A 55,684-nucleotide genomic window follows, 5' to 3' on the forward strand; every position below is an offset into this window, starting at 1 on the left:
GTTCTTGCGTTTCCAACCTTACCAGATCCGTTTTCCGTTCCGTTTCCGGTTGGAATTCATTTCCGGTGGCCGTTGGAGGGCCTTTGCCTATTCGATTGCCTTCCGGCTCTCTTTCGGCGAGTCCGACTTTATCAGAAGCTTTTGAGCGGCCTTACCGGCCACTCAGTCCTGAATAATCGGGAGGTGCTTCTCGGGAATCGCATTCACAAGAAGCTCGCAGATCCTAACTGCCACCGTCTGGACTTGTCCAGCTCTAGGCAACTGTTCGAATCTACCTCCCCACCGGCTCCGTGTCAATGGTTCCTGTGAGGCGAAGAGGAGACTAGCAGGTCAACGGAGGTGAACGCACATCAGGCGGCCGTCGGAAGAGTCGCGCTGCGCTCGGACTCGTCGACGTCACCGGTGTCGCCGGCCCGCACCGCGCGACCGCCCAGGACGTAGACGTACGCGAGGAAGGCCAGTTCAGCGGCGATTCCTATGCCGATACGGGCCCAGGTGGGGAGACCGGACGGGGTGACGAAGCCTTCGATGGCGCCCGAGACGAAGAGGATCAGCGCCAGGCCGATCGCCATGCCGAGAGCGGCGCGGCCCTCTTCGGCGAGTGCCGTACGGCGCGAGCGAGGGCCCGGGTCTATCAGGGTCCATCCCAGTCGCAGACCGGTGCCCGCGGCCACGAAGACGGCGGTCAGTTCCAGGAGGCCGTGCGGAAGGATCAGGCCCAGGAAGGTGTCGAGGCGGCCCGCCGACGACATCAGGCCTATGCCCACGCCGAGGTTGAGCATGTTCTGGAAGAGGATCCAGAGAACCGGTAGCCCCAGGAAGATGCCCAGGACCAGGCACATCGCGGCGGCCTGGGCGTTGTTCGTCCAGACCTGGGCCGCGAAGGACGCGGCCGGGTGGCTCGAGTAGTAGGTCTCGTACTCGCCGCCGGGGCGTGTGAGCTGGCGCAGCTGGCTGGGGGCCGCGATCGAGGACTGGACCTCGGGGTGCGTGCCTATCCACCACCCCAGGACGACGCCGACCAGGGTCGACAGGAGCGCCGTGGGGACCCACCAGTGGCGCGAGCGGTATACCGCCGCCGGGAAACCCTGCGTGAGGAAGCGGGTGACATCGCGCCAGGAGGCGCGGCGGTTGCCTGTCACGGCACCACGCGCGCGTGCCACCAGTTGGCTCAGACGACCGGTGAGCTGCGGATCCGGCGCGCTGGACTGGATCAGGGAGAGGTGCGTGGCCGTACGTTGATACAAGGCGACGAGTTCGTCGGCCTCGGCTCCGGTGAGCCGGCGTTGGCGGCGCAGCAGGACGTCGAGACGGTCCCACTCGGCGCGGTGGGCGGACACGAAGACGTCGACGTCCATCGGTTCTGCTGCTCCTCGTCCTCTCGTACTGCGTGTCAGCTTGTCGTACTGCGGCGCGATGCGCCCTCAGCTTGGCAGACTGACCGTTCTCAGGGCAGGTCAGGGGAAGGACGGCAAGTGTGAGTGAGCTAGTGACGGGCGAGGCGGTGGCGCTGGAGCTGCGCCCCGCGAAACTGCCGAGCCGGGCGCTGGCCGTGCTGCTCGATCTGGCCGTGTCCATGACCGCCTATCTGATCGTCACCATCGGCCTGCTGGCCGCGACGGCGGCCTTGGACGACGCGGCGCGGATCGCGGTGTCGATCGCGAGCTTCGTTCTGCTGCTGGTGGGCGGCCCGATCGCGGTGGAGACACTCAGTCACGGCCGCTCGCTGGGGAAGCTGGCCTTCGGGCTGCGGGTGGTGCGGGACGACGGGGGGCCGATCCGGTTCCGGCACGCCTTGGTGCGTGGTGCGATCGGTGTGGTCGAGATTCTGATGACGTTCGGGATCATCGCGTGCATCGCCTCGCTCGTGTCGGCTCGGGGGCGGCGGCTCGGTGACGTGTTCGCGGGGACCCTCGTCGTGCGGGAACGGATTCCCGTCGGACATACGGCCTTCGTGCCTCCGCCGCCGCCCTGGCTTGCGGGGCGGTTCTCCGGACTCGATCTGTCGGCCGTGCCGGACGGCCTGTGGCTGGCCATTCGTCAGTATCTGACGCGGATGCGGCAGCTGGACCCTCAGGTCGGCGGGGCGATGGCGGAGCGGCTCGCGTCCGATCTGGCCGCCCGTACGGGGGCTCCGGCGCCGCAGGGAGTGCCGGCGGCCGCCTATCTGGCGGCCGTGGTGCAGGAACGGCAGGCGCGGGACGCCCGGCGGGCCTTCGGCGGCGGGAGCGCTCCGGCGGTGCCCGGCCACCCGGGCGGGTTCGTCGCCGGGATGCCCGGCACGGGCGGCGGCCCTGTCCTGGGGCAGCCAGGCGCTCACTCCTATCCGCAGGCCTATCCGCAGGCGGGTGTCTCCTCGCCCGCTTCGGCGCGGGACCCCTATCCCACGGCGTCCCCGGCCTCGGAGGGCCCGGCAGCGTCGGTGCAGCAGGCGCCGCCTGCGGCACCGCGGGACGAGCCGGTCGAACGCCCGTCGACCGGGTTCGCGCCGCCCGCCTGAACCCGCTCCGAACCGTGTCCCGGCGTCGTCAGGCGAAGACCGACGGCGGGGATTCGAGGTGCTCGAGCTCCACGCCGGGCGCCGCCAGGACCACGTCTCCCGCGAGGTGTACGGCGTGCTGCTCCCCCGTGTCCAGGGCTGTGACCTGGTATTCGTCCACGGTCAGGGGGCCGTTGTCAGTGGCGTGTGTTTCTCTCGAGATCAAGGCCCAGGACTGGTCGACGGTGCGCGGGGCGAGGACCGGGTCGGTGAAGGCGACGAGGCGTACGCGGGTGGCGGAGGCATCGGGGGTGAGGCGCAGCAGACGGGCGGTGGCGACGAGGAAGGCGGGGGATGTGCCGGTGAAGGCGTGGGCTCGGACATTGCCTTCGGTGGCCTCGGTGCCGGTGGGGTCGGTGCGGACCCAGGTCACGCCGTCGAGGGCGGCGCCACGGACCTGCCAGCTCGCGGCGTGCAGTTCGAGACGGATGGGGCGGCCGAGCTCGTCGAGGGCGAGGTCGACCGAGCCGGCATGGTCGCCGGAGGGGGTGGTCAGTTGCGAGACGTAGCGCCAGCCGGAGGGGCCGGGCGCGCAGTGGAAGTGTTCTTCGGCGAGGGGGGTGTGATCGTGCGGATCATGGAGCGAATAACGACCGCGGGGCATGGGCGTTCAGGTCCTCATCGGGGACAGGCCCCCGCCACGGGGGCGAGGGCCTGCTGACATCCGTACGCCGAGCGGTGGTACCGCTGCTCGGCGGGGTGCTCAGTAGCGGTAGTGGTCCGACTTGTACGGGCCCTCGACCTCTACGCCGATGTACGCGGCCTGCTCCGGGCGGAGCGTGGTGAGCTTGACGCCGAGGGCGTCGAGGTGGAGGCGGGCGACCTTCTCGTCGAGGTGCTTGGGCAGCACGTAGACGTCGGTCGGGTACTCGTCGGGCTTGGTGAACAGCTCGATCTGGGCCAGGGTCTGGTCCGCGAACGAGTTGGACATCACGAACGAGGGGTGGCCGGTGGCGTTGCCCAGGTTCAGCAGGCGGCCCTCGGACAGGACGATGATCACCTTGCCGTCGGGGAACTTCCAGGTGTGAACCTGCGGCTTGACCTCGTCCTTGACGATGCCCGGGATCTTCGCGAGGCCGGCCATGTCGATCTCGTTGTCGAAGTGACCGATATTGCCGACGATCGCCTGGTGCTTCATCTTGGCCATGTCCGAGGCCATGATGATGTCCTTGTTGCCGGTCGTGGTGACGAAGATGTCGCCCTTGTCGACGACCTCGTCCAGGGTCGTGACCTGGTAACCGTCCATCGCCGCCTGCAGGGCGCAGATCGGGTCGATCTCGGTGATGATCACCCGGGCGCCCTGGCCGCGCAGGGACTCAGCGCAGCCCTTGCCCACGTCGCCGTAGCCGAGGACGACCGCGGTCTTGCCGCCGATGAGGACGTCGGTGGCGCGGTTGATGCCGTCGATCAGAGAGTGGCGGCAGCCGTACTTGTTGTCGAACTTCGACTTGGTGACGGCGTCGTTCACGTTGATCGCCGGGAACAGGAGGGTGCCGTCGCGGTGCATCTCGTAGAGACGGTGGACACCGGTCGTGGTCTCCTCGGTCACGCCGCGGATCTCCGAGGCGAGCTGAGTCCACTTCTGCGAGCCGTCGGTGATGGTGCGGTGCAGGAGTTCGAGGACGAAGCGGTGCTCCTCGGACTCGGCGGTGTCGACGGACGGGACCTTGCCGTCCTTCTCGTACTCGACGCCCTTGTGGACGAGGAGAGTGGCGTCACCGCCGTCGTCCAGGATCATGTTCGGGCCGCCGGTGGGGGTGTTCGGCCAGGTCAGAGCCTGCTCCGTGCACCACCAGTACTCCTCCAGGGTCTCGCCCTTCCAGGCGAAGACCGGGACGCCCTGCGGGTTGTCGGGCGTGCCGTTCGGGCCGACCGCGATGGCGGCGGCGGCGTGGTCCTGGGTGGAGAAGATGTTGCAGGAGGCCCAGCGGACCTCGGCGCCGAGGGCGACGAGGGTCTCGATGAGGACGGCGGTCTGCACCGTCATGTGCAGGGAGCCGGTGACGCGGGCGCCCGCGAGGGGCTGCGTGGCGGCGTACTCCTTGCGGATCGACATCAGGCCGGGCATCTCGTGCTCGGCGAGGGTGATCTCCTTGCGGCCGAACTCGGCCAGGGAGAGGTCGGCGACCTTGAAGTCCTGTCGGTTGTCGACAGTCGTCATGACGAGCTGCTCCTCGGGGTCTGGATTGGGGCGAGGTGGATACGGCTGTCTGCGCGGCGCGGGGCATACACATGCCCGAGCAGGGCACGGACGTGCCCCGCAGCAGGGCACAGGAGTGCCTGGTGCGCGCAGCGCAGTCCGTCGGAGGCCCTCTCTCCCTCGGCCGGTCCGCGGTGGGACCGCCCGACCGCCATCAGCAGCGACGTCTGGCTCAGCCACCAAGCTACACCGGTCGCCCCGGGCCGCCCCAGTCCGGCTCCGGCCAACGGTCGTTGTGGCCGAGGTGTGCGGCTGGTCTTCGGGCGGGTGAGTGCCGGGGGCGGTGCCGGGTGGGTCAGTGCTCGGACGGCGTCTGGGCGGGGCCCCCGGGGGTCGCTTCGGGGTTCGGGCCCTTTGCGGCCTGCGCCTCGCTGTAGATGTCCGGTTCCAGGTAGATCACGCGGGCGATCGGGACGGCGGCGCGGATGCGGGACTCGGCGGCGTTGATCGCGGTGGCGACCTCGGTGGCCGTGTCGTCGTGCTGGACGGCGATCTTCGCGGCGACGAGGAGCTCCTCCGGGCCGAGGTGGAGCGTGCGCATGTGGATGATGCCGGTGACCGTGTGGCCGTCGACGATCGAGGCCTCGATCTTCTTGACCTCTTCGACGCCCGCGGCCTCGCCCAGCAGGAGGGACTTGGTCTCGGCGGCGAGGACCAGCGCGATCAGGATGAGCAGGATACCGATGCAGAGTGTGCCGATGCCGTCCCAGACGCCGTCGCCCGTGAGCAGGGCGAGGCCGACACCGCCGAGGGCGAGGACCAGACCGATGAGCGCGCCGAAGTCCTCCAGGAGGACGACCGGCAGCTCGGGGGCCTTGGCGCGGCGGATGAACTGCGACCAGGAGTGCGTGCCCCGCAGTTCGTTGGACTCCTTGATGGCCGTACGGAAGGAGAAGCCCTCGGCGATGATCGCGAACACCAGGACGCCCACCGGCCAGTACCAGTGCTCGATCTCGTGCGGGTGCTTGATCTTCTCGTAGCCCTCGTAGACGGCGAACATGCCGCCGACCGAGAAGAGGACGATCGAGACGAGGAAGGCGTAGATGTAGCGCTCGCGGCCGTAGCCGAAGGGGTGCTGGGGGGTCGCCTCGCGCTGGGCCTTCTTGCCACCGATCAGGAGCAGGGCCTGGTTGCCGGAGTCGGCGAGCGAGTGGACGCCCTCGGCGAGCATCGAGGACGAGCCGCTGAAGGCGAACGCCACGAACTTCGATGCCGCGATCGCGAGATTGGCGCCGAGTGCCGCCACGATCGCCCTGGTGCCGCCTGAAGCGCTCATGTGCTCCTGCTGTCCCTTCGTACGCCGTCCGGGCCCCGTTCGTACGCTCGTACGCCGGTCCGGGCTTTGCCCGCCCTTTGCGGTGGGCCATTGTTGCAGCCCGGTCCGACGGCGGTACGTCTGGCCGCCACAGTCGCCTCGTCAGGCCACCACTGTCGCACGGAAGATCGTGCCGGACCCGGACACCTCCGCCTTTTCTCCCGCCGGTACGAAGACCGACTCGCCGGGGGCGAGGGTGTTGCCGTCGGCGTGTACGGAACCCGACGTGCAGAGCAGGATCTGCGGGGTGTCGCGGGTGAGGTCGTGCGGGGCGGCGCCCTCCGCGAGGGCGTACCGGGAGAGACGGAACTCGTCGATGGGGGTCGCGTAGACCTCCTCGCCGTCGGGGGACGCCTCCGGGCGCAGGACGCCGGGGTCGCTCGCCTCGAAGCGGACGACGCGCAGGAGTTCGGGGACGTCGACGTGCTTGGGGGTCAGGCCGCAGCGCAGGACGTTGTCGCTGTTGGCCATGATTTCGACGCCGAGACCGTTCAGGTAGGCGTGCGGGACGCCGGCGCCGAGGAACAGGGCCTCGCCGGGCTGGAGCTGGACGTAGTTGAGGAGCATCGCGGCGATCACGCCGGGGTCGCCCGGGTAGTGGTGGGCGAGGTCGGCGTAGGGGGCGTAGGCGCCGCCGAGACGGGCGCAGGCGGCCGCGGCCTCGGTGACCGTGCGGGCCATGTCGTCGGGGTCCGCGCTCAGCACCGCCGTCAGGACCTCGCGCAGCGCCGCGTCCTCCGGGTGGGCGTGCAGGAGGTCGACGTACGGCTTGAGGGAGTCGACGTCCAGGCCGGCGAGCAGTTCGGCGGTCTCGTCGGGGCTGCGGAAGCCGCACAGGCCGTCGAACTCGGTGAGGGCGCAGATCAGTTCGGGCTTGTGGTTGGCGTCCTTGTAGTTGCGGTGCGAGGCGGATATCGGGACGCCGCGGAGCTCCTCGTCCTCGTAGCCCTCCTTCGCCTGTTCGAGGTTGGGGTGCACCTGGAGGGAGAGGGGCGCGCCCGCGGCGAGGATCTTGAGCAGGAACGGCAGGCGGGGGCCGAACTTGGCGACGGCCGCGCGGCCGAGTTCCTTCTCGGGGTCCTCGCCGATGACCTCGTCGAGGGGACCGCGCGCCGTGCGGGAGGGCGCGCCCGGGTGGGCGCCCATCCACATCTCCGCCTGCGGTTCACCGGTCGGCTCGACGCCGAGCAGCCGCGGGATGGCGGTGGTCGAGCCCCAGGCGTAGGGGCGGACGGTGTTTTCGAGGCGGTCCATGTGTGTCGTTCTCTCCGTACGTGCGCTGCGCTGGTCAAGAGTCCCGGGGCGGCCTCGGCCGACCCGGGATGCCTGGCTACAAGATCAGGCCCCTGAAGCGAGCGCCAGGTAAACGGCGGCGAAATCCGTGACGGCGATCAGTTCCGCGAGGGTCTCCAGTTCGGCGCCCTCCTCCGGCTCGAGCTCGCTGAGAGCGGTGTCGTGGCTGAGGGCGAGCTCGCGGGCGGCCGGGGCGGCGGTGAGGCCGCCGGCCGGGCGGTCACGCAGGAGCACCACGCGCGCGTGGAGGACCTGCTGTTCCTCGACTCGGTCGCGGAAGAAGTCGTCGGGGTCGGCGCCGGCGGCGAGTGCGCCCGAGAGCAGCACGCTGTGGGCGGCGAGCGCCTCGGGGAGTTCCGCGGTGAGGGCGGGGCGGCCGGCCAGTTCCGCGAGCGCGGCGGTGAAGCGGCGGCCCGCGGGGCCGGCGGAGGTGCCCTCCGTCCAGATCACCGGGAGTGCTTCGGCGAGCTCGGCGGCGAGCGTCTTGGCCGGGTTGCTGTAGGGCGCGATGGCCGGGCCGCAGCGTTCGGCGACGCGGTCCAGGCGGTCGGCGACCTTCTCCAGCGCCTCGGGCGGGGCGGAGACCAGGCCGGTGCGGTCCAGCAGCACGAGCAACGGGGTGAGCAGGGCCCACAGGACGCCGGGGGCGGAGGCCGCGAGGGGTTCGGTCGGCTCGTACGGGGCGGTCGCCATCGGTACGAACAGGCCGTGCGTGCCCTGCACCTCCTCGACGATCGGGGTGCCGGCGGGGGCCACCGCTACGACGGAGCAGCCGCGCCGGTATGCCTGCTCGACGAGGAGTTCGAGGCCTGGTTCGCTGCCGTCGGGGGTGGCGATCAGCAGGAGGTCCACCGGGCCTGCCCAGCCGGGCAGTTCCCAGCGGAGGGCGCCGGACGCGGGGGCGACGCCGGTGGGGGTGAGCCGGATGATGGGGCAGCTGGCTCCGGCGAGGGTGCCGAGCAGTTCGGCGACGCCGGTGGCGGCCAGGCCGGGGCCGGCGATCAGGACGGCGCGTGGGCGGCCGTCCGGCTTCAGTTCCGCGATTCCGGCTTCCGCGGCGTGCCGGACTGCGGTACGCACACGGGCGCCGGCCTCCGCGGCGCCCCGGAGCAGCTCGCGACGGTCGGCGCGGGCGAGCGCCTCTGGGTCGTCGAGCAGCGATTCGTCGAGCATGGGTCGGCAGCCTCCCGATCGCCGGTGTGTTGCCTCTGTCGCCTGATTCGCCTGTGTGGTGGGTGTCGCCGGTGGGGGTGTTTACCCGGGGCGGCGGGCCTCGTCGACGAGGAGTACGGGGATGCCGTCCCGGACGGGGTAGGCGAGGCCGCAGTCCTGGCCCGTGCAGAGCAACTCGCTCTCCTGCTCCTTGAGCGGGGCGTGGCAGGCCGGGCAGGCGAGGATCTCCAGGAGGCCGGCTTCGAGCGGCATGGGGTGTCCTTTCGAACGGGGTGGATGCGGCCTGGTCAGCGTACCGCTGTGGGGGGTGGGGTGCCGGGGTGTGTGGACGTGGTGATTTCGCCCCCGCCGCCCCTACCCTCCCCCAAGCTCTCGGCTTCGCTCGAGCAGGGGGGACCCCCATCATCCCCAGGGGCTCCGCCCCTTCAACCCCGCCAGGGGCTCCGCCCCCGGACCCCCGCATCGCCCGAAGGGCTCGTCCTCAAACGCCGGACGGGCTGAGTGATGCGGGCCCGGGATGGGTGGGTGGACCGGGGGTGGATGGGGCATCGGCCCCGACCTCGTCCTCGAACGCCGGACAGGCTGAGGGGGTGGGCCCGGGATGGGTGGGGTCTGGTTTTCGGACCCGGCCCCCGCTCCGGCCCCGGCCTCGCAACGCCGTGCGGACCGAGGCTTTCAGGGGCGCGGGGAACTGCGCGGCCAGCCCCCGCCCACCCGCAGCCGAACAACCGCCGGGCGGAACCGGCACCCCCAGGAGGGGGTCAGCCCCTGATGATTTCCAGGATCTCGTCTCGTACCTTCGCCATCGTCGGCTCGTCCTTCGCCTCGGCGTTCAGGCGGAGGAGGGGCTCGGTGTTGGAGGGGCGGACGTTGAACCACGAGTCGCCCAGGGTGACGGTCAGACCGTCGAGCTCGTCGATGGTGACGCCCTCGCGGCCCTCGTACGCGGCCTTGATCGCGGCGAGGCGGGCCGCCTGGTCGTCGACCGTGGAGTTGATCTCCCCGGAGCCGACGTAGCGGTCGTACTCGGCGACGAGCTGGGAGAGCGGGCCGTCCTGGCCGCCGAGGGCGGCGAGAACGTGCAGGGCGGCCAGCATGCCCGTGTCCGCGTTCCAGAAGTCGCGGAAGTAGTAGTGCGCGGAGTGCTCGCCGCCGAAGATCGCGCCGGAGCGGGCCATCTCGGCCTTGATGAAGGAGTGGCCGACGCGGGTGCGGACCGGGGTGCCGCCGTGCTCGCGGACGACCTCGGGCACCGACCAGGAGGTGATGAGGTTGTGGATGACCGTGCCGCCGCCGTGCTTGCCGAGTTCGCGGGCGGCGACCAGGGCGGTGATCGCGGACGGGGAGACCGGGTCGCCGTTCTCGTCGACGACGAAGCAGCGGTCCGCGTCGCCGTCGAACGCGATGCCGATGTCGGCGCTCTCCTCGCGCACGCGCTGCTGGAGGTCCACGATGTTCGCCGGGTCCAGCGGGTTCGCCTCGTGGTTCGGGAACGTGCCGTCCAGTTCGAAGTACATGGGTACGAGGTCGAGGGGGAGGCCCGCGAAGACGGTCGGCACCGTGTGCCCGCCCATGCCGTTGCCCGCGTCGACCACGACCTTCAGGGGGCGGATGTCGGTCAGGTCGACGAGCGAGCGGAGGTACGCCGAGTAGTCCTCCAACGTGTCACGCTGCGTGATCGTTCCCGGTGTCGCGTCGGAGGCCGGGAGGCCCGAGTCGAGCCAGGACTCGACGAGTTCGCGGATCTCGGCCAGGCCGGTGTCCTGGCCGACCGGGGCGGCGCCCGCGCGGCACATCTTGATGCCGTTGTACTGGGCGGGGTTGTGCGAGGCCGTGAACATGGCGCCCGGCAGGTCGAACGCACCGGACGCGTAGTACAGCTGGTCGGTGGAGCACAGGCCGATTTCGGTCACGTCGACACCGCGTGCCGCCGCCCCGCGTGCGAAGGCGCGCGACAGGCCGGGCGACGAGGGCCGCATGTCGTGACCGATCACGATGGCGTCCGCTCCGGTCACCTGGACGAAGGCCGCCCCGAACAGCTCGGCCATCGACTCGTCCCACTGGTCCGGGACCACCCCACGTACGTCGTACGCCTTCACGAGCTGCGACAGATCAGCAGTCACGGCCAACCTTCCAGAAGTCCACTTCGGTCGCCCCAAACTACCCGTACCGGCTGACAGCCCGCCGTGAAGGGGCCGATCGGACGCTCGCCCGTCATCTGGGAGCCCCAACCGTCACCCGGGGGTAACGCACGGGGTCGGATCCGGCCGTCAGGGCAGCATCCAGTCGAGGACCGGTGAGCTCTGGCCCAGCACGATCAGACACATGATCAACAGCAATCCGGCGCTCCACGGAAGCACTTTGCGCAGCAGGTCGCCCTCACGGCCCGCGAGCCCGACCGCCGCGCACGCGATGGTCAGGTTCTGCGGCGAGATCATCTTGCCGAGCACTCCGCCCGAACTGTTGGCGGCGGCGAGCAGTTCGGGAGACAGCCCCGACTCATGGGCCGCGCTGACCTGGAGGGCACCGAAAAGGGCGTTCGCCGAGGTGTCGGAGCCGGACACCGCCACGCCGAACCAGCCCAGAACGGGTGACAAGAAGGCGAGCCCCGCTCCGGCCGCCGCCACGAAGTGCCCGATCGTGGCCGCCTGTCCGGAGAGGTTCATGACGTAGGCGAGGGCCAGCACGGACGTCACGGTCAGGATCGCGAATCTCAACTCACGCACCGTCGCCGCCCATTCCTCGACCGCCACGCGCGCGTGCACCCCGAGTACGACGGCCGTGCACAGTCCGGCGAGCAGGACGAGGGTGCCGCCGGTCGACACGAGCGGGAGCGTGAGGACATTGCCCCCGACCGGCTTGCCCTCCGGGGTGACGACGTCCAGGAAGGGCCAGTCGTACGTACGGGTCGCATGCGCCAGCCAGTCCTTGACCGCCGGGATCTGCGCGATCGAGAAGATGACGACGATCAGCGCGTACGGGGCGTACGCGCGCACGACCTCGGGGCGCGGGTCCTCCTGGTCCAGGTCCTCGCTGCGTACGCCGGTCAGGACCGCCGCTCGTACGGGCTCGGCGGCGGGCCTGCGCGCGTGCGGTACGGCGACCAGGGCGGCGGCGCCCGCCAAGGACGCGCCGATGTCGGCGAGTTGCGCGGAGACGTAGTTCGAGGCGGCGAACTGGGCGGCGGCGAAGGCGACTCCGCACACCAGGGCGGGCACCCAGGTCTCCCGCAGCCCGCGCCGGCCGTCGACCAGTCCGACGAGCACAAGGGGCACGACGAGGGCCAGCAGCGGGGTCTGACGGCCCACTACGGAGGCGACGGAATCCAGTGGCAGGCCGGTGACTTGGGCGAGTGTGACGACCGGTGTGCCCATCGCTCCGAAGGCGACCGGCGCGGTGTTGGCGACGAGCGCCACCACGGCCGCGCGCACCGGGTCGAAGCCGAGCGCGACCAGCATCACCGAGCAGATCGCGACGGGCGCGCCGAAGCCCGCGAGGGCTTCCAGGAGCGCGCCGAAGCAGAAGGCGACGACGAGTGCCTGGATGCGCGGGTCGTCGGACAGTCGCCCGAAGGAGCGGCGCAGGACGTCGAAGTGCCGGGTGCGGACGGTCATCCGGTACACCCACAGGGCGTTGACGACGATCCACAGGATGGGGAAGAGGCCGAAAACGGCCCCCTGGGCGGCGCTGGAGAGCGTCTGGCCGACCGGCATGCCGTAAGCGAGCCAGGCGACCAGTGAGGCGGACAGGAGGCCGACGAGCCCGGCCCGGTGCGCCTTCATGCGGACGCCGCCGAGCAGGACGAGGACGATCACGAGGGGCAGGGTCGCCACGAGGGCGGAGAGGCCGAGCGAGTCGGCCACGGGTTCCAGTTCCTGGACGTACACGGGCGCCTCCCCGGATTCCGCCGCACGGGAGATTCCGCGATGCGGAAAGCGTTTTCTCACGGGTGAGGAAATCGTCGTGTCCGCGACAAGCCCTCGTCAATGGGCGTGCACGACTCGGTGAAGCCTGGGGAGGAGGCTCGGGGGGCGACCCTGGATACGGAAGGGGCGGACGCTCAGTTGTCCGGCGAGCGCAGCACCCGTAGGTGGCCGCGGCGCGCGACCTCCATCGGGTCCGCCGAGCGGGCACCGCCACCGGCCTCGGCGGCGCGCTGCTGCGGCCTGGCCGCCTCGCGCACCGCGTTGGCGAGCGCTTCCAGATCGTCACCGCTGGGGCGGGAGGGAGCGGAGGCGTCGGCGAGCCGGACGACCTCCCAGCCGCGCGGCGCGGTGAGGCGCTCGGAGTGCTCGGCGCACAGGTCGTAGCAGTGGGGTTCGGCGTAGGTGGCGAGCGGGCCGAGGACCGCGGTCGAGTCGGCGTAGACGTACGTCAGCGTCGCGACGGCGGGGCGGCCGCAAGCGGTTCGCGAACAGCGACGTACAGGGCTCACGACGTTGGACGGTACCGCACTCTTGAGCGGGCCGCGACGACTCTCCCCCAGGTCACCCCACCGTGTCGTGCTGTGAGTCCGCCCACACAAGCCTTCGGACCACCCGTCCTGACCTGGGGCGACAGCCCGCGGCGAGATGCCGAACAGACCTGAATCCGGTCACCACTTGGTGCAAACCACGTCAATTGCCATGTGAGTGACGGTCCTGGAGGCATACGGAATCGAGCCCAAGCTTGGCTGGAATGGTCATCCTGCGACATCCGGAACGTGCGCCGGGCTTCTTGCCCCGGGCCGCGGGCCGCCGCGTGGGGGTCGGGCACGCGGACCTCGTGGGGACTACTCTTCGTCAGTGATGGACACCCCCGTACCGCCCACCGCCGCCGCACCCGGGCCCCGCCGTCGTGATCGCCACGGAAGGGGCATGCGCGGCCCCGTCGCGCCGCCCCAGGTGCCGCTCGCCGCGAGCCGCGCCGAGGTCTTCGCGGACCTGGTGCAGGACTCCGTGGAGCGGCTGGAGCGGCGCTGGCCCCAACTCGCCGACATCGACTTCATGGTCCTCGAAGTGCCCCGCCTCGACGGCTCCGGCGAGAGCTGGAGCGACGAGGCGGTGCCCCTGGGGGGCACGATCCCTGCGCACGAGGGCCATCCCGCGCGCGTGGTCGTCTACCGTCGCCCGGTCGAGATCCGCACCAAGGGCCGCGACGAGCGCGCGGCGCTGGTGCACGAGGTCGTCGTGGAGCAGGTCGCGGAGCTGCTGGGGCTGACACCGGAGACGGTGGACCCGCGCTACGGCGAGGACTGAGGCCCGCCCGAGCAGTACCGGGAGCACGGTCGCGGCGCCACCGGGTCCCCCTCGATGACCCGGTGGATCACCCGTACGGGATCACTTCTTCAGCAGCACCGACAGATCCTGGTCCGCCTCCGGCACCGCCACCGTCCCGCGGTCGTCCGGGAGGGCCTGGATCGTGAACCCGGGGACGCCCTCCTGGGTGGAGGCGAGGGTCCGGGAGGCGTAGACGGGGCCTCCGGAGACGGGCTCGACCGTCAGGGCGTACGTCCCCTTGAGACCGGCCGGGACCGGTGCGTCGACGTCCTGGGTCGTACCGCCCTTGATCGTGTACGTCTTCGTCACCGCCGTACCGCCTTCGCTGCCGGCGGACGCGGTGACCTTGACCTGGGCGCTCTGGCCGGGGGCGGACAGGGCGAGCGTGGTGCCCTTGGAGCTGTTGTCGGTGACCGTCGCGCGCGCGCCGACCGGGCTGGTGGCCGGGATGAACGCCATCTCCTGCTTGCTGCCCTTGCCGCGCACCACCTGCAGGGCCGCGACGACCGGCGCCGAGGTTCCGGTGGAGGTGAGCACCAGGGAGCCCGCCTCGCCGCGTGTGACGTCACCGAGGTCGGCCGCCGCGGTCATGCCGGCCTTGACGTGCAGCGTCTCGTTCCCGGCCGGTGTGATCAGGCCCGAGGGCGAGGCGAGGCGGACCTTCAGGTCGGCGTCCTGGTCGCCGGGCGCGAAGGCGACCAGCCGCACGGCCGTGGCGTCCTTGGGGATGCCCGGCATGACGAGGCTGTCCGCCGGGTCGGTGGAGGCGGCCAGCCAGTCACCGCCGATCTTGTCGTCCAGGGCCTGGACGGCGGCGCCGACCCGGCCGCTGCGGACGGTCACGTGGACGGTGAGGTCGGCCTGCTGCCCGCTCGCGAGCGTGCTCAGCAGGATCGGCTCGCTGGCGTGCGGCTGGACCGTGATGCCCTCGCCCACCGTGGACTTGAGGGTGCCGTCCTTGCCGTACAGCTCGACGTCGACGACGGCCGCCGAGTCGTCGGGGTTGGTCAGGTGCACATAGTCGGTGCGGCCGGTGGCGGTACTGACGCCCGGGAACCAGAACTCGGTGTCCGGAGCGGTGCAGTTGGTGCCGAGCAGACCGCGGCCGGTGCCCGCGGCGACCGCGGTGGTCTCCTGGACGGTCCAGCCGGGCGCGAACTTGCCCTCGGCGGTGCCGACGAGGGCGGGCGGCTCGGCTCCGGAGCCGTCACCGGTGGCCGGCTTGCCGGGCTCCGCCGGCTTCAGGGCGGGCTTCGCGGTCTTCTTGCCGGTCTTCTTGCCGCCCGCGGAGTCCGCCGACTCCACGGCCGCGGCCTGCAGTTCGGCCTTGCCGCTGTCGGCGGCGCCCTGGGTGACGGGCGTGTACGACGTGTACGCCGTCTCCGCGATCTCGGAGGTGCTGGGCTGCGGGCAGAGCAGGCTGGTGCGCTCCACGGGCTGCTGGGTGGCCGCCTTGGCGGTGTTGTCGCCGGAGGCGGCCGGCGCGTTGAGCGAGGCGAATCCGGTGACGGCGGCGAGCGCGGTCGCGCCGGCGATCAGGGACAGGGTGGTGCGGTTCACTGCTGGCTCCCGTCGGGGCGCTCACTGTCGGTGCCGTGCGGCGGCTGCGGGGGCGTGTTCGGGTCGTAGGCGGCGTCGTAGCCCTGGCCGGTCCCGTCGTAGCCCTGGTACGTCTGCATCGGGTCGTACGGTGCCGTGCCCCCGTAGGCGTACGGGTCGTACTGGGCCGCCTGGTAGGGGTCCGCCTGGTACGGCTGCTGCTCGTAGGTGCCCGCCGGGTACTGCTGCCGGCCCTGGTACTGCTCGCCGCCGTAGGTGTCGTACTCGGCCCCCGCGTAGGTCGATGAGTCCCACTCGTCGTACGCCTGCTGCTGCGGGACCGACGCGGGCGTCCGCTCGGCCTCCTCCTCCGCAGGAGGAACGGCGCCCTCTTCCTGGACGGCCTGGTCGGACTGCTCCGCTTCGGCCTCGGCCTCGGCCTGGGCGCGCAGGCGGCGGGCGCGGCGGCCCTCGCCCGTGACGTCCTGGGCGGGGACGACCGGCTCGTCGGGGAGGTCGTCGTCGACGTCACGGCGCCGCCCGGGCAGGGCGAGGACCACCAGGACGACGGCGAGCGCGCCCTGGGCCCACAGCCAGCCGGTGTGGCTCATCGGGGCGTCGAAGGTGACGTCCAGCCTGCCGCCGCTCGCGGGCAGTTCGAAGCCCTGCGCCCAGCCGTCGACGGTGGTGCGGGTGAGCGGCTTTCCGTCCAGGGTCGCCGTCCAGCCCGCGTCGGCCGTGTCGGCGAGGCGCAGCACGCGGCCCTCTCCCCCGGAGGGGATGGTGGTGTGCACTTCGACGGGCCCGGCGGCGATGGACAGGGCCTCGCCGGACTTGGGGACGATCGAGGCGCGCGAGACCTGGCTGTCCAGGCGCCACAGAGCGCTGCCGTCCTGCTGGCTGAGCCGGGTCAGACCCGGGGTGGCGTCCAGGACACGGCTCATGTCGCGGGGCGCGCCCTTGCGGACCAGGACGTAGCGCACGGCGAAGCCGCCGAGCTGGTCGGCCTGGTCGGCGCCGGAGCCCGCGACGAGGTTGGCGACGACCTTGTCGAGCTTCTTGTTCTCGCCGTCCTCGGCCGCGAGTTCGCCGTCGCCCATGCGGGCGCCGGAGCCGCGGACCAGGGTGTAGCCGACGCGGGCGCCGGAGTCGCTGTCGAGGACGAGGGTGCGGGCCTGGTCGCGGGTGCCGCTCTCCTCGGCGACGAACGCGGGCACCTGCACCGGGTCGCGGCGCTCCACGGGGCCGTCGGCGCCGCCGAGGACCCATCCGGCGGCCAGCAGCAGCGGGCCTGCGGCCGAGGCGAACGCGATGAGCGCGGCGACCGGCTGGCGCCAGCCGAAGCTCTGCTCGGCCACCCGCGCGCGTGCCCCGTCGGCGCCGATGGTGGCGGCGGCGAGCAGTGCGAGGCCGTAGACGAGGGTGGCGGGTCCCGCCCAGGCCGACTTGTTGGACAGCACGGCGAAGACGAGCGCCACCAGGGCGACGACCCAGGCGGCCCACACCGCTCGCTGCCGCTCGCTGCGCATCAGGGCGGCCAGTGCCGCCAGCACGATGCCGATGAGCATCAGCCCGCTGACCGTGCCGGGACCGCCGGGGCTGGCGCCGAGCAGGTCGAGCGCGGAGGCCGCGCTCGCGCCGTAGGGCATCCCGGCTTCCTTGAAGAAGCCGAACGGGAGCAGCGTCAGCGACCAGGGGGCGAGGACCAGCAGCGGGGTGCCGAGCTGGGCCAGGAAACGCGGCCCGTAGGCGGTGATTTCCCTTCGGCGCACTACGAGGAGGGCGATTCCGAGGACCAGCGCGATGGGCCACACGATCGGCGTGAACGCGGTGGTGAACGTCAGCAGGAGGGCGTACGCCCAGGTGGCGCGCCAGCTGCCGCGCGCGCCGGAGGAGTGCGTCAGCCCGCTGGCGGCGATGCCCGCGCGCGCGATGAGCGGCAGCAGGATCGCGAGGACGGCGGTGCCGATGCGGCCGCCGGCGAGGGCGCCGGCGGCGGCGGGCAGGAAGGCGTACGCCACGGACGCCCAGGCGCGCAGCAGGCGCGACTCGACGAGGGGGCGCGAGGCGAAGTACGCGGCGAAGCCGGCCAGCGGGACGGAGGCCACCAGGAGCACGGTGACCGCGAGCCCGGTGGAGCCGAGGAGCAGGGAGGACAGCAGGGCGAGGAGCGCGAGGTACGGCGGCGCGGTCTCCGTGCCGCCTGCGCCCACCGGGTGCCAGCCGTCGGCGTAGCGCGACCAGAGCTCGGAGGCGTCGGCGGGCGCGGGCAGCAGCGCGCCGCCCGCGAGCGACCCGCTGCCGAGCAGGCCGCGGCAGGCCAGGAGGGAGACGAACAGCAGCACCAGGAAGAGCATCGGGCCGGGGTTGCGGGCGATGCGCTTGAGCCGGGCGAACTGCTCGATCTGCAGGAAGTCGGCGTCGTCGCCGCCGGGTCCGGACTCGACGGCGCCGCCGTGCCGTCCGGCGCCGGTGGTGGCGTCGGGGTCGTCGCTGCCCATGAAGTTGCCCGCGACCTGCTCGACCGTGGCCCGGACGGTTGCGCCGGGCGGCGGGAACAGCGGGCGCAGTTCGCCCTTGTCGACCTGGGGGCGACCGCGTCTGCGGCGGCCCGCGAGGATCCGCTCGGGGCGCAGCAGGATTCCCAGCAGGCCGCGGATCTCGTCGACGGCCTGTCCGGGGACCTTGCCCACGAGGTAGGCGACGGTGCGCAGCAGGGTGCCGAGGACGAGCCGGATCAGGATCCAGGGGAGCTGTGCCGTACGAGCGTTGACGAGGAGGGTGTAGACGGCACCCGCCTTGTCGACCTTGTGCGGGGAGGCGGCGGTGCGGCCCACGCAGTCGACGGTGCGGCGCTCGCGGGAGGCGGCCTCGGCGTGCCGGACGACCGCTTCGGGGGCGACCAGGACGCGGTGTCCGGCGGCCTGGGCGCGCCAGCACAGGTCGACGTCGTCACGCATCAGGGGTAGTCGGCGGTCGAAGCCGCCGAGTTCCTCGTAGACGTCGCGGCGGATCAGCATGCCGGCGGTGGACACGGCGAGCACGGGGTGGACGTGGTCGTGCTGGCCCTGGTCCTGCTCGCGGCGGTCCAGGCCCGTCCAGCGGCGGCCGGAGTTGGCGATGGTGACGCCGACCTCCAGGAGCGCTCGCCGGTCGTACCAGCCACGCAGCTTGGGGCCGACCACGGCGACGTCCCTGCCGAACTCCTGCTCGTTCTCCACGACCCGGAGCATCTGGGCCAGGGCGTCGGGCTCGGGGGCGCTGTCGTCGTGCAGCAGCCAGAGCCACTGCTCGGGCTCGCCGTGCGGGAGATCCGGCATGTCGTAGGCGTCGTCGCGCCAGGTCCGGGTGACCGGGTCCCAGCCGCTGGGGCGCTTCAGGTAGGGCAGGTCGTCCGGGGTGAGCACGCCGGCGCCGCGGGTGGCCTCCTCGACGGCCTGGCCGAAGCCGGTGCGCCGGGCGAGGTGCAGCACGCGGTCGGCGCCGAGTGCGTCGGTCAGCAGCTGGGCGGAGTCGTCCGCGCTGCCGGTGTCGGCCGCCACGGCGTTCTGCACCGGGCGCTCCTGGCCGAGCAGCCCGGCGAGCGCTTCGGGCAGCCAGCGGGCGCCGTCGTGGGAGACGAGGACCGCGGTCACCACGTGGCGCGGAAACTCAGGTGTGGCGGCGTCGTGTGGGACTGCCGAATGGCTGTGCACGGACATCGAGGTACGGGCCCCGGTTCGATGGACTGCGGTGGACGTCTGTGTCCGGCGAGGACAGCGGGACGTCTCGGACGAGGGCCCACACTAACGGCTGGGCAACACAGCGGCCCGCCGCCTGTGGATAACCCACCTGCGACGGGCCGTTCTTACCTGCCGGTATCGGTACGAGGGGTGCGCGCCGTGCGGTCAGACGGCGGCCTTCTTCAGCCTTCGGCGCTCGCGCTCGGACAGACCGCCCCAGATGCCGAACCGCTCGTCGTTGGCGAGCGCGTACTCCAGGCACTCGGAGCGGACCTCACAGGCGAGACAGACCTTCTTGGCCTCGCGGGTGGAGCCGCCCTTCTCGGGGAAGAAGGACTCGGGGTCGGTCTGGGCGCACAGCGCGCGCTCCTGCCAGCCGAGTTCCTCGTCCGCGTCGTCGACCAGCAGTTGCTGCACCAGCTCGGTCATGTGCGCCCCTCGTCTGTCTTTCGCGTCCCCGTGATGCTGCCGTTACCGATTTCGGCTGAACGACACGAGTGAAATTACAAGTGTGCCGATCCGGGCCAGTCAAGCCGAGATCTGCTATTGGGCCCCTTATTCACTCTGCGGAACCAAGGCTATGCGGAAAGTGTTCAAATCGGCATAAACCCTGACAGCCTCAAAGGGCCCGCCCGGACTTCCGACCCGCCACTGGGAAGGACGCCCAGAAGTTCGATCTCGTTCCGACGCGGACTCCGAAGCGAACCTGATCACATTTGGATCACGGGATCGCATCGAGGTTTGTGCGCCCGGTTGTGCGCCATGTGTCCGGGGTGGCCCCAGAGCAAACCTTTCGCCACACAGATGAACCGGATGAGGTGAAACATTTCCCACATAGCGGACATGAAGTTGACAGTCGAGGTGTGAACCGATGTCCTTATGGGCATGCTCGCGAACTTGGCGCTCACCTCGACCCGCACCGCCGGGTCCCACGGTGCTGCCCGCGCTCGCTGTAGCTGTTGTTGCTGTCCCAGCTGTTGAGCCGTACCGCGCTCCGGCTGCCTCGCCGCCACTGAGGCGAATCCCCGCCCCGCTTCCGGGACGATCGCCCGTACCAGGGCACCCTCCCCGTCCGCGACCCGGACGGAAACGGCCCCGCGACACCCCAGCTCTCCGCCGAGGAACCACCGCACCCATGAACAGCGACAGCGACCTCCAGATCGCCGGCGACATCCTCGAAGTACCGCACCTGCTCCAGCCGCCGCGCGAGCACCCCTCAACCGTGTCCGAGTTCGTCGGCCTGGCCCGCTCCATCGCCGCCGACCGCTCCCAGTGGGAGCACCTCGTCCAGTACGACGCGACCTCCCGCTGGTACCACCGGCTGCGCACCGGCCCCGGCTACGAGGTGTGGCTGCTGTCCTGGGTGCCCGGACAGGGCAGCGGACTCCACGACCACGGGCGCTCCTCCGGCGTACTCACCGTCCTGGAGGGCGCGTTGACCGAGCGCACGGAGCGCGACACCCGCGCGTTGGGGGCAGGATCCCAGCGGGTGTTCGCGCCGGGGTACATCCACGAGGTCGTGAACGACTCCCTGGAACCGGCCGTGAGCCTGCACGTTTACTACCCGGGTCTTACCGAGATGCCGATGCATTCGGCCCAGTGCGCCCCCGCCGTCGTCACGGCCTGAGGGCGCCCGCGGTCTCGTAACCGCCTCACGCGTTGTCGTACCCGCCTGCCAGACTGAACCCCATGCGCATTGTGGTTCTGGCAGGCGGTATCGGTGGTGCCCGGTTCCTGCGTGGTCTCCAGCGGGCCGTGCCGGACGCGGACATCACGGTCATCGGCAACACCGGCGACGACATCCATCTCTTCGGCCTGAAGGTCTGCCCGGACCTCGACACGGTGATGTACACGCTCGGCGGCGGCATCAACGAGGAACAGGGCTGGGGCCGGACCGACGAGACCTTCCACCTCAAGGAGGAGCTCGCGGCCTACGGGGTCGGGCCCGAGTGGTTCGGGCTCGGCGACCGCGACTTCGCGACGCACATCGTGCGGACGCAGATGCTGAGCGCGGGCTATCCGCTCAGCGCGGTCACGGAAGCCCTGTGCGACCGCTGGAAACCGGGCGTCCGGCTGATTCCCATGTCCGACGACCGCGTGGAGACCCATGTCGCCGTCGAGATCGACGGGCAGCGCAAGGTGATCCACTTCCAGGAGTACTGGGTGCGGCTGCGGGCATCCGTGCCGGCCGAGGCCGTGGTGCCGGTCGGCGCCGAGCAGGCCAAGCCCGCACCGGGTGTCCTGGAAGCCCTCGCGGAGGCGGACGTCATCCTCTTCCCGCCGTCCAACCCGGTCGTGTCCATCGGCACGATCCTCGCCGTGCCCGGCATCCGGGAGGCCATCGCCGACGCGGGCGTGCCCGTCGTGGGCCTCTCCCCCATCATCAGCGACGCGCCGGTGCGGGGCATGGCCGACAAGGTGCTGGCGGCGGTCGGCGTCGAGTCCACGGCCACGGCGGTCGCCGAGCACTACGGCTCGGGGCTCCTCGACGGCTGGCTCGTCGACACGGTGGACGCGTCCGCGGTGGAGCGGGTCGAGGCGGCCGGGATCCGGTGCCGGGCCGTGCCGCTGATGATGTCCGACCTGGACACCGCGGCGCAGATGGCACGCGAGGCGCTGACGCTGGCGGAGGAGGTGCGGGAGTCATGAGCGGACGACTCTCTCCGGCTTCGCCGGAACAAGCTCCTGCTTCTCCGGAACAAGGTCCTGAAGACGTTCCCGAACACGGTCCCGGGCAAGGGCGCGCGGGCGACCGGGAGGCGGACGCCTCCGTCGCCCCTCCCGGTTACCGGGTCTGGGCACTGCCCGGGCTCCCCGAGGTCCGACAGGGTGACGACCTCGGCAAGTTGATCGCCGTCGCCGAGCCCGGGCTGGTCGACGGGGACGTTCTCCTCGTCACCTCGAAGATCGTCTCCAAGGCCGAGGGGCGCCTGGTCGAGGCCGCCGACCGGGAGGCCGCCATCGACGCCGAGACCGTACGGGTCGTGGCGCGCCGCGGGGCCCTGCGGATCGTCGAGAACCGGCAGGGGCTCGTGATGGCCGCCGCCGGGGTCGACGCCTCCAACACCCCGGCCGGCACCGTCCTGTTGCTGCCCGAGGACCCCGACGCGTCCGCGCGGGCCATCCGGGACGAGCTGCGCGACACCCTCGGGGTCGACATCGGCGTCGTGATCACCGACACGTTCGGGCGGCCTTGGCGCACCGGGCTCACCGATGTCGCCATCGGCGCCGCGGGCGTACGGGTGCTGGACGACCTGCGCGGCGGCACCGACGCGCACGGCAATCCGCTGAGCGCCACCGTCGTCGCCACCGCCGACGAGCTCGCCGCCGCCGGTGACCTGGTCAAGGGCAAGGCCTCCGGGCTGCCCGTCGCCGTCGTGCGCGGGCTGCCCCACGTGGTGGCCGAGGACGACGGGGAGGGGACGCGGGCGATGGTGCGGGGCGCGCGCGACGACATGTTCCGGCTCGGCACGTCGGAGGCCGTACGGGAGGCCGTGACCCAGCGGCGTACCGTACGGGCCTTCACCGACGAGCCGGTGGATCCGGGCGCCGTGCGGCGGGCCGTGGCCGCGGCGGTCACCGCTCCCGCGCCGCATCACACCACTCCCTGGCGGTTCGTGCTCCTGGAGTCCGAGGAGTCGCGCACGCTGCTGCTCGACGCCATGCGGGACGCGTGGATCGCGGATCTGCGGCGGGACGGGAAGAGCGAGGAGTCGATCGCCAAGCGGGTGCGGCGCGGTGATGTGCTGCGCAACGCTCCGTACCTCGTGGTGCCGTGTCTCGTCATGGACGGGTCGCACACGTACGGCGATCCGCGGCGGGACGGGGCCGAGCGGGAGATGTTCGTGGTCGCCGTCGGCGCGGGGGTGCAGAACTTCCTCGTCGCGCTCGCCGGGGAGCGGCTCGGGTCCGCGTGGGTGTCGTCGACGATGTTCTGCCGGGATGTCGTACGGGACGTGCTGGAGCTGCCGGAGGGGTGGGATCCGATGGGGGCCGTGGCGGTCGGACACGCGGCGGAGGAGCCGCGGGCTCGGCCCGAGCGGGATGCCGGGGCGTTCGTCGAGGTGCGGTGAGAGTGGTGTGCGTCGAGAGTCGGGTGTTCGGGGAGGGTGAACGCCTACTCTCGTAGGGCACCCCGAGCTTCCTAGGACCTTTTCGTGGCTGGACGTTTCGCTCCTCGGCCGACGCGTACGACGGTGCGCGGCGGGCATGTCGCCGTGCCCGCGGATGCCTCCGGCGGGGTGCCTCGACAGGCGGTCACACCTGGGCGTACACGCACCTGGACGCCGCCCTGGCCGGTCGATCTCGGGCTCGTGCTCGGGCCGCTGCGCCGTGGACCCGGCGATCCGACCTTCCGTGCGACGCCGGACGGGGCCGTGTGGCGGACCAGCCGGACGCCCGCCGGGGCCGGGACGCTGCGGGTCTCGGCGCGGGACGGGGTGGTGCGGGGCGAGGCGTGGGGGCCGGGGAGCGAATGGCTGCTCGAACAGCTCCCCGAGATGCTCGGCGCGGCCGACGATCCCGACGCCTTCGAGCCTCGTCATCGGCTGGTCGCCGTCACGCGGCATCGGCGGCCGGGGTTGCGGCTGACGCGTACCGGGCTGGTGCTGGAGTCGCTCATTCCGTCCGTTCTGGAGCAGAAGGTCACGGCGGACGAGGCGTATCGGGCGTGGCGGTTGCTCGTACGGAAGTTCGGGGAGCCTGCGCCGGGGCCCGCGCCGGAGCGGATGGCCGTCATGCCGGCGCCGCGGACGTGGGCGCTGATTCCCTCCTGGGAGTGGCATCGGGCCGGGGTCGACAACAAGCGGGCGTCGACGATTCTGCGGGCCGTTCGGGTGGCGGGGCGGCTCGAGGAGGCGGTGGGGATGGAGCCGGGGGCTGCGCAGGCTCGGCTGGAGTTGGTGTCCGGGATCGGGCCGTGGACCTCGGCGGAGACCGTGCAGCGGAGTCATGGTGCGGCGGATTCGGTGACCGTGGGGGATCTTCATCTGCCGGGGATCGTGGGGTATGCGCTGGCGGGGGATCGGGATGCGGACGACTCCGTGATGCTTGCGCTGCTGGAGCCGTATGCCGGGCAGCGGCATCGGGCGGCTCGGTTGATTCTGTTGTCGGGGCGGGCGCCTGCGCGGCGGGTTCCGCGGATGCCGCGGGGGGACATCGGGCGGCTGTAGTCGTCCCGGGTGCGGGCCGGAAGTCTCTCGCCCCCGCCGCCCCTACCCGTCCCATCCCCAGGGGCTCCGCCCCCAGACCCCCGCCAGGGGCGCTGCGCCCCCTGGACCCCCGCACGGCCTGAACGGCCTCGTCCTCAAACGCCGGACGGGCTGAAGATGCGGGCCGGGGCAAGAGAGCCACGACCTCCCGCCCCGCCCCGGAACGCCGGTCGGCCCAAGGCTTCTAGGGGCGCGGGGAACTGCGCGACCAGCCCCCACGCACCCGCAGCCGAACACACCCACTCGCAGCCGGTCTGGGCGGTCTACTGGTCCGACGAGAAGCGGAGCGCCCCCGCTGGGATCTTGGCGTCACACCAGACTCTTACGCCCTCGCGGAGTTCGTTGTCGGGGCCGACCACCGCGCCGTCGCCGATGACCGCCCCGGAGAGGACGGTGCGTTCGCCGATGTGGGCGCGGGCGCCGATGAGGGAGTCGGTGATGACGGCGCCGGGTTCGACGACCGCGCCGGACAGGATCGTGCTGCCCGTGATGCGGGCGCCCTCGCCGATGTGTGCGCCGTCGCCGACGACCGTGCCGCCGGTCAGCTTGGCGTCGGGGGCGACCCTGGCCGTGGGCAGGACGAGACGGTCCCCGCAGCGGCCCGGGACCGCCGGGGAGGGCGCGCGGCCCAGGACGAGGTCCGCGGAGCCGCGTACGAAGGCCTGGGGGGTGCCCAGGTCGAGCCAGTAGGTCGAGTCGACCATGCCCTGGAGGTGGGCTCCGGTGGCCAGGAGGTCGGGGAAGGTCTCGCGTTCCACCGAGACCGGGCGGCCGGCGGGGATCGTGTCGATGACCGAGCGGCGGAAGACGTACGCCCCGGCGTTGATCTGGTCGGTGACGATTTCCTCGGGGGTCTGGGGCTTCTCCAGGAAGGCGGTCACGCGGCCTGTGGCGTCCGTGGGGACCAGACCGTACGCCCGCGGGTCCTCGACGCGGGTGAGGTGGAGGCAGACGTCCGCGCCGGTCGTCTCGTGGGTCGCCACCAGGGCCCTGATGTCCAGGCCCGTCAGGATGTCGCCGTTGAAGATCAGGACCGGCTCGTCGGGGCCGGAGTGCAGGCGCGCGGCCACGTTGCGGATCGCGCCGCCCGTCCCGAGGGGCTCCTCCTCGGTGACGTACTCGATGTGGAGGCCCAGCGCGGAACCGTCGCCGAAGTACGGCTCGAAGACCTCGGCCAGGTAGGAGGTCGCCAGGACGATGTGCTCGACGCCCGCCGCTCTCGCCCGCGCCAGCTGGTGGGTGAGGAACGGGACCCCGGCCGCCGGAACCATCGGCTTGGGGGTGTTCACCGTGAGCGGGCGCAGTCGGGTGCCTTTGCCCCCGACCAGGAGGATCGCTTCTGTCACCTGTCGTCTCTGCTTCCTGCCGGGACCGGCCGAAGGGTGGTTCGGCCGGCCAGTGTATGCAGTCCGTAGTAAGGGGCCGTCGACGGCAGTGGCGTTTCCTCGATGGCTCCGCGCAGACCTCAGCGGCCCTGGTAGCGGGCCGCGGCCGTTCTGGCCGAGCCGAGTTTGCCGTACAGAAGCCTCCCCGGGCACTCCGTGGCGAACCCGTCCCGATGGCCGGAGATCACGTTCAGTCGTACGTTCTTACCTTTTCGGTAGAGATTGCCACCGCCGGACTTCAGGTATGTCTTGCCGCGCGGATCGGCTCCGGAGAGACCGAGCTTCCATGCCGTGAGCCGCGCGATGGCGGTCACCGCGGCGGCGGCCGGCTTGGTGTTGCCGAAGCTGCCGAGGACCGCGATCCCCATGCTGTCGCTGTTGAAACCGCGGGTATGGGCGCCCATGACGGGCTTCGCCACACCCCCGGCGCGGCCTTCGTAGATGTTTCCGCACTTGTCGACGAGGAAGTTGTAGCCGATGTCGCGCCAGCCGCTGCTCACCACGTGGTAGCGATAGATACTGCGGATGACCGAAGGGGCCTGGGAGCAGCGGTAGTTGTTGCCCGAGGCCGTGTGGTGCACGAAGGCGGCCTTCACCTTTTTGGTGTACACGAAACCGCGCTCGCGCAGGCTCTCGTTCGCGCCCCAGCCGCGCCGGGTGACGATGCGCGGGCGTTCACCGATGTACGGCTTCACGAGCGGGGCGCCCTCGCGGAGGGCCGGGGCCTCGCGCTCGGTCTCGGCCCTGGACAGTGCCGGGATCTCCGAGGCGCCGAACGGGGCGAGGTCGGCGTTGCTTGCGAAGGTGGCGTACGTCTCGGCGCTCTCCGCGCCCGCGCTCCCGTCGCCCGCCGGCGCGCCCCGGGGCGCGGGTTCCGCGCCGGGGTCGACGAGTTCGAGGTGCATGCCTCTGGGGAGCGGCGACTCGCCGGCTGCCGTGGCTCTTTCGTCCACCTGCGCCTGGACGCGGACCTCGACCCCGTCCGAGTCGCCCACCCACAGGGGCGCCGTGGAGCCGCGCACCCGGCCCGAGTCGCCCTCGGCGGTGTCCGGGTCGGCCGCGTGCTCGTGGTTGTGGGTCTCGATGTCCTGCCAGCCGGACCAGCGGTCGACTCCGGCGGCGCGGGTACGGACCTGGACTCGGCCGTGCAGTTCGGTGTCGGGGTCGTCCCAGACGACCCCGACCAGTGAGAACGTCCGTACGCTCCGCCTGGTGAGGCCCTGTTCGGGCGCGTCGGGTCCGAGCGAGCGGTCGCCCGAGAGCGGGACCAGGGGGAGGGACTGGGTGCTGCCCGACACGGCGGGCTCGCTCCTCGCCGCCTGGGGTCGGGCCTGTGCCGGTGCGGACAGGGCCAGCGGAAGGGTGAGTGCGGCCGCGCAGGTGACGCCGACCGAGGAAGCAAGGATTCCATGCATGCCCCCGATCGTGGACATAGCCATAGATATCTGTCCATTGCGGATTTGACGGACCGTCGGGTCGCGCTCGGCCGAACCGGTGGCGCGGACGCCGCGTCCCGCCGGACACCCCCGCGTACGCTTGCGCGCGTGAACGCCACCGACCGCACCCCTGCCGACCTGCTGCGATCCGCGCTCGCCGCGGACCCCGCGCGCCCCCTGGTGACCTTCTACGACGACGCCACGGGCGAACGTGTCGAATTGTCCGTCGCGACCTTCGCCAATTGGGTGGCCAAGACCGCCAACCTCCTCCAGGGCGAGTTGTCCGCCGAGCCCGGCGACCGGGTGGCGCTGCTGCTGCCCGCGCACTGGCAGACGGCGGTGTGGCTGCTCGCGTGTTCCTCGGTGGGGGTCGTCGCGGATGTCGGGGGCGATCCCGGCGCCGCCGACCTCGTCGTCGCGGGGCCCGACACGCTCGAGGCCGGGCTCGCCTGCTCCGGCGAACGCGTCGCCCTCTCGCTCGCGCCGCTGGGACGCCGCTTCCCGACACCGCCCGCCGGGTACGCCGACTACGCCGTCGAGGTGCCGAGCCAGGGCGACCGCTTCCAGCCGTACGCGCCGGTGGACCCGGAGGAGGCCGCGCTGATCGTCGCCGGGGCCGAGCACACGGGGGCCGAGGTCGTCGAGCGGGCCCGGGCGGAGGCGGCCTCGCTGGATCTGACGGGGCCCGGGTCGCGGATCCTGTCCGCGCTGCCGTACGACACCTGGGAGGGGCTGAGCGCGGGGTTGTACGCGCCGCTCGCCGCCGGGGGGTCCGTGGTGCTCTGTCGTCATCTGGAGCGACTGGGCGAGGACGCGTTGGCCAAGCGGATCGAGAGTGAGCGGGTGACTTCGACGGTTCGGTAGTCGCCGGTCGCCTGTCGGGGCCAGCCCGTGGGGGGGGGCCGGTCGCCTGTCGGGGCCGGCCCGTGGGGGGCCGGTCACGCACGCTGTCCCGCCGCGGATCCGTACCTGCCGGGCCCCGCGCCCCTGACGGATCCCGTCACCCGTTCGGCCCCTTATCTGCCGCCGTCGCGGGGCCTCCGAGCCATGGTCGTAGGAGCACCGCACGCCCGCACGCCATGAGGGGTGGACTCCGACGTGACCGACAGGACAGGGCCGGGAGCGGGGGCTTCGCCCACCGGTGCCGGGCTCGCACGACGACGACGGCGACGCTGGGTGCAGTACTCGGCGCTCGGTGTCGCCGTCGTGGTCCTCGGTGCCGTCGGCGTCGGCCTGGTCGCGTACGAGAAGCTGAGCCGGAACATCACGGCCGACGAGGAAGCCGCCGCCGAGCTCGCCCGCTACGAGAAGGAGCGGCCCACCGCGCTGGTGCGCGACGCGCAGAACATCCTGCTGATCGGGTCGGACTCACGGTCGGGCGACGGGAACGAGAAGTACGGCCGGGACTCCGGGACCGAGCGCTCCGACACCACGATCCTGCTGCACCTGTCCGCGAACCGGCAAAGCGCCACCGCCGTCTCCCTGCCCCGCGACCTGATGGTGGACGTGCCGAGCTGCCGGCGTCCGGACGGCACCCGTACCCGGCCCATGTTCGCGATGTTCAACTCCGCCTTCGAGGTGGGCGGTTCGGCGTGCACGATCCGGACCGTCGAGAAGCTCACGAACATCCGTATCAACCACCACGTGGTCGTCGACTTCCACGGGTTCAAGGACATGGTCGACGCCGTGGACGGCGTGGAGGTGTGTCTGAAGGAGCCCATCGACGACAAGGCGGCCAAGCTGAAGCTGCCCGCGGGCAAGGTCGTCCTCGACGGCGAACAGGCCCTCGGCTACGTCCGCGCCCGCAAGAGCATCGGCGACGGCAGCGACACCGACCGGATGGAACGACAGCAGCGGTTCCTCGGCGCGCTCGTCAACAAGGTGCAGAGCAACGACGTCCTGCTCAATCCGGCACGGCTCTATCCCATGCTCGACGCGGCCACTTCGTCGCTCACCACGGACCCGGATCTGGCGAGCCTGCGCGGGCTGTACGACCTGGTCCGCGGCATGCGCAATATCCCTACAGAACGTGTCCAATTCCTGACGGTGCCGCGAACGTCGTACGTCTACAACGCCAATCGCGACCAGCTCGTGAAACCCGCGGCCGACAAACTCTTCGCCCTGCTGCGCGCGGACGCTCAGGTGGCGGTCGCGAAGGACCTTCCGACCGACCCGCCGACCGACCCGCTGAGCGGCCTTCCGACGGACCCGCCGAGCGGCCTTGCGACGAGTCTTCCGACGGACCATCCGACGGATTCCCCTGCGAAACGCAAGAACTCGTACGAGGGTGGTGGCGAAGGTACGTACGACTCGGCATTCGACTACGAAGCGGAGTCGCACGGCAACGGGAAGTCGAAGGGAAAGCGGCCCGACGCTCCCACATCCGCGCCGACTTTTCGCGGTAACACGGCGGCCGAGGACGCCTGCGGGTAAAGCGTGCGCCAAGGCGGGAACTGCGGAGCTGAGAAGTCTCTGAGAAATAGGGCGGATTGCCCAGTTGTAGGAAGGTGGAATTTGTCACCACCGTCGCTTGACCCTGAACCGGCCGGATAGTGTGAGCGATCCGGTGCACCCGGCCACGAGGTCCGTCCTGGGGGTCGCGCACTGCTGACCGAGACCCGAGCGTCCTTTGAGGGGGAAGGGCGCCGCGTGGCCCCGACGGAGGATTCAGACAACCGTGGACGCGCAAGGCCGTGGGCGGGCGGACGACATCGACCCCGCAGACCAGTGGGTACTCAACCCGAACACCGGTGAATACGAACTGCGACTGACCCCTTCCGCTCCGCAGTCGGGAGTCCCTAGACCGCGTCGGGGCAGCCCTTCGAACGCGGGACCGGGAGCGGGGACGGGGACACGTGCGCGCCGGGCGCCGGAACGAGAGAGTCCGGCGAAGCCGGGCCCCGACGTGCCCGGGCCGCGGCGGCGCCGCGGCGCGCCGGCCGAGCCACCGCCGGGCCGTCGCAAGGGCCGGACGCAGCCGAAGAAGTCGAAGGCGAAGAAGATACTGCTGTGGACCGGCGGCTCGATGGCCTTCGTGCTGGTCGCCGTCTCCGCCGCGGGGTATCTCTACCTCAGGCACCTTGAGGGCAACGTCAGCACGACGGACGTCGGCAGCGCGGGCAAGAAGGGCTTCAGCAAGGACGAGGCCTTCAACATCCTGATCATCGGCACCGACAAACGCACGGGCGCGGGCAACGAGGGGTACGGCGACGCGGGCAGCGTCGGGCACGCCGACACCAACATCCTGCTGCACGTCTCCAAGGACCGTACGAACGCGACCGCGTTGAGCATTCCGCGTGACCTGATCGTCGATGTCCCGGACTGTCCTACGAAGCAGCCCGACGGCACCACCAAGGTCGTCCCGGGTACGCAGAACGTCCGCTTCAACACCAGCCTGGGCCAGGACGGCCGGGACCCGGGCTGCACCATGCGTACGGTCAAGGCGGTCACCGGCATCCCGGTGGACCACTTCATGATGGCCGACTTCAACGCGGTCAAGACGCTGACGAGCGCGGTCGACGGTGTCGAGGTGTGTGTGGCGCACGCCGTCAACGACAAGGAGTCGCACCTCAAGCTGCCCGCGGGCAAGTCCAAGGTCGAGGGCGAGCAGGCTCTCGCGTTCGTACGGACCCGGCACAGCTTCGGCAACCAGGGCGACCTCGACCGCATCAAGGTGCAGCAGCAGTTCCTGGGCTCCCTGATGCGCAAGATGGCCTCCAGCGACACCCTCACCAACCCGGCCAAGCTGATCAGCCTGGCCGAGGCCGCCACCAAGGCGCTCACCGTGGACACCGGGATAGGAAAGGTCAGCACCCTCAAGGACGTGGCCCTGGAGCTGAAGAAGGTGCCCACGAAGAACATCACCTTCACCACGGTGCCGGTGCTCGACAACCCCGCCGAGAAGGTCAAGGCGACCGTCATCGTCAACCAGTCGCAGGCCCCCGCGGTCTTCGACGCGATCAAGAACGACGTCTCCTTCACCGCCGTGAAGCAGAAGGAGAAGAAGGAGAAGGCCGAGGTCGCCGCCCGCCTCAAGGGCACCCGTTCCTCCGCCGCCGACATCCGCGTCGACATCTACAACGGCGGCGCCCCCGGCGGCAGCGCACAGGAGACTCTTAACTGGCTGCAGAATACTGAGGGCGTGCTCAAGTCCAGCCAGCTCGGTAACGCCGACGCAACACTGAGCAAGACGACCCTGGAGTACGCTCCCGACCAGGCCGATCAGGCGCGCAAACTGGCGGACCTCATGGGGCTGTCCGCTTCGGCGTTGAAGCCTGGCAAGAGCGAGAAGAACTCACAGGGTCTGCCCGCGATCGTGCTGACCCTGGGCAAGGACTTCAAGGGCGCAGGGGTGTCGTTGACCACTCCGACCAAGGCGCCCGAGGTCGACAAGTCCACGGCGGACAAGACAGTGTGCGCCAGTTGATGACCTAACGGGTCTGTCAGACGTCTAACAGGGCGCGGGGGCGTCCGGGCCGGACGCAAGGGGTGTCCGGCCAGACGTACGCGTCCGATCGGACGCGGGACGGACCCGTTTGTCAGGCGCAGGGTGGGGAGGGGCAGGGAGATGGCGCGAAGCGGTGTGCGTGGGGAGGGGGCTCGACCACGTGTCCGACAGGCCGACGATCTGGGCTGGGACGACAGCCTGTACGACGAGAACGGCGATCCCACCGACGGAGGCGGAGCTTCCGGCGGCAGAGTCGGCGATGCCACCAGCAAAGGCAGTGGCTCCACCAGCAAAGGCAGTGGCTCCACCGGTAAAGGCAGCGGCTCCATCAGTGGAGGCAGCGGCTCGAGCGGCAAGGGCGGCGATTCGGCCGACGCCGACGGCCGAGGCGCCGGGCGCGACGGGCGGCCGGTCGACAAGGACGGCGACGACGCGTCGGCCGAACCGCGGGGCCAGGGCCGGCACGGCGGTGGCGGCGGTCGTCGGCGCGGGGGCGGCGACGGCGGGCACCCACGACGCAGACGCCGCATACTGCGCTGGTCGGCGTCGGTCCTGGCGCTTCTGATACTTGGCACCGCGGGCGCCGGTTACCTCTACTACCAGCACCTGAGCGCCAACATCAAGAAGGACGACCTGAACCTCGGCGACGAGAAGGACCGGGCGGCCAAGAGCAAGGCGAACGCGGCCGGGCAGACCCCCCTGAACATCCTTCTGATCGGCTCGGACGCCCGGGACACCAAGGAGAACCAGTCCCTCGGCGGCGCCAAGGAGACCTTCGGCGGTACCCCGCTCGCGGACGTCCAGATGCTGCTGCACCTCTCCGCCGACCGCAGCAACATGTCGGTGATCAGCATGCCGCGCGACACCCTGCTGAAGATGCCCAAGTGCACGGACCCGGACACCAAGAAGGTCTACCCGGCGACCGTCGGGCTGGTGATGACCAACACCTCGCTCGGGCGCGGCGGTCCGGGCTGCACGGTGGCCACCTGGGAGAAGCTCACCAAGATCCACATCGATCACTTCATAAAGATCGACTTCTCGGGTGTGGTGTCGATGGCGGACGCGATCGGCGGCGTCCCGGTCTGTGTGGACGCCAACATCTACTCCAAGGACAGCCAGGGCCACGGCTCCGGGCTGAAGCTGAAGAAGGGCACGACCTCCGTCAAGGGCACACAGGCCCTGGCGTGGCTGCGGACGCGGTACGGCTTCGAGGACAACACGGACATCGGCCGGACCAAGGCCCAGCACCAGTACATGAACTCGATGGTCCGCCAGCTGCGCGAGAACGCCACGATCAGCAACCCCGGCAAGCTGCGCAGCCTCGCGGAGACCGCCACCAATGCGCTGACCGTCGACAAGGGCCTGGGCAGCCCGCTGAAGCTCTACGACCTCGGCAACGAGCTCAAGAAGGTCGAGCCGAAGCGCATCACGATGACCACGATGCCCTGGCAGTGGGCCGTGTCGGACAGCAACCGCGTGGAGCCCAAGCCGGTCGAGGCCGAGCAGTTGTTCCGTCTCGTCCGTGAGGACATCGCGCTCGACGGCAAGGACAAGAAGAAGACGGCGACCGCGGTGAAGGCCTCCACGGACCCGGCCGCCGCGGACGACCAGATCGGTGTGATCGTGCAGAACGGCACCCGCACGGCCGCGCTGGGCCCGGTCGGCGGACGCGCGCGCACGGTGTCCCAGCTGCTCGTCGGCAAGGGCTTCACCAAGGCCGAGGCGGACACCTCGACGGCGACCGCCGAGGAGACGACGGTGATCCGCTACCCGAGCGCCGATCTGCAGGGCGACGCCCAGGCGGTCGCCAAGGCGCTGGGGGTCCCGCTGAGCGCGGTGAAGAAGTCGACGGACGTCTCGGGCGTCACGCTCGTGGTCGGCGCCGACTGGCGCGAGGGCACGACGTACAAGGCGAAGGCGCAGGACAACACGACGCCGGAGTCCGCGGACGTGCTCAACGGCGCCAAGACCGACGCCTGTATGCACGTCAACAAGGACTACACCTGGTCGTAGGAAACCGCACCTGGCCGTAGGCCGGTCGGCAGAAAGCGGTTGGGCCCCTCTCGATGTCGAGAGGGGCCCAACCGTTCATGGATGAGGCTCAGTTGGCGGGCTCCGTGGAGCCGAGTACCGCCGGGCGGCGGGAGGCGATGACCTTCTTCGCCAGCGCCTTCGGGCTGGTGAGGAAGCCGAAGCCCCACGACATGTGCATGGTCGCGAGGGCGACGGGGATCTGCAGGCGTGCCTTCAGGGGCAGCCCCTTGCCCGCGGGCAGCGAGCCGGCGACTATCGCCGCGAGATAGCCGCCGGGGATCACGAAGCCCCAGGGCGTCAGCGCCACGCCCACCACGACACCCGCCGCGATCGCGCACACGGCGGTCGGCGGGGCGAGGTAGCGCAGGTTGATGGAGCCCTCGTGGTAGCGGGCGACGACATGGCGCCAGCGTCCGTAGTCCTTGTACTGCTTGGCGAGCGCCTTGACCGAGGGCCGGGGCCGGTAGGACACCCGCAGCTCGGGCGAGAACCAGATGAGGCCGCCCGCCTCCCGGATCCGGAAGTTCAGCTCCCAGTCCTGGGCGCGGATGAACTCCTCGTTGTAGCCGCCCTGCCGCTCCAGGGCCTCGCGCCGGAAGACACCGAGGTACACGGTCTCGGCGGGACTCGCCTCGCCCCCCGTGTGGAAGGCGGCGTTCCCGACCCCGATCTTCGAGGTCATCGCGGCGGCGACCGCGTGCTCCCAGTCGTTCTCGCCCTCGGCGTGCATGATGCCGCCGACGTTCTGCGCGCCGGTCTCCTCCAGGAGCCGCACGGCGGTCGCGATGTAGTTCGGGGAGAGCATGCCGTGCCCGTCGACGCGCACGACGACGGGATGCCGGGACGCCTTGATCGCCGCGTTCAGCGCGGCCGGGGTGCGCCCGGTGGGGTTCGGGACGGTGTGGACGCGTGGGTCTTCGCGTACGAGCTCGGCGGCGATCTCGTCCGTACGGTCCGAGGACGGACCGATGGCGATCACCACCTCCATCTCGCCGTCGTACTCCTGCGCCAGGATCGCTTGGACGGCCCCGCGCAGATGCCGCTCCTCGTTGAGGACGGGCATGATCACAGAAACGGCGGGGGGCCGCACGTCAGACTTCTCGCTCATCGGACGTCACGTTACCGCGAATGGGGGACACGGGCGCGCGCCGCCCGGTCCACGGGCCGGGCAGCAGATCGTATGGGCCTACGGTGCTCACGGATCCCCACGTTCACCCCCGCGGAGGTGTCCCCCTTGCCCACGCCGCCCCGCTCCCCCGCACGCCCGCAGCCCCGCCCCCAGAACCGCCCGCAGCCGCCCCGCTCCCGGCGGCCTCCGGAGCGGTCCACCGTACGGCCCCCCGTACGGAGGAAGAAGCCGCGCTGGGCCATGCGGGTGGTCACCACGATCTCGGTGGTGGTCCTCGCCTCGGCGGGCATCGGACACGCGGTGGTCACCAGCCTGGGCGAGAACATCGCCCGGGTCGACCCCTTCAAGGACATGAAGAACCGCCCCGCAGGGGGCCACGGCATGAACGTGCTGCTGGTCGGCACCGACGGCCGCGACAAGATCACGGAGGAGGAGCGGCGGAAGTACCGTCTGGGCGGTGCCCCCTGCCACTGCACCGACACGATGATGATCGTGCACATCGCCGCCGACCGGGAGCGGGCCAGCGTCGTGAGCCTGCCGCGCGACTCGTACGCCGAGGTGCCCGCGCACACCGACCAGACCACCGGCGCCGAGCACGGCCCCCACCCGATCAAGCTCAACGCGGCGTACGCGGAGGGGGGCCCGCAGCTGACCGTGCGCACCGTCGAGAACATGACCCATGTGAAGATCGACCACTACTTGGAGGTCGATTTCACCAGCTTCATGCGGACGGTGGACGTGCTCGGCGGCGTGAGCATCTGCACCGCAAAGCCCCTCAAGGACTCGTACACCGGACTCGACCTGAGCGCCGGCACGCACACGCTGAGCGGCGGGCAGGCACTCCAGTACGTACGGTCCCGGCATGTCGACGGCGCCTCCGACATCGGCCGGATGCAGCGCCAGCAGCGGTTCCTGGCGGCGCTGATCGAGCGGGCCACGTCGTCGGGGGTGCTGCTGAACCCGATGAGGTTCCGTGACGTCACCCGGGCCGTGCTCGGTTCGGTCCGCGCGGACCAGGGGTTCGGCACGGACGAGCTGCTGGACCTCGGCCGGGCGATGCGGAACTTCTCCCCCTCCTCCTCCGAGTTCACGACCGTGCCGATCGGGCAGATGGCCTACGTCGTCAAGGGCATCGGTTCCACACTGAAGTGGGACGACAACAAGGCCGGCGCGCTCTTCCAGTCACTGCGCGACGACAAGCAGCTCTCTCCCCCGCACAAGGCCGCGCGCGCCAAGACCGTGCGCGTCGAGGTGGCCCCGCAGCAGATCCAGGTCCAGGTGGAGAACGGGACGCCCACGGACGGCCTCGGCAAACGCATGGACGGCGCCCTGGCCGCCACCGGGTTCCGCACGACGGGCCGGCCCGTCAACGCCCAGGACCGCGGCGCCCGGCACAGCGTCATCGTCTACGACCCGCGCTGGGACCGCTCCGCGAAGTCCCTCGCCGCCGCGCTCCCGGGCAGCGAGCTGCGCGAGGTCAAGGGGCAGGGGCCGCTGCTGAAGGTGATCGCCGGGGCGGACTTCAAGGAGGTCACACGGGTCCGGGTGCAGGATCCCTACCAGGGGGAGACCCGGGTGGTGACGGGGGATCAGGTGGTGTGCACGTAGGTGACGCGCGCGTCCACGGAGCACGCGAAGGGCCCCGCCGTACCGTCCGGCGGGGCCCTTCGTGGTGGTGCGGGTCAGTTGCTCGACACCGTCACCGTCTGGTCGTTCTTCAGCTCGTCCACCAGCGTCTTGACCTTGGCCTTGTCCCAGACCAGGTTGCCGCCCGTGGAGCCGGAGATCGGCATGTTCATGGACTTGCCGTCGCCGCCGGTCACGCCCTTCATCGCCCAGAACATGCTGCCGAGGTCCCACAGGCTCATGTCCTTGTCGACGGTGAGGCTGTCGAGGCCGGAGCCCATGGTCGGGTAGAGCTTGAAGGGGTTCAGGATGGTCCCGGGGGTCGCGACCTGGTGGGCCAGGGCGGACAGGAACTTCTGCTGGTTCTTGGTGCGCTGGAGGTCCGAGGCCGCGAAGGCGTGGCGGGTACGGACGAAGGCGAGGGCCTGCTCACCGTTGAGGGTCTGCTTGCCCGCCTTGAAGTCGGCGCCGGAGTACTTGTCCTTGAAGCCCTGGTCGAGGGTCATCTCCACACCGCCGACCGAGTCGACGATGTTCGCGAACCCGGCGAAACCGATCTCCACGTAGTGGTCGATGTGCAGGCCGGTGTTGTACTCGATGGTGCGGACCAGCAGCGTCGGCCCGTCCTCCGCGTACGCCGCGTTCAGCTTCACCTGGCGGCCCGTGCCGGGGAACGTCTTGCCGGACGCGGATCCCTGGTACGTCGGGATCGTCACGTTCGAGTCGCGGGGGAGGGAGATCAGGGTGTCGCCGTTGTCCCCGACGTGCAGGATCATCATCGAGTCCGTGCGCTTGCCCTCGGCGGACCCGGTGTGCAGCTTCTTCTTCTCCTCGGCCGACATGCCGGCGCGGCTGTCGGAGCCGACGATCAGGTAGTTGGTGCCCTTGCCCGTGTCGGGCCGGTCGATGACCTTCGAGAGATCCACGTCACGGTGGAGCTTGGAGTCGGCCCAGAAGTAGGTGCCCACGGAGACCACGACCAGCAGCGTGACCAGCGTGATGGCTATCCACTTGATCCGCCGGCGCCAGTTCGGCGCCGGGCGCGGACCACGGCCGCCCTGACCGCCGGGACCCTGCGGACCACCGGGAGCGCCCGGCGAACCGTAGACCTGCCCGGTGTTGTAACCGGAGTCGTACCCGTTGTCATACCCCTGGCCGTCGTCGTACGTCGGCTGCTGGGGCACCCCGCCGTACGGCGGGGCGGACGGGCGCGGACCGGGCGTTCCCGGGCCACGCTGAACCTGCCGCATGACGCGGGCGCCCTCAGGCTGAGCGCCTGCGCTGCCGCGTCCGTAACGGTCGCTGCGGTTGCTGTCGGACCACCCGTCGGGCCAATCGTTCATGCGGACCAGTGTGCAGGTCCGCACGGTGTGCCTAACAAGAGACCGGGGAGATCTGGGTCACGCCTGTTGCAGAGCTGATGCAAAGCGACCTTCGCACGCCCCCGCATAGGGTGGACGGCATGACAGACCTGGCGCCCAACCCGGAATCCGATATACCGGGCAAGCCGACCTTCGCGTCCCGGACCACCCTCAGCCACATCATGACCCACAACGACACCAACCTTCTGGGCACGGTGCACGGCGGAGTGATCATGAAGCTCGTGGACGACGCGGCGGGCGCGGTGGCCGGGCGGCACTCCGGCGGGCCCGCCGTCACCGCCTCCATGGACGAGATGGTCTTCCTGGAGCCGGTCCGCGTCGGTGACCTCGTCCATGTGAAGGCCCAGGTGAACTGGACGGGGCGGACGTCCATGGAGGTCGGCGTGCGCGTGCTGGCCGAGCGCTGGAACGAGTCGACGCCGCCCCAGCAGGTCGGTTCGGCCTATCTCGTGTTCGCCGCGGTCGACGCCGACGGCAAGCCGCGGCGCGTGCCGCCCGTCCTCCCGGAGACCGAGCGCGACGAGCGGCGCTACCAGGAGGCCCAGATCCGGCGCACCCACCGGCTGGCACGCCGTCGGGCGATCATGGAACTGCGGGAGAAGCGGGCGGCGGAGGGGCTGGACTAGTCGGGATGCGAGGGGCTGGACAGGCAGGGGCGCAAGGGCCTGGGCAAGTGGGGACGCGAGGGCCTGGGCAAGTGGGGGTTCGGCGATGCCGGACGTCCGAGGACCGGGCCGGGAAGTCGCCCTGGCCGGTGGCCCTGGCCGCGGGTGGCTCCCGGGCGGATGCCAGGGTGACTTCATGACCCTCTCCCCCGCCACCCCGTCCGCCCCGTCCGCTTCCGGCGGGCGCCCCTTCGACGCGGTGCTCTGTGACGTCGACAACGTGATCCGCGTCTACGAACCGGCCCATCTGTACGCGCTGGAGCGCGCCGCCGGGCTGGCCGAGGGCACCACCATGAAGGTGGCCTTCGCGCCGGAGACGGTGCTTCCGCTGGTGCTGGGCCGGATCACACCGGACGAGTGGGCGGGGTCGATCCTGCGGGGCCTGACGGGACTGGTGGCCTACGAGACGGCGGTGGAGCTGAGCACGGCGCTCATACGCTCGCCGTTCCACGCCGACGAGACGGTGGTGGCGCTGCTGCGCCGGGCCCGTACCCACATGCCCCTGGTCCTCGTCACCAACACCTCGGTCCAGCTGGAGGAGGACCTGGAGTCCCTGGGTCTGACGGACCTCGCCGACCACGTGGTCAGCAGCGCGCGGGTGGGCATCGCCAAGCCCGACCGGCGCATCTACGACATCGCCGTCGAGCGGGCCGGCGTCCCGGCCGAGCGCTGCCTGTTCGTGGACGACACCCTGGAGAACGTGGAGGCTGCCACCGCACTCGGTATGCGGACCGTCCACTACCGCACGCCGCAGGATCTGCGGAACGCGCTGAACGGCCTGTGAGGTCCACCGCACCGGGCACTGTCGGAGCCGGCTGGTATCCATGACGGCATGAACAACGATCAGGCCACCACGGCGGAACTCGCGGCGCTGCGGGCGGCGTTCGACCTGGACGACGGCGGGGAGTCGGCGCTCGGCTGGACGGCGGTGCACGCCTTCGAGGCGGAGCAGGGCATCGTGCTGCCCGAGCCGTACCGGACGTTCGTCGCCGAGCTGACCGACGGGTCGTACTCCGGGCCGCCGGAGTACGGGCTGGTGTCCCTGGCCGAGCTGCCCGAGGACTGGGGCGACGACGGGCAGGGGCGCGACCTGAGCCGGCCGTTCCCGCTCACGGAGGCGTGGCTGTGGGAGGACGACCCGAGGCCGGCCGAGGAGATCGATCCGGTCGTCGAGCGGGTCTTCGACCACGGGTCCGTCGTGCTGGGCACCGACGGGTGCGGAATGAACTGGCATCTCGTCGTCACGGGCCCGCACCGGGGGCACATCTGGCACATCACCGGGGAGGGCGCCGTGCCCTTCGGCGCCGAGTTCGGGTCCACGACCTCCGCACCGGGGTTCGCGGGGTGGGTCGGGCACTGGGCCGCGCAGAAGGAGTGGTTCGACGCGGAGTAGGGGCGCGGAGTAGGGGCGCGGAACCGGCACGCGCGTGGGCCGGTCGGGAACAAGAACGAGGGGCACCCCGCCGGGGTGCCCCTCAAGTCCCTGGTGCGGGGGTGGGTTACGGAAGGTTGCGCGCCATCACTATGCGCTGGACCTGGTTCGTGCCCTCGTAGATCTGGGTGATCTTGGCGTCGCGCATCATGCGCTCGACCGGGTAGTCGCGGGTGTAGCCGTAGCCGCCGAGGAGCTGGACGGCGTCCGTGGTGACCTCCATCGCCACGTCCGAGGCGAAGCACTTGGCCGCCGCGCCCTGGAAGGTGAGGTCCTTGTCGCCGCGCTCGGACTTGGCCGCCGCCGCGTACGTCAGCTGCCGGGCCGCCTCGATCTTCATGGCCATGTCGGCGAGCATGAACTGGATGCCCTGGAAGTCGGCGATCGCCTTGCCGAACTGCTTGCGCTCCTGGACATAGCCCTTGGCGTAGTCGAGGGCGCCCTGCGCGATGCCGAGCGCCTGCGCGGCGATCGTGATGCGGGTGTGGTCCAGGGTCTTCATGGCCGTGGCGAAGCCGGTGCCCTCCTCGCCGATCATGCGGTCGGCGGGGATGCGGACGTTGTCGAGGTAGACCTCGCGCGTCGGGGAACCCTTGATGCCGAGCTTCTTCTCGGGGGCACCGAAGGAGACGCCCTCGTCCGACTTCTCGACGACGAAGGCCGAGATGCCCTTCGAGCGCTTGGTGGGGTCGGTGACCGCCATCACCGTGTAGTACTCGGACTCGCCCGCGTTGGTGATCCAGCGCTTCACGCCGTTGAGCACATAGTCGTCGCCGTCACGGACGGCCCTCGTCTTCATGCCCGCGGCGTCCGAGCCCGCGTCCGGCTCCGAGAGGCAGTACGAGAACATCCCGTCGCCCTTGGCGAGCGGGGTCAGGTACTTCTGCTTCAGGGCCTCGGAACCGGAGAGGATCACCGGGAGCGAGCCCAGCTTGTTCACGGCCGGGATCAGGGAGGAGCTGGCACAGACACGCGCCACCTCCTCGATCACGATCACCGTGGCGAGCGCGTCGGCGCCCGCGCCGCCGTAGGACTCCGGCACGTGCACGGCGTGCAGATCGGAGGAGACCAGGGCGTCCAGGGCCTCCTGCGGGAAACGGGCTTCCTCGTCCACCACGGCCGCGTACGGCGCGATCTTCGCCTCGGCCAGCGAGCGGATCGCGTCACGGAGCATGTCGTGCTCCTCGGACGGGCGGTACAGGTCGAAATCAGCCGATCCGGCCAAGGTCTCTCACGCTCCAAGGACGCTAATTACCGTTAAGTAACCCAAATTTTAGGGGTCCGCCCACGGGAGGGATACGTGAGCTTGGCGACAGGGGGGAACCTGCCCGATGAGGGGCCCGAACATGCCCCGACTATGCTCGGGCAGCGCACCGAGCCCATTCATCCCAGGAGCACCCATGGCCCTCAAGATCACCGTGATCGGCACCGGCTATCTCGGCGCCACCCACGCCGCGGCCATGGCCGAGCTCGGGTTCGAGGTACTGGGGCTCGATGTCGTCCCCGAGAAGATCGAGATGCTGCAGCGGGGCGAGGTCCCGATGTACGAGCCGGGGCTCGAGGAGCTGCTGCGCAAGCATGTGGCGGGCATCGAGGGATCCACCGGCCGGCTGCGCTTCACCATGGACTGGGCCGAGGTCGGGGAGTTCGGCGACGTCCACTTCGTCTGCGTGAACACGCCGCAGAAGCACGGGGAGTACGCGTGCGACATGTCGTACGTCGACGCCGCCTTCGAGACGCTCGCCCCGCACCTGAAAGGCCCCGCCCTCGTCGTCGGCAAGTCCACCGTGCCGGTGGGCTCCGCGGAGCGGCTGGCGCGCACGCTCGCCGAGCTCTCCCCCGCCGGCGAGGACGCCGAGCTCGCCTGGAACCCGGAGTTCCTGCGCGAGGGCTTCGCCGTCCAGGACACGCTGCACCCCGACCGTCTCGTGGCCGGCGTGCGCAGCGAGCGGGCCGAGAAGATCCTGCGCGAGGTGTACGCGACGCCCGTCTCCGAGGGCTCGCCCTTCGTCGTCACCGACTTCCCGACCGCCGAGCTGGTGAAGACCTCCGCGAACTCCTTCCTCGCGACCAAGATCTCCTTCATCAACGCCATGGCCGAGGTCTGCGAGGCCGCAGGCGGCGATGTCGCCCTGCTGGCAGAGGCCATCGGGCACGACGAGCGGATCGGGAAGAAGTTCCTGCGGGCGGGGATCGGATTCGGCGGCGGCTGTCTGCCGAAGGACATCCGCGCCTTCATGGCCCGGGCCGGTGAGCTCGGCGCGGACCAGGCGCTGACCTTCCTGCGCGAGATCGACTCCATCAACATGCGCCGTCGCGGCCAGATGGTGGAGATGGCCCGGGAGGCGCTGGGCGGCGGATCCTTCCTCGGCAAGCGGGTCGCCGTGCTCGGCGCGACCTTCAAGCCAGACTCGGACGACGTCCGGGACTCGCCCGCACTGAACGTCGCCGGGCAGATCCACCTCCAGGGCGGCCAGGTCACCGTCTACGACCCGAAGGGCATGGCGAACGCCAAGCGGCTCTTCCCGACGCTCGGGTACGCCGACTCCGCGGTCGGGGCCGTGCGCGGCGCCGATGTCGTCCTGCACCTGACCGAGTGGCGGGAGTTCCGCGAGCTGGACCCGGCGGTGCTGGGCGAGGCCGCATCGGCCCGGGTGCTCCTGGACGGCCGCAACGCGCTCGACCCCGAGGTGTGGCGCCGGGCCGGATGGACGTACCGGGCGATGGGCCGCCCGACCGCCTAGGGCCGGACAGTCTCTGGTGGACCTGGTGGACCTGGTGGACCTGGTGTCCCTCGTGGCTCTGGCGGGGCTTCTCGGGTGACCCGGTAGTGCTTCGCAGGTGACGGCGGTCCGGCCGAGGCTCAGTCGGCCGGACCGCCGTCGTCACCCATTCTCCACGCTCCCGGCGACCGGTGCGGCCGGTTGTCCCACTTCGCGCGTACGGGCGGGCTATTTCGCGCGGTAGCGGCGCATCTTCGCGCGCGCCCCGCAGACCGACATCGAGCACCAACGGCCGCGGCCCGCCGGGGAGCGGTCGTAGTACGCCCAGTGGCAGGTCGGTGCCTCACAGGCCTTCAGCCGCAGCCAGGTGCCCTCGACGAGCGCGTCCGCGAGGGCTGCCGCGACGCGCGACGCGAGTGCGGCGCCCGCGGGGACGAGCCGTGCCGCGCCGTCGTGCTCGTCGACCGTGACGTGCAGCGGGGCCCGGGCCAGCAGCTCGCCGAGGGGGGTCACCGCGTGGTGCGCCGGGTGGCCCGCGTGCGCCAGGCAGGCCGCGCGCAACGACTCGCGCAGCTCGCGGGCCGCCTCCGCCTCACCCTCCGCGAGACCGAAGGGCGCCCGGCCCTCGGCGGTGTCCAGCGAGTCCGCGCCCGACTCGATGTCCAGGGTGTTCACCAGCGACTGGATCAGAGCCAGACCGCCGGGTGCGGGCGCACGGTCATTCATGGTTGCGACGTTACCTCCTATGCGGGAGCATGCGGTAACCGTTACCTCTTGAGGACGTCTGGAGGTAACTCGTCGGTGTCGTTGGTAACCCATCGGAGGAAGTCATGGCTCTCGCCAAGCTGGGTGTCGTCGTCCTGGACTGTTCCGACCCGCGCGCACTCGCCGGGTTCTACGCGCAGGTGCTCGGCGGCAGCGTGGAGGAGGAACCCGGGGACAGCTCGTGGGTGGACCTGAAGGTGCCGGGCGGTCAGGCGCTCGCCTTCCAGCAGGCGTCCGGTTTCGTCCCGCCGCGGTGGCCCGCGCCGGACGGCTCGCAGCAGTTCCACCTGGACCTGGTGGTGGAGGATCTGGACGCGGCCGAGAAGGAGGTGCTGGCGCTGGGCGCGAAGCCGCTGGACAGCGAGGACCGCTCGCGCACCTGGCGGGTGTACGCCGACCCGGCGGGGCACCCCTTCTGCCTCTGCGCCTGCTGAGGACGAGCGGGAGAAGCGGGCGCGGGCGAGGCCGACGCCAAGGTCGAGGTCAAGGGGGCCTACGTACGTCGGTCAGGCGTCCCCGGCCGCGTCGATCACCTCGTCCAGCGTCTCCCGGGAGCGGACCAGGTCGGCGATCGTCCGGTCGATGCGGTCGCGTTCCGCGGTGAGATCGGCGACCAGCCGCGGGGTGGCGATCGCGGAGGGCCCGCCGTCCTGGTCGCGCATGCACGGCAGCAGTTGCCGGATCTTCGTACTGTGCAGCCCGGCCGCGTACAGCTCCTGGATCCGTACCACCCGGTCGACGGCCGCCTCCGGGTACGCGCGGTGTCCGCCGGGCGTGCGCTCGGACGCCAGCAGCCCCTGGGTCTCGTAGTAGCGCAGCGACCGCTCGCTCACGCCCGTGCGCCGGGCCAGTTCACCGATCCGCATTCCGCCTCCGCCGTCCGGGACTTGAATCTGACATCAGTGTCAGGTTCTAGCTTACGGTCATGACACGGACGACGGACTTCCTGGCCCCGGCCCGGCTCGGCCGGCTCGGGCTCCCCCACCACCTCGTGATGGCCCCGCTCACCCGCAACCGCGCGGAGGCGGACGGCACCCCGGGTCCCCTCATGGTCACCCACTACACCCAGCGCGCCACGGCCGGTCTGCTCATCGGTGAGGCGTCGACACCGAACGCGGTCGGCCAGACGTACCCGAACATCACCGCGATCCACACCGACCGGCACGAGGCCGGGTGGCGGCGGGTCACCGAGGCGGTGCGGGCGGCGGGCGGACACATGTTCCTGCAGCTCCAGCACGGTGGGCGGGTCAGCCATCCGGCGACCACCGGCCTGACCCCGGTCGCGCCCTCCCCCGTGCCGCTGCCGGAGACGATCTTCACTCCGCGGGGGCACCGGCCCGCCGTCGTGCCCCGGGAGATGACCCGCGACGACATCCGCGCCACCGCGGCCGACTTCGCCGCGGCCGCCCGCCGCGCCGTCGCGGCGGGTTTCGAGGGCGTCGAGGTGCACTCGGCCAACGGGCATCTACTGCACCAGTTCCTCGCCGGCAACACCAACCGCAGGACGGACGGGTACGGCGGCCCGGCCGGGCGGCGGGTGCGGTTCACGGCGGAGGTCACCGAGGCGGTGGCCGACGCGATCGGCGCCGACCGGGTGGGCCTGCGGATCTCCCCCGGCAGCACCGTCAACGGCGTGCGGGAGGACGACACCGAAGCCCTCTACCCCGCGCTCCTGGCCCGGCTGAAGGACCTGGACCTCGCCTATCTGCACCTCGTGCACGCCGACCCGGACACGACGGTGTACCGGCGGATCCGCGCGGACTGGCCCGGCGTCCTGATCGGCAACCCGGTCCTGACCGACCTCACCACCGAGGCCGTGACCCGGGCCGCCCGGGACATGCTGGCGGCCGGCGCCGACCTGGTCGCCCTCGGCCGTCCGTTCCTGGCCAACCCGGACCTGGTGCGACGGCTGCGCCTGGGCGCCCCGCTCAACCCGGTCCGGGACCGGTACCTGATGTACGTGGGCGGGGCTGACGGCTACACCGACTACCCCGCCCTGGACGCTCAGGCCCCGTCGCCGTCGAGGGACTCGATCGTCGCGACGGACGGACCGCGGGTGGCCTGAAGACCGCGCGCCACGTCTTCCGCCGCGCCCAGCACCCGTACCGCGTTCTGCCAGGTCAGCTTGGCGAGGTCGGTCTTCGACCAGCCGCGGTCCAGCAGTTCGGCGATCAGGTTCGGGTAGCCGGAGACGTCGTCGAGGCCGTCCGGGGTGAACGCCGTGCCGTCGTAGTCGCCGCCGATGCCGAGGTGGTCGACGCCGGCGGCCTCGCGCATGTGGTCGAGGTGGTCCGCCACCGTCGACACCGTGGCAATGGGGCGCGGGTGGGACTCCTCGAAGGCGCGGTGGATCTTCATGCCGTCGGGGGTGGTGTCGAGGTGGTGGAAGCCGTTCGCGCGCATGTTCTCGTCGGCCGCGGCCGTCCAGTCGACCGCCGCCTGGAGGACGAACTTCGGCACGAACGTCACCATCGCCACTCCCCCGTTGGCGGGCAGCCGCTCCAGGACGTCGTCCGGGATGTTGCGCGGGTGGTCGCACACCGCGCGCGAGGAGGAGTGGGAGAAGATCACCGGCGCGGAGCTCGTGTCGAGCGCGTCCCGCATGGTCGTCGCCGCGACGTGCGAGAGGTCGACCAGCATGCCCTCGCGGTTCATCTCCCGCACGACCTCACGGCCGAAGGCCGACAGACCGCCGACGGTGGGCACGTCGGTCGCCGAGTCCGCCCACGCGATGTTGTGGTTGTGGGTGAGGGTCATGTAGCGCACGCCCAGCGCGTACAACCCCCGCAGCACGGCAAGGGAGTTGTCGATGGAGTGGCCGCCCTCCGCGCCCATCAGGGAGGCGATACGGCCCTCCGTGCGCGCCGCCTCCATGTCGGCGGCGGTCAGCGCGGCCCGCAGGTCGGAGGGGTGACGGTCGATCAACCGCCGTACGCAGTCGATCTGTTCGAGCGTCGCGGTGACCGCGCCCGGCAGGTCCGAGCGGACGTACACCGACCAGAACTGCGCGCCGACGCCGCCCGCGCGCAGCCGGGCCAGGTCGGTGTGCAGGTGGGCGCTCTGGTCCGCGGCGATGTCGCGGGCACCGAGGTCGTAGCGGACCTGTTCGCGCAGCGCCCAGGGGAGGTCGTTGTGGCCGTCGACGACGGGGAAGTCGGCGAGGAGGGCGCGGGCCTCGTCGAGGCGTGCCGTGGACGTGACGGACGACGTGGGGGAGGCCATGGGCGTCACTTCCCGGAGCCGAAGCCGAAGCCGCCGCCCGCGCCCTCGACCTTGGCGCGCAACCGCTTGCCCTTCTCGGTGGCCTGGTCGTTCAGCTCCTGCTGGAACTCCCGCATGCGGGTGAGGAGTTCCTCGTCGTGCGCGGCGAGCATCCGGGCGGCCAGCAGGCCCGCGTTGCGCGCGCCGCCGACGGAGACGGTCGCGACCGGGACGCCGGCCGGCATCTGCACGATCGACAGCAGCGAGTCCATGCCGTCGAGGTACTTCAGCGGGACCGGCACGCCGATGACGGGCAGCGGGGTCACGGACGCGAGCATGCCGGGCAGGTGGGCCGCCCCGCCCGCGCCCGCGATGATCGCCTTGAGCCCGCGCTCCGCGGCCTGCTCGCCGTACGCGATCATCTCGTGCGGCATGCGGTGCGCGGAGACGACATCCACCTCGTAGGGGATCTCGAACTCGTCCAGCGCCTGCGCGGCCGCTTCCATGACGGGCCAGTCGGAGTCCGACCCCATGACAATGCCTACGACGGGGCTCATTCGGTGATCGTGCCTCTCAGGTAACCGGCTGCGTGGCGGGCGCGCTCGAGAACGTCGTCCAGGTCCTCGCCGTAGGTGTTGACGTGGCCGACCTTGCGGCCGGGCTTCACGTCCTTGCCGTACATGTGGATCTTCAGCTGAGGGTCGCGGGCCATGCAGTGCAGGTACGCGTAGTACATGTCCGGGTAGTCGCCGCCCAGGACGTTGACCATGACCGTCCACTTGGCGCGCGGGCGCGGGTCGCCCAGGGGGAGGTCCAGGACCGCGCGGACGTGGTTGGCGAACTGGGAGGTGATCGCGCCGTCCTGGGTCCAGTGGCCCGAGTTGTGCGGGCGCATGGCCAGCTCGTTGACCAGGATGCGGCCGTCGGGGGTCTCGAAGAGCTCGACGGCCAGGTGACCGACGACACCGAGTTCCTTGGCGATGCGCAGCGCGAGCTCCTCGGCCTGGAGGGCCAGCTCGTCCGGTATGCCGGGCGCGGGGGCGATCACCGTGTCGCAGACGCCGTTGACCTGCTGGGACTCGACCACCGGGTACGCGACCGCCTGACCGTGCGGGGAGCGGACGACGTTCGCCGCGAGTTCCCGTACGAAGTCGACCTTCTCCTCGGCGAGGACGGGCACGCCGGCCCGGAAGGGCTCGGCCGCGTCCTCGATCGACCGGACGAACCAGACGCCCTTGCCGTCGTAGCCGCCGCGGACCGTCTTGAGGATGATCGGGAAACCGTCACCCCCTGCCCCTTCGGCGAGGCCCTCCGCCGCGAACGCGGCCACGTCCTCGACGTCGGTCACGATCCGGTGCCGTGGGCACGGCACACCGATCTCGTCGAGCTTCGCGCGCATCACGCCCTTGTCCTGGGCGTGCACGAGCGCGTCCGGGCCGGGGCGGACGGGGATGCCGTCCGCCTCCAGGGCACGCAGATGCTCGGTGGGTACGTGTTCGTGATCGAAGGTGATCACATCGCAGCCCCGCGCGAACTCACGCAGCGTGTCGAGGTCGCGGTAGTCGCCGATGACGACATCGCCGACGACCTGCGCCGCGGAATCCTGAGGGGTGTCACTGAGGAGCTTGAACTTGATGCCGAGCGGGATGCCCGCCTCGTGTGTCATACGAGCGAGCTGGCCCCCGCCGACCATGCCGACTACCGGGAACGTCACGCTGCAAGGGTATCGGTCGCGCCATGGGGGCCGGTTTCCGCGCCCGCGGTCCGGCAGTGATTCCGGCGTGATCACGGCGTGGCCCCGGCGTGGCCCCGGCTGTGATCCCGGCCGCGGCCCGGGTTTTCCCTCGCTGTGACCCGCTCTTTCCGGTCCCGTGAGGCCCTCCACAGGCACGAGGGCGGCCCGCTGGTTAGAGTGGCTGGGTTGAATTTTTCGACCGATGTCCGACCTACGGGGGCTGGCGACACCATGGGCAGTGCTTCTTCGGGGCTTCATGTACGGCCCCGCAGCGGGGTTCGCCGCCGGTTCGACCAGTTGTCCCGGGAGATCGCGAAGTTCGGGGCGGTCGGCGGAGCGGGGCTTCTCGTCAACCTGGTGACCTTCAACCTGGTGCGCAGCGCGACCGGGCTGCAGGTCGTGCGGGCGAGCGTCATCGCCACGATCGTCGCAATCGTCTTCAACTACATCGGGTTCCGCTACTTCACGTACCGGGACCGCGACCGGGGCGGCCGCACCAAGGAGATGGGCCTCTTCGTGCTGTTCAGCGCGGTGGGGCTGGTCATCGAGAACGGTGTGCTGTACGTGGCGACGTACGGGTTCGGCTGGGACAGCCCGCTGCAGAGCAACATCTTCAAGTTCCTCGGCATCGGCATCGCGACGCTGTTCCGGTTCTGGTCGTACCGCACGTGGGTGTTCCGCACGGCCCCGGACGAGGCGCGTGAGGTCCTGGAGAGCGCGGAGGCGATCCTCGACGAGGAGCCGGAGCCTCGGCGGTCCCGGGCACGGGCGCGGGCGAACTGAGCCCCCGGGGGCTGCCCGACAGGGCTACCTGACCGTTCGTTCCTCGTCGTCCTCCACCCGTGGTGGTCTCTTCAGCGGGGTGCGGGAGAGGAACAGGCCGAACACCGGCGGCTGTGCCTGGAGCATCTCCAGACGTCCCCCGTCCGCCTCCGCGAGGTCGCGGGCGACCGCGAGGCCGATGCCCGTGGAGTTGCGGCCGCTGATCGTGCGCTCGAAGATGCGGGCGCCCAGGTCGGTGGGGACACCGGGGCCCTCGTCCGTGACCTCCACGACGGCCTGGTTGCCCGTGACACGGGTGCGCAGGGCGACCGTGCCGCCCCCGTGCATGAGCGAGTTCTCGATGAGCGCGGCCAGTACCTGGGCGACCGCGCCCGGGGTGCCGACGGCCTGCAGATGCCGCTTGCCCGAGCTGACGACGGCGCGGCCCGCGCTGCGGTAGGCCGGGCGCCACTCCTCCAGCTGCTGCTTGATTACCTCGTCGAGGTCGAAGGTGACGGCGGAGCCGGTACGGGGGTCACGGGCGTTGGTAAGCAGCCGCTCCACCACGTCCGTGAGGCGCTCGACCTGGGTCAGGGCAATCGTCGCCTCCTCCTTCACGTTGTCCGGGTCATCCGTGAGGGTGATTTCCTCCAGGCGCATGGAGAGGGCCGTCAGCGGCGTACGGAGCTGGTGGGAGGCGTCCGCGGCGAGGCGGCGCTCGGCGGTGAGCATCCGTGCGATCCGCTCCGCGCTGCCGTCGAGGACGTCGGCGACACGGTCCAGCTCCGGGACGCCGTAGCGCTTGTGGCGCGGGCGGGGGTCGCCCGAACCGAGCCGCTCCGCGGTCTCCGCGAGGTCGGTGAGCGGGGAGGCGAGGCGGTTGGCCTGCCGTACGGCCAGCAGGACGGCGGCGACGATCGCGAGCAGCGCGACCGCGGCGATGATCAGGAGGGTGCGGCCGACCTCGCGCGTCACGGCCGAGCGGGGCTCCTGGACGGTGACCGTCTCGCCCTCCTCGCCCTTGGCCGTGGAGTGGATGACGTCACCGCTGGGCTGGAGGCCGAGCTCGACGGGGGCCTGGCCGGGGATGCGGATCACGGCGTACCGGTCTTCCGCGATCTGGTTCTTGAGGATCTCCGCGTTGATGTGCTCGTCGCCGAGGATGCGGCTGTCGACGATGCTGGCCAGGCGCAGGGCCTCGGAGTCCACGCGTTCCTGGGCGCTGTTGCTGATCGTGCGGGTCTCGACGATCACGAGGGACACGCCGAAGACGCCGATCACGACGAGCACGACGGCGAGCGTGGACTGGATGAGACGGCGACGCACGGGGTCCTCCGGGCGGGTGGCTGTACGTGGACCAGTGTGCCTTGACGCTGCGCCGAGCTGGGACAGGGGAGGCGCTCGGGTAGCCCGGGGTTCTCTTTCGCTGCGGGCCGGTGGGGGCTGGGCGCGCAGTTCCCCGCGCCCCTGGGGCGGGGCTTCGCCCCGCATCCCCGGCCCGCCCGGAGCCGCCCCCTGTCCCCCCGCACCCGCCCCCGCGCGGCCTCAGCTCTTTTCGAAGCGGAAGCCGACTCCTCGTACCGTCGCGATGTAGCGGGGGTTCGCCGCGTCGTCGCCGAGCTTCTTGCGGAGCCAGGAGATGTGCATGTCGAGGGTCTTGGTGGACGACCACCACGTGGTGTCCCAGACCTCGCGCATCAGCTGGTCGCGCGTGACGACCCGGCCGGCGTCACGGACGAGGACCCGCAGCAGGTCGAACTCCTTCGCCGTGAGCTGGAGTTCCTCGTCGCCCATCCAGGCCCGGTGCGACTCGACGTCGATGCGCACCCCGTGGGTGGCGGGCGGCTGCTGCGGCTCCGCGGCGCCGCGCCGCAGGAGGGCCCGGACACGGGCGAGCAGTTCGGCGAGGCGGAAGGGCTTGGTGACGTAGTCGTCGGCGCCCGCGTCGAGACCGACGACGGTGTCCACCTCGTCGGCGCGCGCGGTCAGGATGAGGATGGGGACGGTGTGGCCTTCGGCACGGAGGCGGCGGGCCACTTCGAGGCCGTCCATACCGGGCAGGCCCAGGTCCAGGACGACCAGGTCGACGCCGCCCTGCATTCCGGCGTCGAGCGCGGTGGGTCCGTCCTCGCGCACTTCGACCTCGTAACCCTCCCGGCGCAGGGCGCGGGCCAAAGGCTCCGAGATGGACGCGTCGTCCTCGGCGAGCAGTACACGGGTCATGGGGTGATGGTAGTCCGCCGCGGACAGCGCCTGTGGTGTGATCGCCAACCGTAATTCTTACCTGGGGCTGTACGGTTTCTTGCCTGCGGCTGTGGGAATCGATCTTGTCCGGCACCTTCGAATAGGTGTCCGTGGTTCCATTATTACCTGTGATCCATGTCTCAAGTCCTTCCATATGCCACATTGACATGTCGTATGGTGACCAGACGCCTGTAGCACCAGTAGGGGACCTTTGGCGCGTACTTGCCGCTGAAGGTCTCTTTCATGTGCGGGCTGGTGTTCGCCAGCCTTGAAAGGAATGACCTGTGGCCGGGCCCGAGCGCATCAACGCGTGACGGGCGTGGATCCCGGTGGTCGCCGTCCGCCGCTTCGCAATCCGGAGCGGACTCCCCGTGGGCGTGGGGAAGGACGGTCGAGCCCCGCCGGTGCCGGCCGCCCCCCACCGGGCGCGTAACGCTCAAGCAGCGCGTCCCGACCAGCAAGGAACGACCATGGCGTCCAGCCTGACGAAGGACTCGGTGACTCCGGGCACCCCCGGTTCCGAGAGGACCTTCTTCGGCCACCCCCGCGGACTGGCCACTCTCTTCATGACCGAGATGTGGGAGCGATTCTCCTACTACGGCATGAAGGCTCTGCTCCCGCTGTACCTGGTGGCACCGGGCGGCCTGCACCTGAGCGCGGCCACCGCGACCGCGATCTACTCGGTGTACCTGTCGCTGGTGTACCTGCTCGCCCTGCCGGGTGGCTGGTTCGCCGACCGTGTCCTCGGCCCCCGCAAGACGGTCGCCGTCGCGGGCGTCATCATCATGCTGGGCCACCTCACGCTGGCCCTGCCGTCGTCCGGCACGTTCTACGGCGGCCTCGGGCTCGTCGCGATCGGTTCCGGTCTGCTGAAGGCCAACATCTCCACGATGGTCGGTCACCTCTACGACGGTCCGGACGACCCGCGCCGTGACGGTGGCTTCACGCTCTTCTACATCGGCATCAACGTCGGCGCCTTCGCCGCTCCGCTGGTCATCGGCACCGTCGGCGAGAACGTCAACTGGCACCTGGGCTTCGCGCTCGCCGCGCTCGGCATGGCGCTGGGTCTGGCCCAGTACCTGCTCGGCGGCCGTCACCTGAACCCGCGCTCGCACGAGGTCCCCACGCCGCTGTCGGCCGAGGAGAAGGCCGCGACGCTGCGCAAGTCCGCGCTGTGGGCGGCCGTCGCGGTGGTCTTCTACTGCATCGTCGGCTTCTCGGGTCACTACACCCTGAACTGGCTGCTGGTCCCGATCACCATCGCCGGTCTGATCATCCCGGTCATGGTCATCGCCCGGATCAAGCGGGACAAGGACCTCGACCGCGCCGAGCAGTCGAAGATGTCCGCGTACATCTGGTTCTTCGTCGCCGCGGCCGTCTTCTGGATGATCTACGACCAGGGCGGCTCGACCATGTCGATCTTCGCCGACTCCTCCGCCGAGAACACGATCTTCGGCTGGGAGTTCCCGGTCTCCTGGTACCAGTCCGTCAACCCGGTCATGATCATGGCGCTCGCCCCGGTCTTCGCCTGGGCGTGGCTGGCGCTGAACAAGCGCGGCAAGGAGCCGAGCACGGCCACCAAGTTCGCGTCGGGTCTGATCCTGATCGGTGCCTCGTTCTTCCTGTTCCTGGCTCCGCTGACGATCGCCGAGGGCGGTCACAAGGCGGCCGCGATGTGGCTGGTCGCGATCTACTTCGTGCAGACCGTCGGCGAGCTGACGCTCTCCCCGGTCGGCCTCTCCGTCACCACGAAGATGGCTCCCGCGAAGTACGCCTCCCAGATGATGGGCGTCTGGTTCCTGGCCGTCACCGCCGGTGACGCCACGACGGGTCTCCTGTCCATCGCCAACGTCGACCTCAACAAGACGGGCATCGTCGCCCTGGAGGCCACGCTCGCCGTGATCGCCGGTGTCGCGGTGTGGATGTACCGCAAGAAGGTCAAGGAACTGATGGGCGACGTGCACTGACGCACGCCTGAACCTGGCGTTCCCCCGAAGGGTCGCCGCACCGATGGGTGCGGCGGCCCTTCGGGTTTTCCGGCGACCTTCGGTATTCACTGCCCTGAGCTTCAGGCGGCGGGCAGCTCGTCACGTCGTACGGCCGTGACGAAGGACGCCCAGGCCGCCGCCGGGAGTATCAGGGCGGGGCCGTTGGGGTTCTTGGAGTCGCGGACGGGGACGAGGGGGGTGGGGGTGGGGAGGTTGTCGACGACTTCGAGGCACTGGCCGCCGTCCGGGTTGCTGTAGCTGCTCTTGCGCCACGTGGCAGCGGCCAGAAGGTCGTCGGAGACCTCTACGCACTCGCCGCCGTCCGGGTTGCTGTAGCTGCTCTTGCGCCATGTCACGGCTGTCAGGTCGACGGATCGCATGGTGCTTCCTCCAGCATCTGCCCGATGAACTTCCGCGACTCGGCCGGGGACAGCGCCATGTCGCGCATCGAATCGTACGCACGTTGCAGACGCTCAACCTCCCTGTTTTCTTCGACCAGTTCACCACGGTACGCGGTCTCGGTGTAGGCCACCGTTTGCCCGTTGAGCAGCCTCATGAACATCACAGCGGTACCGACCAGACCGTGTAGCCCGGCGGCCAGCGGCAGCACTTGAAGCGTGATGTTCGGGCGCTCAGCCACCTCCGCCAGGTGTTCGAGCTGTTCCCCCCACGCCTTGGCGTCCCGCAACGGCGTGCGCAGCACAGCCTCGGACAGGATGGTGCGGAACGGCGGCGCATCCTCGCCCACCAGCAACGCACGGCGGCCGACCTGTGCCTCCACCTGCTGGGCCAACTCCTCGCCCTTGGTGCCGCCCGCCGCAAGCACTTCCCGCGCGTACCCATCCGCCTGAAGCAGGCCCGGCAGGATGCTCACGGCGAAGTGCCACAGGCTCAGCGCCTCCGCCTCCAGCAGCATGTACCTGCGGTACTGCTCCTTGAACTGCGTCGGATCGCCCACCGCCAGCTCCCACAACGCCAACAGCAACCCCGGCGTGGCGTAATGCCGGTCCAGCGCCTGGGCCACCTCGGGGCTCCCCAGGGTGTGCCCGGTCTCCAGCTTCCCGAGCGTCGACCAGTCCCAGCCCAGTTGCTCCGCGAGCTGCCGCAGGCTGGCGCCGCTCCGCTCGCGTAACTCCCTCACCTCCTCGGCGAATCGCCTGCGCGGCTCCTGGCTGCGGCTCGTCACCGTCCGTCTCTGCGGCATCCCGCCCTCCCCTTCCGGGCTGTGGAATTTGTGGAATTTGGGGTGCCCGGTGTGGAACTAGCGCCCTTCCACGACGTTTTCGCCCTGCTCACACGGCATGCTCGTACTGCCTGAACACGCACCGTAATCCACCCGGTGCGCTCCGCACAGGCATGTCCGCGACCACGCAACCAAGGAGTGAGCCACATGACCACGACCCTCCCCCGACTCCCCCGCCGCACCCGCACCCGTACCCACAGCGCCACCTCCTCCCCCTGGACCCCGCCCGGCGGCTGGGCGCGCCCGACCCCCGCGGCGCTGCGCGCGATCGAGGCGGCGCTCGCGCAGTGGTCGGCGTGATGGCGCGTACGGCGGTGGCGGCGCCGACACCCCCGTTCGGCGGCGGCTGCGACGTCTGCGCGGCGCTGCTGACACAACGGACGGCCGCGAAGGAGGCGGGCCGGACGGGCGAGGTCGCCGAATGCGACCTGGAGTTGCGGGCGCACGGCAGACACGCAGAGGGGCGTACGCCATGACCGGGCCGACGTACGACGTGAGCCGCTCCCCCGTTCCCGTCGACGGGTGCGAGGCCTGCCGGGAGCTCACCGCACGGCGACACGCGGCACGGGCGGTGTTCGACCACAGCGCGGTGAGCGACGCGAACGTACGCATGCGGGCGCATCTGCGGCAGGAGCACGGCGGGTGAGGAGGAGACGGCGGACCCCGCTCGACGACGCGTTCATGAGCGGGGTCCTCACACTGTTCAGCATGGCCGTGCTGCTCGTGGTCCTCTTCGTGGGGGTACGGGGCTAAGCGCGTGCCTCCGGCGGGAAGCCGGTCCAGCGCAGGTCCTCGGACAGGTGGGACATGTCGTTGTAGAAGAGGACCGAGGCCGCGCGGCCCGGTGTGTAGCGGATGACGGACAGGGCGGCGTTGCAGTGGTTGAGGCCCAGCCAGCGCCAGGGCGGGGCGTCCAGCGCGGCGCGTATCAGCCAGCCGACGAGGAAGTTGTGGGTGACGACCAGCTCGTGCCGGTCCTCGGTGCCGTCCACCGGCCCGGTGAACCGCTCTTCGGCCTCGCGGGCCAGCGCCGCCCCCTCCTCACGCTCCTGAGCCGTGAACTGCTCGAGGAACGCCAACAGCCGCTCCGCCGCGTCCGCGGGCAGTTCCTCCTTGCCGGGCACGTACGGCACGTAGTCCCCGGCCGCCTCGACCTGCCGTACCGGCACGTCCTTCAAGCGGTCGCCGATCAGCCGGGCCGTCTGCGCCGCGCGCGGCAGCGGCCCGTGGTGGACCGC

Annotated in this window: 50 protein-coding genes (1 of these 50 cut by a window edge); 22 read left to right on the plus strand and 28 right to left on the minus strand. The window is 70.8% G+C overall.

Going from position 1 to position 55,684, the window contains the following annotated elements; translation table 11 throughout:
- Positions 1–350: 350 nt before the first annotated feature.
- Complete coding sequence (locus tag AQJ27_RS31660) at positions 351–1,358, minus strand: stage II sporulation protein M (RefSeq protein ID WP_067376020.1); 1,008 nt, start codon at positions 1,356–1,358, stop codon at positions 351–353.
- A gap of 119 nt (positions 1,359–1,477) precedes the next feature.
- Between AQJ27_RS31660 and AQJ27_RS31665 the strand changes: the two genes are divergently transcribed.
- Positions 1,478–2,500 carry an RDD family protein gene (locus tag AQJ27_RS31665; protein ID WP_067376022.1) on the plus strand — a complete coding sequence of 341 codons (1,023 nt, stop codon included), beginning with the start codon at positions 1,478–1,480 and terminating at the stop codon, positions 2,498–2,500.
- Between the two features lie 28 nt (positions 2,501–2,528).
- Here the strand turns inward: AQJ27_RS31665 and AQJ27_RS31670 are convergent, their stop codons facing one another.
- From AQJ27_RS31670 to AQJ27_RS31705, 9 genes are all read right to left on the minus strand, one after another.
- Complete coding sequence (locus AQJ27_RS31670; protein WP_067376024.1) at positions 2,529–3,143, minus strand: hypothetical protein; 615 nt, start codon at positions 3,141–3,143, stop codon at positions 2,529–2,531.
- Positions 3,144–3,242: 99 nt separating this feature from the next.
- Positions 3,243–4,700: an adenosylhomocysteinase gene (gene ahcY, locus AQJ27_RS31675; RefSeq protein ID WP_054230216.1), complete on the minus strand. Its 1,458-nt coding sequence runs from the start codon at positions 4,698–4,700 to the stop codon at positions 3,243–3,245.
- A 334-nt stretch (positions 4,701–5,034) separates the two neighbouring features.
- Positions 5,035–6,015: a cation diffusion facilitator family transporter gene (locus tag AQJ27_RS31680; protein ID WP_067376027.1), complete on the minus strand. Its 981-nt coding sequence runs from the start codon at positions 6,013–6,015 to the stop codon at positions 5,035–5,037.
- A 141-nt stretch (positions 6,016–6,156) separates the two neighbouring features.
- Positions 6,157–7,308, minus strand: coding sequence for a mannose-6-phosphate isomerase, class I (gene manA / locus AQJ27_RS31685; RefSeq protein ID WP_067376029.1), 1,152 nt, complete (start codon positions 7,306–7,308; stop codon positions 6,157–6,159).
- Positions 7,309–7,392: 84 nt separating this feature from the next.
- Positions 7,393–8,520 (minus strand): SIS domain-containing protein, encoded by a 1,128-nt coding sequence (locus tag AQJ27_RS31690; protein ID WP_067376030.1) that lies wholly within the window; start codon positions 8,518–8,520, stop codon positions 7,393–7,395.
- Positions 8,521–8,601: 81 nt separating this feature from the next.
- Positions 8,602–8,772 carry a Trm112 family protein gene (locus AQJ27_RS52720; protein WP_075027380.1) on the minus strand — a complete coding sequence of 57 codons (171 nt, stop codon included), beginning with the start codon at positions 8,770–8,772 and terminating at the stop codon, positions 8,602–8,604.
- Between the two features lie 509 nt (positions 8,773–9,281).
- Positions 9,282–10,643 carry a phosphomannomutase/phosphoglucomutase gene (locus AQJ27_RS31695; protein WP_067376032.1) on the minus strand — a complete coding sequence of 454 codons (1,362 nt, stop codon included), beginning with the start codon at positions 10,641–10,643 and terminating at the stop codon, positions 9,282–9,284.
- Positions 10,644–10,790: 147 nt separating this feature from the next.
- Positions 10,791–12,407: an L-lactate permease gene (locus AQJ27_RS31700; protein ID WP_067376034.1), complete on the minus strand. Its 1,617-nt coding sequence runs from the start codon at positions 12,405–12,407 to the stop codon at positions 10,791–10,793.
- A 173-nt stretch (positions 12,408–12,580) separates the two neighbouring features.
- Positions 12,581–12,955, minus strand: coding sequence for a DUF3499 domain-containing protein (locus AQJ27_RS31705; protein ID WP_054229213.1), 375 nt, complete (start codon positions 12,953–12,955; stop codon positions 12,581–12,583).
- Positions 12,956–13,307: 352 nt separating this feature from the next.
- On the opposite strand from AQJ27_RS31705, the gene AQJ27_RS31710 reads away from it, so the two are divergent.
- On the plus strand, positions 13,308–13,757 hold the full coding sequence (locus AQJ27_RS31710) for a metallopeptidase family protein (protein WP_079065401.1): 450 nt from the start codon (positions 13,308–13,310) through the stop codon (positions 13,755–13,757).
- An 81-nt stretch (positions 13,758–13,838) separates the two neighbouring features.
- Here the strand turns inward: AQJ27_RS31710 and AQJ27_RS31715 are convergent, their stop codons facing one another.
- The 3 genes from AQJ27_RS31715 to AQJ27_RS31725 all read right to left on the minus strand — a co-directional run bounded on the left by AQJ27_RS31715 (position 13,839) and on the right by AQJ27_RS31725 (position 19,468).
- A complete protein-coding gene (locus AQJ27_RS31715; protein ID WP_067376036.1) occupies positions 13,839–15,338 on the minus strand; it encodes a DUF5719 family protein in 1,500 nt (499 codons plus the stop codon).
- Positions 15,335–19,018 carry a glycosyltransferase gene (locus AQJ27_RS31720; RefSeq protein ID WP_079065402.1) on the minus strand — a complete coding sequence of 1,228 codons (3,684 nt, stop codon included), beginning with the start codon at positions 19,016–19,018 and terminating at the stop codon, positions 15,335–15,337. The genes AQJ27_RS31715 and AQJ27_RS31720 overlap by 4 nt, the downstream gene beginning before the upstream one ends.
- Positions 19,019–19,204: 186 nt before the next feature.
- Positions 19,205–19,468, minus strand: a complete 264-nt coding sequence (locus AQJ27_RS31725; RefSeq protein ID WP_003975777.1) for a WhiB family transcriptional regulator — start codon at positions 19,466–19,468, stop codon at positions 19,205–19,207.
- Between the two features lie 706 nt (positions 19,469–20,174).
- On the opposite strand from AQJ27_RS31725, the gene AQJ27_RS31735 reads away from it, so the two are divergent.
- The 4 genes from AQJ27_RS31735 (at position 20,175) to AQJ27_RS31750 (ending at position 24,210) form a co-directional block, all read left to right on the plus strand.
- Complete coding sequence (locus AQJ27_RS31735; RefSeq protein ID WP_067376039.1) at positions 20,175–20,666, plus strand: cysteine dioxygenase; 492 nt, start codon at positions 20,175–20,177, stop codon at positions 20,664–20,666.
- A gap of 62 nt (positions 20,667–20,728) precedes the next feature.
- Positions 20,729–21,688 carry a 2-phospho-L-lactate transferase gene (cofD, locus tag AQJ27_RS31740; RefSeq protein WP_067376040.1) on the plus strand — a complete coding sequence of 320 codons (960 nt, stop codon included), beginning with the start codon at positions 20,729–20,731 and terminating at the stop codon, positions 21,686–21,688.
- The gene (locus AQJ27_RS31745) at positions 21,685–23,112 is read left to right on the plus strand and encodes a coenzyme F420-0:L-glutamate ligase (protein ID WP_079065403.1); all 1,428 of its coding nucleotides are present in this window, start codon (positions 21,685–21,687) and stop codon (positions 23,110–23,112) included. The genes cofD and AQJ27_RS31745 overlap by 4 nt, the downstream gene beginning before the upstream one ends.
- An 84-nt stretch (positions 23,113–23,196) precedes the next feature.
- Positions 23,197–24,210, plus strand: coding sequence for a DNA-3-methyladenine glycosylase family protein (locus AQJ27_RS31750; RefSeq protein ID WP_067376041.1), 1,014 nt, complete (start codon positions 23,197–23,199; stop codon positions 24,208–24,210).
- 302 nt (positions 24,211–24,512) lie between these two features.
- Here the strand turns inward: AQJ27_RS31750 and manB are convergent, their stop codons facing one another.
- Together manB and AQJ27_RS31760 are read right to left on the minus strand one after the other, a co-directional pair.
- Positions 24,513–25,595, minus strand: a complete 1,083-nt coding sequence (manB, locus tag AQJ27_RS31755) for a mannose-1-phosphate guanylyltransferase (RefSeq protein WP_067376043.1) — start codon at positions 25,593–25,595, stop codon at positions 24,513–24,515.
- Positions 25,596–25,714: 119 nt separating this feature from the next.
- Positions 25,715–27,049 carry a peptidoglycan recognition protein family protein gene (locus AQJ27_RS31760; protein WP_096240106.1) on the minus strand — a complete coding sequence of 445 codons (1,335 nt, stop codon included), beginning with the start codon at positions 27,047–27,049 and terminating at the stop codon, positions 25,715–25,717.
- Between the two features lie 129 nt (positions 27,050–27,178).
- On the opposite strand from AQJ27_RS31760, the gene AQJ27_RS31765 reads away from it, so the two are divergent.
- The 4 genes from AQJ27_RS31765 (at position 27,179) to AQJ27_RS31780 (ending at position 33,530) form a co-directional block, all read left to right on the plus strand.
- On the plus strand, positions 27,179–27,934 hold the full coding sequence (locus tag AQJ27_RS31765; RefSeq protein WP_067376047.1) for a TIGR03089 family protein: 756 nt from the start codon (positions 27,179–27,181) through the stop codon (positions 27,932–27,934).
- Positions 27,935–28,168: 234 nt separating this feature from the next.
- A complete protein-coding gene (locus AQJ27_RS31770; RefSeq protein ID WP_201264370.1) occupies positions 28,169–29,503 on the plus strand; it encodes an LCP family glycopolymer transferase in 1,335 nt (444 codons plus the stop codon).
- A gap of 244 nt (positions 29,504–29,747) precedes the next feature.
- Positions 29,748–31,496, plus strand: a complete 1,749-nt coding sequence (locus AQJ27_RS31775; protein WP_079065405.1) for an LCP family protein — start codon at positions 29,748–29,750, stop codon at positions 31,494–31,496.
- A gap of 141 nt (positions 31,497–31,637) precedes the next feature.
- A complete protein-coding gene (locus tag AQJ27_RS31780) occupies positions 31,638–33,530 on the plus strand; it encodes an LCP family protein (protein WP_079065406.1) in 1,893 nt (630 codons plus the stop codon).
- 88 nt (positions 33,531–33,618) lie between these two features.
- On the opposite strand, the gene AQJ27_RS31785 is transcribed toward AQJ27_RS31780, so the two are convergent.
- Positions 33,619–34,659 (minus strand): glycosyltransferase family 2 protein, encoded by a 1,041-nt coding sequence (locus AQJ27_RS31785; protein WP_067376053.1) that lies wholly within the window; start codon positions 34,657–34,659, stop codon positions 33,619–33,621.
- Positions 34,660–34,785: 126 nt separating this feature from the next.
- Here AQJ27_RS31785 and AQJ27_RS31790 point away from each other — a divergent pair, with 126 nt between their 5' ends.
- Positions 34,786–36,288: an LCP family protein gene (locus AQJ27_RS31790; protein WP_439959853.1), complete on the plus strand. Its 1,503-nt coding sequence runs from the start codon at positions 34,786–34,788 to the stop codon at positions 36,286–36,288.
- Between the two features lie 74 nt (positions 36,289–36,362).
- On the opposite strand, the gene AQJ27_RS31795 is transcribed toward AQJ27_RS31790, so the two are convergent.
- Positions 36,363–37,649: an LCP family protein gene (locus tag AQJ27_RS31795; RefSeq protein ID WP_067376057.1), complete on the minus strand. Its 1,287-nt coding sequence runs from the start codon at positions 37,647–37,649 to the stop codon at positions 36,363–36,365.
- 119 nt (positions 37,650–37,768) lie between these two features.
- Here AQJ27_RS31795 and AQJ27_RS31800 point away from each other — a divergent pair, with 119 nt between their 5' ends.
- From AQJ27_RS31800 to AQJ27_RS31810, 3 genes are all read left to right on the plus strand, one after another.
- A complete protein-coding gene (locus AQJ27_RS31800) occupies positions 37,769–38,314 on the plus strand; it encodes an acyl-CoA thioesterase (protein ID WP_054236896.1) in 546 nt (181 codons plus the stop codon).
- A 175-nt stretch (positions 38,315–38,489) separates the two neighbouring features.
- Positions 38,490–39,137 (plus strand): HAD family hydrolase, encoded by a 648-nt coding sequence (locus tag AQJ27_RS31805; protein ID WP_067376059.1) that lies wholly within the window; start codon positions 38,490–38,492, stop codon positions 39,135–39,137.
- 48 nt (positions 39,138–39,185) lie between these two features.
- A complete protein-coding gene (locus AQJ27_RS31810) occupies positions 39,186–39,746 on the plus strand; it encodes an SMI1/KNR4 family protein (RefSeq protein ID WP_067376060.1) in 561 nt (186 codons plus the stop codon).
- Positions 39,747–39,852: 106 nt separating this feature from the next.
- On the opposite strand, the gene AQJ27_RS31815 is transcribed toward AQJ27_RS31810, so the two are convergent.
- Positions 39,853–41,010, minus strand: coding sequence for an acyl-CoA dehydrogenase (locus tag AQJ27_RS31815; RefSeq protein WP_067376062.1), 1,158 nt, complete (start codon positions 41,008–41,010; stop codon positions 39,853–39,855).
- Positions 41,011–41,185: 175 nt separating this feature from the next.
- Between AQJ27_RS31815 and AQJ27_RS31820 the strand changes: the two genes are divergently transcribed.
- Positions 41,186–42,529 (plus strand): UDP-glucose dehydrogenase family protein, encoded by a 1,344-nt coding sequence (locus tag AQJ27_RS31820; RefSeq protein WP_067376064.1) that lies wholly within the window; start codon positions 41,186–41,188, stop codon positions 42,527–42,529.
- Positions 42,530–42,736: 207 nt separating this feature from the next.
- Here AQJ27_RS31820 and AQJ27_RS31825 read toward each other — a convergent pair whose 3' ends face one another.
- A complete protein-coding gene (locus tag AQJ27_RS31825; protein ID WP_067376065.1) occupies positions 42,737–43,234 on the minus strand; it encodes a CGNR zinc finger domain-containing protein in 498 nt (165 codons plus the stop codon).
- 104 nt (positions 43,235–43,338) lie between these two features.
- Between AQJ27_RS31825 and AQJ27_RS31830 the strand changes: the two genes are divergently transcribed.
- Positions 43,339–43,707, plus strand: a complete 369-nt coding sequence (locus AQJ27_RS31830) for a VOC family protein (protein ID WP_067376066.1) — start codon at positions 43,339–43,341, stop codon at positions 43,705–43,707.
- A gap of 72 nt (positions 43,708–43,779) precedes the next feature.
- Here AQJ27_RS31830 and AQJ27_RS31835 read toward each other — a convergent pair whose 3' ends face one another.
- Positions 43,780–44,139, minus strand: coding sequence for a MerR family transcriptional regulator (locus tag AQJ27_RS31835; RefSeq protein WP_067376067.1), 360 nt, complete (start codon positions 44,137–44,139; stop codon positions 43,780–43,782).
- A 59-nt stretch (positions 44,140–44,198) separates the two neighbouring features.
- On the opposite strand from AQJ27_RS31835, the gene AQJ27_RS31840 reads away from it, so the two are divergent.
- The gene (locus AQJ27_RS31840; protein ID WP_067376070.1) at positions 44,199–45,338 is read left to right on the plus strand and encodes an alkene reductase; all 1,140 of its coding nucleotides are present in this window, start codon (positions 44,199–44,201) and stop codon (positions 45,336–45,338) included.
- Here the strand turns inward: AQJ27_RS31840 and AQJ27_RS31845 are convergent.
- From AQJ27_RS31845 to AQJ27_RS31855, 3 genes are read right to left on the minus strand one after another with little or no spacing between them, the layout of a single operon-like run.
- Positions 45,278–46,495: a dipeptidase gene (locus AQJ27_RS31845; protein ID WP_067376072.1), complete on the minus strand. Its 1,218-nt coding sequence runs from the start codon at positions 46,493–46,495 to the stop codon at positions 45,278–45,280. The genes AQJ27_RS31840 and AQJ27_RS31845 overlap by 61 nt on opposite strands.
- A gap of 5 nt (positions 46,496–46,500) precedes the next feature.
- On the minus strand, positions 46,501–47,031 hold the full coding sequence (purE, locus tag AQJ27_RS31850) for a 5-(carboxyamino)imidazole ribonucleotide mutase (RefSeq protein WP_079065408.1): 531 nt from the start codon (positions 47,029–47,031) through the stop codon (positions 46,501–46,503).
- The gene (locus tag AQJ27_RS31855; protein ID WP_096240110.1) at positions 47,028–48,188 is read right to left on the minus strand and encodes a 5-(carboxyamino)imidazole ribonucleotide synthase; all 1,161 of its coding nucleotides are present in this window, start codon (positions 48,186–48,188) and stop codon (positions 47,028–47,030) included. Before AQJ27_RS31855 ends, purE begins: the two co-directional genes overlap by 4 nt.
- Before the next feature lie 252 nt (positions 48,189–48,440).
- Here AQJ27_RS31855 and AQJ27_RS31860 point away from each other — a divergent pair, with 252 nt between their 5' ends.
- Entirely contained in the window at positions 48,441–48,992 is a 552-nt protein-coding gene (locus AQJ27_RS31860; protein WP_067376075.1) for a GtrA family protein, read from the plus strand.
- A 24-nt stretch (positions 48,993–49,016) separates the two neighbouring features.
- On the opposite strand, the gene AQJ27_RS31865 is transcribed toward AQJ27_RS31860, so the two are convergent.
- Both AQJ27_RS31865 and AQJ27_RS31870 read right to left on the minus strand, forming a co-directional pair.
- Positions 49,017–50,297 carry an ATP-binding protein gene (locus AQJ27_RS31865; RefSeq protein ID WP_067376077.1) on the minus strand — a complete coding sequence of 427 codons (1,281 nt, stop codon included), beginning with the start codon at positions 50,295–50,297 and terminating at the stop codon, positions 49,017–49,019.
- 219 nt (positions 50,298–50,516) lie between these two features.
- Positions 50,517–51,194, minus strand: a complete 678-nt coding sequence (locus tag AQJ27_RS31870; protein ID WP_018566970.1) for a response regulator transcription factor — start codon at positions 51,192–51,194, stop codon at positions 50,517–50,519.
- 491 nt (positions 51,195–51,685) lie between these two features.
- On the opposite strand from AQJ27_RS31870, the gene AQJ27_RS31875 reads away from it, so the two are divergent.
- Positions 51,686–53,182 carry an oligopeptide:H+ symporter gene (locus AQJ27_RS31875; RefSeq protein WP_067376079.1) on the plus strand — a complete coding sequence of 499 codons (1,497 nt, stop codon included), beginning with the start codon at positions 51,686–51,688 and terminating at the stop codon, positions 53,180–53,182.
- 101 nt (positions 53,183–53,283) lie between these two features.
- On the opposite strand, the gene AQJ27_RS31880 is transcribed toward AQJ27_RS31875, so the two are convergent.
- Positions 53,284–53,583 (minus strand): DUF397 domain-containing protein, encoded by a 300-nt coding sequence (locus tag AQJ27_RS31880; RefSeq protein WP_067376081.1) that lies wholly within the window; start codon positions 53,581–53,583, stop codon positions 53,284–53,286.
- Positions 53,565–54,407: a helix-turn-helix domain-containing protein gene (locus AQJ27_RS31885; protein ID WP_067376083.1), complete on the minus strand. Its 843-nt coding sequence runs from the start codon at positions 54,405–54,407 to the stop codon at positions 53,565–53,567. The genes AQJ27_RS31880 and AQJ27_RS31885 overlap by 19 nt, the downstream gene beginning before the upstream one ends.
- Before the next feature lie 186 nt (positions 54,408–54,593).
- On the opposite strand from AQJ27_RS31885, the gene AQJ27_RS56550 reads away from it, so the two are divergent.
- The 3 genes from AQJ27_RS56550 to AQJ27_RS56555 are packed head-to-tail and all read left to right on the plus strand — an operon-like array spanning position 54,594 to position 55,092.
- A complete protein-coding gene (locus AQJ27_RS56550) occupies positions 54,594–54,746 on the plus strand; it encodes a hypothetical protein (protein ID WP_159064433.1) in 153 nt (50 codons plus the stop codon).
- On the plus strand, positions 54,743–54,922 hold the full coding sequence (locus AQJ27_RS31890; RefSeq protein ID WP_162489352.1) for a hypothetical protein: 180 nt from the start codon (positions 54,743–54,745) through the stop codon (positions 54,920–54,922). Before AQJ27_RS56550 ends, AQJ27_RS31890 begins: the two co-directional genes overlap by 4 nt.
- Positions 54,919–55,092, plus strand: a complete 174-nt coding sequence (locus AQJ27_RS56555) for a hypothetical protein (RefSeq protein WP_159064435.1) — start codon at positions 54,919–54,921, stop codon at positions 55,090–55,092. The genes AQJ27_RS31890 and AQJ27_RS56555 overlap by 4 nt, the downstream gene beginning before the upstream one ends.
- Positions 55,093–55,195: 103 nt before the next feature.
- On the opposite strand, the gene AQJ27_RS31895 is transcribed toward AQJ27_RS56555, so the two are convergent.
- Positions 55,196–55,684, minus strand: partial view of a histidine phosphatase family protein gene (locus AQJ27_RS31895; protein WP_067376087.1) — the 3' portion only. The gene runs 135 nt beyond the window's last position; 489 of the gene's 624 nt are visible here — the last part of the coding sequence; its start codon lies beyond the right edge, outside the window — the gene reads right to left on this strand; its stop codon occupies positions 55,196–55,198.

This window comes from Streptomyces olivochromogenes, from assembly GCF_001514115.1.
GTDB classification, from domain to species: Bacteria; Actinomycetota; Actinomycetes; order Streptomycetales; family Streptomycetaceae; genus Streptomyces; species Streptomyces olivochromogenes.

What these genes read in the sequence shown, in the direction of transcription:
- cofD (WP_067376040.1), top strand. Translation starts at nt 20,729, where the DNA reads ATGCGCATTGTGGTTCTGGCAGGCGGTATCGGTGGTGCCCGGTTCCTG.
- AQJ27_RS31800 (WP_054236896.1), top strand. Translation starts at nt 37,769, where the DNA reads ATGACAGACCTGGCGCCCAACCCGGAATCCGATATACCGGGCAAGCCG.
- AQJ27_RS31805 (WP_067376059.1), top strand. Translation starts at nt 38,490, where the DNA reads ATGACCCTCTCCCCCGCCACCCCGTCCGCCCCGTCCGCTTCCGGCGGG.
- AQJ27_RS31885 (WP_067376083.1), bottom strand. Translation starts at nt 54,407, where the DNA reads ATGCCGCAGAGACGGACGGTGACGAGCCGCAGCCAGGAGCCGCGCAGG.
- AQJ27_RS56555 (WP_159064435.1), top strand. Translation starts at nt 54,919, where the DNA reads ATGACCGGGCCGACGTACGACGTGAGCCGCTCCCCCGTTCCCGTCGAC.
- AQJ27_RS31680 (WP_067376027.1), bottom strand. Translation starts at nt 6,015, where the DNA reads ATGAGCGCTTCAGGCGGCACCAGGGCGATCGTGGCGGCACTCGGCGCC.
- ahcY (WP_054230216.1), bottom strand. Translation starts at nt 4,700, where the DNA reads ATGACGACTGTCGACAACCGACAGGACTTCAAGGTCGCCGACCTCTCC.
- AQJ27_RS31880 (WP_067376081.1), bottom strand. Translation starts at nt 53,583, where the DNA reads ATGCGATCCGTCGACCTGACAGCCGTGACATGGCGCAAGAGCAGCTAC.
- AQJ27_RS31825 (WP_067376065.1), bottom strand. Translation starts at nt 43,234, where the DNA reads ATGAATGACCGTGCGCCCGCACCCGGCGGTCTGGCTCTGATCCAGTCG.
- AQJ27_RS31845 (WP_067376072.1), bottom strand. Translation starts at nt 46,495, where the DNA reads ATGGCCTCCCCCACGTCGTCCGTCACGTCCACGGCACGCCTCGACGAG.
- AQJ27_RS31870 (WP_018566970.1), bottom strand. Translation starts at nt 51,194, where the DNA reads ATGACCCGTGTACTGCTCGCCGAGGACGACGCGTCCATCTCGGAGCCT.
- AQJ27_RS31795 (WP_067376057.1), bottom strand. Translation starts at nt 37,649, where the DNA reads ATGAACGATTGGCCCGACGGGTGGTCCGACAGCAACCGCAGCGACCGT.
- AQJ27_RS31660 (WP_067376020.1), bottom strand. Translation starts at nt 1,358, where the DNA reads ATGGACGTCGACGTCTTCGTGTCCGCCCACCGCGCCGAGTGGGACCGT.
- AQJ27_RS31780 (WP_079065406.1), top strand. Translation starts at nt 31,638, where the DNA reads ATGGCGCGAAGCGGTGTGCGTGGGGAGGGGGCTCGACCACGTGTCCGA.
- AQJ27_RS31760 (WP_096240106.1), bottom strand. Translation starts at nt 27,049, where the DNA reads ATGCATGGAATCCTTGCTTCCTCGGTCGGCGTCACCTGCGCGGCCGCA.
- purE (WP_079065408.1), bottom strand. Translation starts at nt 47,031, where the DNA reads ATGAGCCCCGTCGTAGGCATTGTCATGGGGTCGGACTCCGACTGGCCC.
- AQJ27_RS31720 (WP_079065402.1), bottom strand. Translation starts at nt 19,018, where the DNA reads ATGTCCGTGCACAGCCATTCGGCAGTCCCACACGACGCCGCCACACCT.
- AQJ27_RS31820 (WP_067376064.1), top strand. Translation starts at nt 41,186, where the DNA reads ATGGCCCTCAAGATCACCGTGATCGGCACCGGCTATCTCGGCGCCACC.
- AQJ27_RS31690 (WP_067376030.1), bottom strand. Translation starts at nt 8,520, where the DNA reads ATGCTCGACGAATCGCTGCTCGACGACCCAGAGGCGCTCGCCCGCGCC.
- AQJ27_RS31725 (WP_003975777.1), bottom strand. Translation starts at nt 19,468, where the DNA reads ATGACCGAGCTGGTGCAGCAACTGCTGGTCGACGACGCGGACGAGGAA.
- AQJ27_RS31670 (WP_067376024.1), bottom strand. Translation starts at nt 3,143, where the DNA reads ATGCCCCGCGGTCGTTATTCGCTCCATGATCCGCACGATCACACCCCC.
- AQJ27_RS31835 (WP_067376067.1), bottom strand. Translation starts at nt 44,139, where the DNA reads ATGCGGATCGGTGAACTGGCCCGGCGCACGGGCGTGAGCGAGCGGTCG.
- AQJ27_RS31840 (WP_067376070.1), top strand. Translation starts at nt 44,199, where the DNA reads ATGACACGGACGACGGACTTCCTGGCCCCGGCCCGGCTCGGCCGGCTC.
- AQJ27_RS31860 (WP_067376075.1), top strand. Translation starts at nt 48,441, where the DNA reads ATGGGCAGTGCTTCTTCGGGGCTTCATGTACGGCCCCGCAGCGGGGTT.
- AQJ27_RS31830 (WP_067376066.1), top strand. Translation starts at nt 43,339, where the DNA reads ATGGCTCTCGCCAAGCTGGGTGTCGTCGTCCTGGACTGTTCCGACCCG.
- AQJ27_RS31785 (WP_067376053.1), bottom strand. Translation starts at nt 34,659, where the DNA reads ATGAGCGAGAAGTCTGACGTGCGGCCCCCCGCCGTTTCTGTGATCATG.
- AQJ27_RS56550 (WP_159064433.1), top strand. Translation starts at nt 54,594, where the DNA reads ATGACCACGACCCTCCCCCGACTCCCCCGCCGCACCCGCACCCGTACC.
- AQJ27_RS52720 (WP_075027380.1), bottom strand. Translation starts at nt 8,772, where the DNA reads ATGCCGCTCGAAGCCGGCCTCCTGGAGATCCTCGCCTGCCCGGCCTGC.
- AQJ27_RS31810 (WP_067376060.1), top strand. Translation starts at nt 39,186, where the DNA reads ATGAACAACGATCAGGCCACCACGGCGGAACTCGCGGCGCTGCGGGCG.
- AQJ27_RS31745 (WP_079065403.1), top strand. Translation starts at nt 21,685, where the DNA reads ATGAGCGGACGACTCTCTCCGGCTTCGCCGGAACAAGCTCCTGCTTCT.
- AQJ27_RS31710 (WP_079065401.1), top strand. Translation starts at nt 13,308, where the DNA reads ATGGACACCCCCGTACCGCCCACCGCCGCCGCACCCGGGCCCCGCCGT.
- AQJ27_RS31875 (WP_067376079.1), top strand. Translation starts at nt 51,686, where the DNA reads ATGGCGTCCAGCCTGACGAAGGACTCGGTGACTCCGGGCACCCCCGGT.
- manA (WP_067376029.1), bottom strand. Translation starts at nt 7,308, where the DNA reads ATGGACCGCCTCGAAAACACCGTCCGCCCCTACGCCTGGGGCTCGACC.
- AQJ27_RS31735 (WP_067376039.1), top strand. Translation starts at nt 20,175, where the DNA reads ATGAACAGCGACAGCGACCTCCAGATCGCCGGCGACATCCTCGAAGTA.